General features: G+C 71.6%; 58 protein-coding genes (2 of these 58 only partly in view). 29 read left to right on the forward strand and 29 right to left on the reverse strand.

The window, feature by feature from the left end; genetic code table 11:
• A protein-coding gene (locus ACYVJ3_RS04760) for an SGNH/GDSL hydrolase family protein (protein WP_460851365.1) crosses the window boundary here: on the reverse strand, window positions 1-50 show its 5' end (the start). 817 nt of this gene lie to the left of the window's left edge; 50 of the gene's 867 nt are visible here — the first part of the coding sequence; it begins with the start codon at window positions 48-50; the stop codon falls past the left edge of the window.
• Window positions 47-1435: a tyrosine-protein kinase domain-containing protein gene (locus ACYVJ3_RS04765; RefSeq protein WP_460851366.1), complete on the reverse strand. Its 1389-nt coding sequence runs from the start codon at window positions 1433-1435 to the stop codon at window positions 47-49. Before ACYVJ3_RS04765 ends, ACYVJ3_RS04760 begins: the two co-directional genes overlap by 4 nt.
• Window positions 1436-1546: 111 nt before the next feature.
• Between ACYVJ3_RS04765 and ACYVJ3_RS04770 the strand changes: the two genes are divergently transcribed.
• From ACYVJ3_RS04770 to ACYVJ3_RS04800, 7 genes are all read left to right on the forward strand, one after another.
• The gene (locus tag ACYVJ3_RS04770; protein WP_460851367.1) at window positions 1547-3358 is read left to right on the forward strand and encodes a DUF4012 domain-containing protein; all 1812 of its coding nucleotides are present in this window, start codon (window positions 1547-1549) and stop codon (window positions 3356-3358) included.
• Between the two features lie 318 nt (window positions 3359-3676).
• Complete coding sequence (locus ACYVJ3_RS04775) at window positions 3677-4525, forward strand: sulfurtransferase (protein WP_460851368.1); 849 nt, start codon at window positions 3677-3679, stop codon at window positions 4523-4525.
• The gene (locus ACYVJ3_RS04780) at window positions 4525-4821 is read left to right on the forward strand and encodes a DUF1416 domain-containing protein (RefSeq protein ID WP_460851369.1); all 297 of its coding nucleotides are present in this window, start codon (window positions 4525-4527) and stop codon (window positions 4819-4821) included. The genes ACYVJ3_RS04775 and ACYVJ3_RS04780 overlap by 1 nt, the downstream gene beginning before the upstream one ends.
• A gap of 70 nt (window positions 4822-4891) precedes the next feature.
• On the forward strand, window positions 4892-5314 hold the full coding sequence (locus tag ACYVJ3_RS04785; RefSeq protein ID WP_460851370.1) for a TlpA family protein disulfide reductase: 423 nt from the start codon (window positions 4892-4894) through the stop codon (window positions 5312-5314).
• Window positions 5311-5745 carry a DUF4395 domain-containing protein gene (locus ACYVJ3_RS04790; protein WP_460851371.1) on the forward strand — a complete coding sequence of 145 codons (435 nt, stop codon included), beginning with the start codon at window positions 5311-5313 and terminating at the stop codon, window positions 5743-5745. Before ACYVJ3_RS04785 ends, ACYVJ3_RS04790 begins: the two co-directional genes overlap by 4 nt.
• Window positions 5746-5775: 30 nt before the next feature.
• Window positions 5776-6690 (forward strand): class E sortase, encoded by a 915-nt coding sequence (locus tag ACYVJ3_RS04795; protein ID WP_460851372.1) that lies wholly within the window; start codon window positions 5776-5778, stop codon window positions 6688-6690.
• 36 nt (window positions 6691-6726) lie between these two features.
• Window positions 6727-7287 (forward strand): LPXTG cell wall anchor domain-containing protein, encoded by a 561-nt coding sequence (locus ACYVJ3_RS04800; RefSeq protein ID WP_460851373.1) that lies wholly within the window; start codon window positions 6727-6729, stop codon window positions 7285-7287.
• A gap of 3 nt (window positions 7288-7290) precedes the next feature.
• On the opposite strand, the gene ACYVJ3_RS04805 is transcribed toward ACYVJ3_RS04800, so the two are convergent.
• Window positions 7291-7653 carry a DsrE family protein gene (locus ACYVJ3_RS04805; protein WP_460851374.1) on the reverse strand — a complete coding sequence of 121 codons (363 nt, stop codon included), beginning with the start codon at window positions 7651-7653 and terminating at the stop codon, window positions 7291-7293.
• A 34-nt stretch (window positions 7654-7687) separates the two neighbouring features.
• Here ACYVJ3_RS04805 and ACYVJ3_RS04810 point away from each other — a divergent pair, with 34 nt between their 5' ends.
• From ACYVJ3_RS04810 to ACYVJ3_RS04820, 3 genes are read left to right on the forward strand one after another with little or no spacing between them, the layout of a single operon-like run.
• Window positions 7688-8107: a lasso peptide biosynthesis B2 protein gene (locus tag ACYVJ3_RS04810; RefSeq protein WP_460851375.1), complete on the forward strand. Its 420-nt coding sequence runs from the start codon at window positions 7688-7690 to the stop codon at window positions 8105-8107.
• A 10-nt stretch (window positions 8108-8117) separates the two neighbouring features.
• Window positions 8118-8375 (forward strand): PqqD family peptide modification chaperone, encoded by a 258-nt coding sequence (locus ACYVJ3_RS04815; protein ID WP_460851376.1) that lies wholly within the window; start codon window positions 8118-8120, stop codon window positions 8373-8375.
• Window positions 8376-8383: 8 nt separating this feature from the next.
• The gene (locus ACYVJ3_RS04820) at window positions 8384-9226 is read left to right on the forward strand and encodes a hypothetical protein (protein WP_460851377.1); all 843 of its coding nucleotides are present in this window, start codon (window positions 8384-8386) and stop codon (window positions 9224-9226) included.
• On the opposite strand, the gene ACYVJ3_RS04825 is transcribed toward ACYVJ3_RS04820, so the two are convergent.
• From ACYVJ3_RS04825 to ACYVJ3_RS04835, 3 genes are all read right to left on the reverse strand, one after another.
• Window positions 9216-10763 carry an asparagine synthase-related protein gene (locus ACYVJ3_RS04825; protein ID WP_460851378.1) on the reverse strand — a complete coding sequence of 516 codons (1548 nt, stop codon included), beginning with the start codon at window positions 10761-10763 and terminating at the stop codon, window positions 9216-9218. The two genes, ACYVJ3_RS04820 and ACYVJ3_RS04825, sit on opposite strands and share 11 nt — an antisense overlap.
• 377 nt (window positions 10764-11140) lie before the next feature.
• On the reverse strand, window positions 11141-12808 hold the full coding sequence (locus ACYVJ3_RS04830; protein ID WP_460851379.1) for an ABC transporter ATP-binding protein: 1668 nt from the start codon (window positions 12806-12808) through the stop codon (window positions 11141-11143).
• Entirely contained in the window at window positions 12805-13938 is a 1134-nt protein-coding gene (locus ACYVJ3_RS04835) for a nucleotidyltransferase family protein (protein ID WP_460851380.1), read from the reverse strand. Before ACYVJ3_RS04835 ends, ACYVJ3_RS04830 begins: the two co-directional genes overlap by 4 nt.
• A gap of 144 nt (window positions 13939-14082) precedes the next feature.
• Between ACYVJ3_RS04835 and ACYVJ3_RS04840 the strand changes: the two genes are divergently transcribed.
• From ACYVJ3_RS04840 to ygfZ, 5 genes are all read left to right on the forward strand, one after another.
• Window positions 14083-14913 (forward strand): glycoside hydrolase family 16 protein, encoded by an 831-nt coding sequence (locus ACYVJ3_RS04840; RefSeq protein ID WP_460851381.1) that lies wholly within the window; start codon window positions 14083-14085, stop codon window positions 14911-14913.
• A 44-nt stretch (window positions 14914-14957) separates the two neighbouring features.
• The gene (locus ACYVJ3_RS04845) at window positions 14958-15452 is read left to right on the forward strand and encodes a heme-binding beta-barrel domain-containing protein (RefSeq protein WP_460851382.1); all 495 of its coding nucleotides are present in this window, start codon (window positions 14958-14960) and stop codon (window positions 15450-15452) included.
• An 80-nt stretch (window positions 15453-15532) separates the two neighbouring features.
• Window positions 15533-16183: a hypothetical protein gene (locus tag ACYVJ3_RS04850; RefSeq protein WP_460851383.1), complete on the forward strand. Its 651-nt coding sequence runs from the start codon at window positions 15533-15535 to the stop codon at window positions 16181-16183.
• Between the two features lie 174 nt (window positions 16184-16357).
• The gene (locus tag ACYVJ3_RS04855; protein ID WP_460851384.1) at window positions 16358-16846 is read left to right on the forward strand and encodes a Fur family transcriptional regulator; all 489 of its coding nucleotides are present in this window, start codon (window positions 16358-16360) and stop codon (window positions 16844-16846) included.
• Window positions 16843-17808 carry a CAF17-like 4Fe-4S cluster assembly/insertion protein YgfZ gene (gene ygfZ / locus ACYVJ3_RS04860; RefSeq protein WP_460851385.1) on the forward strand — a complete coding sequence of 322 codons (966 nt, stop codon included), beginning with the start codon at window positions 16843-16845 and terminating at the stop codon, window positions 17806-17808. Before ACYVJ3_RS04855 ends, ygfZ begins: the two co-directional genes overlap by 4 nt.
• Before the next feature lie 20 nt (window positions 17809-17828).
• Here the strand turns inward: ygfZ and ACYVJ3_RS04865 are convergent, their stop codons facing one another.
• The 3 genes from ACYVJ3_RS04865 to ACYVJ3_RS04875 all read right to left on the reverse strand — a co-directional run bounded on the left by ACYVJ3_RS04865 (window position 17829) and on the right by ACYVJ3_RS04875 (window position 20034).
• The gene (locus ACYVJ3_RS04865; RefSeq protein WP_460851386.1) at window positions 17829-18896 is read right to left on the reverse strand and encodes an LCP family protein; all 1068 of its coding nucleotides are present in this window, start codon (window positions 18894-18896) and stop codon (window positions 17829-17831) included.
• Between the two features lie 71 nt (window positions 18897-18967).
• A complete protein-coding gene (locus ACYVJ3_RS04870; protein WP_460851387.1) occupies window positions 18968-19204 on the reverse strand; it encodes a hypothetical protein in 237 nt (78 codons plus the stop codon).
• Window positions 19201-20034, reverse strand: coding sequence for a hypothetical protein (locus ACYVJ3_RS04875; protein ID WP_460851388.1), 834 nt, complete (start codon window positions 20032-20034; stop codon window positions 19201-19203). Before ACYVJ3_RS04875 ends, ACYVJ3_RS04870 begins: the two co-directional genes overlap by 4 nt.
• A gap of 64 nt (window positions 20035-20098) precedes the next feature.
• On the opposite strand from ACYVJ3_RS04875, the gene ACYVJ3_RS04880 reads away from it, so the two are divergent.
• Window positions 20099-21559, forward strand: a complete 1461-nt coding sequence (locus tag ACYVJ3_RS04880; protein WP_460851389.1) for a tyrosine-protein kinase domain-containing protein — start codon at window positions 20099-20101, stop codon at window positions 21557-21559.
• 3 nt (window positions 21560-21562) lie between these two features.
• Here ACYVJ3_RS04880 and ACYVJ3_RS04885 read toward each other — a convergent pair whose 3' ends face one another.
• Genes ACYVJ3_RS04885 through ACYVJ3_RS04925 form a run of 9 tightly spaced genes read right to left on the reverse strand, consistent with a single transcriptional unit; the run spans window position 21563 to window position 31753 of the window.
• On the reverse strand, window positions 21563-22663 hold the full coding sequence (locus ACYVJ3_RS04885; protein ID WP_460851390.1) for a glycosyltransferase: 1101 nt from the start codon (window positions 22661-22663) through the stop codon (window positions 21563-21565).
• Window positions 22664-22679: 16 nt separating this feature from the next.
• Window positions 22680-23606 (reverse strand): glycosyltransferase family 2 protein, encoded by a 927-nt coding sequence (locus ACYVJ3_RS04890; protein ID WP_460851391.1) that lies wholly within the window; start codon window positions 23604-23606, stop codon window positions 22680-22682.
• A complete protein-coding gene (locus tag ACYVJ3_RS04895; RefSeq protein WP_460851392.1) occupies window positions 23594-24811 on the reverse strand; it encodes an O-antigen ligase family protein in 1218 nt (405 codons plus the stop codon). The genes ACYVJ3_RS04890 and ACYVJ3_RS04895 overlap by 13 nt, the downstream gene beginning before the upstream one ends.
• A complete protein-coding gene (locus tag ACYVJ3_RS04900) occupies window positions 24808-25875 on the reverse strand; it encodes a glycosyltransferase (protein ID WP_460851393.1) in 1068 nt (355 codons plus the stop codon). Before ACYVJ3_RS04900 ends, ACYVJ3_RS04895 begins: the two co-directional genes overlap by 4 nt.
• Entirely contained in the window at window positions 25875-28136 is a 2262-nt protein-coding gene (locus ACYVJ3_RS04905) for an N-acetylneuraminate synthase family protein (protein WP_460851394.1), read from the reverse strand. Before ACYVJ3_RS04905 ends, ACYVJ3_RS04900 begins: the two co-directional genes overlap by 1 nt.
• Window positions 28133-28819, reverse strand: a complete 687-nt coding sequence (locus ACYVJ3_RS04910) for an acylneuraminate cytidylyltransferase family protein (RefSeq protein ID WP_460851395.1) — start codon at window positions 28817-28819, stop codon at window positions 28133-28135. The genes ACYVJ3_RS04905 and ACYVJ3_RS04910 overlap by 4 nt, the downstream gene beginning before the upstream one ends.
• Window positions 28816-29847: a prephenate dehydrogenase gene (locus ACYVJ3_RS04915; RefSeq protein WP_460851396.1), complete on the reverse strand. Its 1032-nt coding sequence runs from the start codon at window positions 29845-29847 to the stop codon at window positions 28816-28818. The genes ACYVJ3_RS04910 and ACYVJ3_RS04915 overlap by 4 nt, the downstream gene beginning before the upstream one ends.
• A complete protein-coding gene (locus ACYVJ3_RS04920; RefSeq protein ID WP_460851397.1) occupies window positions 29844-30839 on the reverse strand; it encodes a CgeB family protein in 996 nt (331 codons plus the stop codon). Before ACYVJ3_RS04920 ends, ACYVJ3_RS04915 begins: the two co-directional genes overlap by 4 nt.
• A complete protein-coding gene (locus ACYVJ3_RS04925; protein WP_460851398.1) occupies window positions 30836-31753 on the reverse strand; it encodes a glycosyltransferase family 2 protein in 918 nt (305 codons plus the stop codon). The genes ACYVJ3_RS04920 and ACYVJ3_RS04925 overlap by 4 nt, the downstream gene beginning before the upstream one ends.
• A 48-nt stretch (window positions 31754-31801) precedes the next feature.
• Here ACYVJ3_RS04925 and ACYVJ3_RS04930 point away from each other — a divergent pair, with 48 nt between their 5' ends.
• Window positions 31802-32551, forward strand: a complete 750-nt coding sequence (locus tag ACYVJ3_RS04930; RefSeq protein WP_460851399.1) for a polysaccharide deacetylase family protein — start codon at window positions 31802-31804, stop codon at window positions 32549-32551.
• Entirely contained in the window at window positions 32551-33216 is a 666-nt protein-coding gene (locus ACYVJ3_RS04935) for a class I SAM-dependent methyltransferase (protein ID WP_460851400.1), read from the forward strand. Before ACYVJ3_RS04930 ends, ACYVJ3_RS04935 begins: the two co-directional genes overlap by 1 nt.
• Window positions 33217-33223: 7 nt before the next feature.
• Here ACYVJ3_RS04935 and ACYVJ3_RS04940 read toward each other — a convergent pair whose 3' ends face one another.
• Both ACYVJ3_RS04940 and ACYVJ3_RS04945 read right to left on the reverse strand, forming a co-directional pair.
• Window positions 33224-34315: a glycosyltransferase WbsX family protein gene (locus ACYVJ3_RS04940; RefSeq protein WP_460851401.1), complete on the reverse strand. Its 1092-nt coding sequence runs from the start codon at window positions 34313-34315 to the stop codon at window positions 33224-33226.
• Window positions 34312-35022 (reverse strand): class I SAM-dependent methyltransferase, encoded by a 711-nt coding sequence (locus ACYVJ3_RS04945; protein WP_460851402.1) that lies wholly within the window; start codon window positions 35020-35022, stop codon window positions 34312-34314. The genes ACYVJ3_RS04940 and ACYVJ3_RS04945 overlap by 4 nt, the downstream gene beginning before the upstream one ends.
• Before the next feature lie 48 nt (window positions 35023-35070).
• Here ACYVJ3_RS04945 and ACYVJ3_RS04950 point away from each other — a divergent pair, with 48 nt between their 5' ends.
• The 5 genes from ACYVJ3_RS04950 (at window position 35071) to ACYVJ3_RS04970 (ending at window position 38267) form a co-directional block, all read left to right on the forward strand.
• Window positions 35071-36045 (forward strand): glycosyltransferase family 4 protein, encoded by a 975-nt coding sequence (locus ACYVJ3_RS04950; protein WP_460851403.1) that lies wholly within the window; start codon window positions 35071-35073, stop codon window positions 36043-36045.
• On the forward strand, window positions 36035-36754 hold the full coding sequence (locus ACYVJ3_RS04955; RefSeq protein WP_460851404.1) for a GTPase domain-containing protein: 720 nt from the start codon (window positions 36035-36037) through the stop codon (window positions 36752-36754). The genes ACYVJ3_RS04950 and ACYVJ3_RS04955 overlap by 11 nt, the downstream gene beginning before the upstream one ends.
• Window positions 36751-37023: a hypothetical protein gene (locus tag ACYVJ3_RS04960; protein WP_460851405.1), complete on the forward strand. Its 273-nt coding sequence runs from the start codon at window positions 36751-36753 to the stop codon at window positions 37021-37023. Before ACYVJ3_RS04955 ends, ACYVJ3_RS04960 begins: the two co-directional genes overlap by 4 nt.
• A 91-nt stretch (window positions 37024-37114) precedes the next feature.
• On the forward strand, window positions 37115-37654 hold the full coding sequence (locus ACYVJ3_RS04965; protein WP_460851406.1) for a hypothetical protein: 540 nt from the start codon (window positions 37115-37117) through the stop codon (window positions 37652-37654).
• A 91-nt stretch (window positions 37655-37745) separates the two neighbouring features.
• Window positions 37746-38267 carry a hypothetical protein gene (locus ACYVJ3_RS04970; protein WP_460851407.1) on the forward strand — a complete coding sequence of 174 codons (522 nt, stop codon included), beginning with the start codon at window positions 37746-37748 and terminating at the stop codon, window positions 38265-38267.
• A 10-nt stretch (window positions 38268-38277) separates the two neighbouring features.
• Here the strand turns inward: ACYVJ3_RS04970 and ACYVJ3_RS04975 are convergent, their stop codons facing one another.
• The 4 genes from ACYVJ3_RS04975 to cysD form a co-directional block, all read right to left on the reverse strand.
• Window positions 38278-40062, reverse strand: coding sequence for an ABC transporter ATP-binding protein (locus ACYVJ3_RS04975; protein ID WP_460851408.1), 1785 nt, complete (start codon window positions 40060-40062; stop codon window positions 38278-38280).
• Between the two features lie 52 nt (window positions 40063-40114).
• Window positions 40115-41116: a UDP-glucose 4-epimerase GalE gene (gene galE / locus ACYVJ3_RS04980; protein ID WP_460851409.1), complete on the reverse strand. Its 1002-nt coding sequence runs from the start codon at window positions 41114-41116 to the stop codon at window positions 40115-40117.
• Window positions 41117-41192: 76 nt separating this feature from the next.
• Window positions 41193-42437, reverse strand: a complete 1245-nt coding sequence (locus ACYVJ3_RS04985; protein ID WP_460851410.1) for a sulfate adenylyltransferase subunit 1 — start codon at window positions 42435-42437, stop codon at window positions 41193-41195.
• Between the two features lie 17 nt (window positions 42438-42454).
• Window positions 42455-43369, reverse strand: a complete 915-nt coding sequence (gene cysD / locus ACYVJ3_RS04990; protein ID WP_460851411.1) for a sulfate adenylyltransferase subunit CysD — start codon at window positions 43367-43369, stop codon at window positions 42455-42457.
• A 137-nt stretch (window positions 43370-43506) separates the two neighbouring features.
• On the opposite strand from cysD, the gene ACYVJ3_RS04995 reads away from it, so the two are divergent.
• Window positions 43507-44271 carry a DUF4143 domain-containing protein gene (locus ACYVJ3_RS04995; protein WP_460851412.1) on the forward strand — a complete coding sequence of 255 codons (765 nt, stop codon included), beginning with the start codon at window positions 43507-43509 and terminating at the stop codon, window positions 44269-44271.
• Window positions 44272-44327: 56 nt separating this feature from the next.
• Here ACYVJ3_RS04995 and ACYVJ3_RS05000 read toward each other — a convergent pair whose 3' ends face one another.
• Together ACYVJ3_RS05000 and manA are read right to left on the reverse strand one after the other, a co-directional pair.
• A complete protein-coding gene (locus ACYVJ3_RS05000; protein ID WP_460851413.1) occupies window positions 44328-44636 on the reverse strand; it encodes a GIY-YIG nuclease family protein in 309 nt (102 codons plus the stop codon).
• Between the two features lie 167 nt (window positions 44637-44803).
• Window positions 44804-45985, reverse strand: a complete 1182-nt coding sequence (gene manA / locus ACYVJ3_RS05005) for a mannose-6-phosphate isomerase, class I (RefSeq protein ID WP_460851414.1) — start codon at window positions 45983-45985, stop codon at window positions 44804-44806.
• Between the two features lie 163 nt (window positions 45986-46148).
• Here manA and ACYVJ3_RS05010 point away from each other — a divergent pair, with 163 nt between their 5' ends.
• Window positions 46149-46280, forward strand: a complete 132-nt coding sequence (locus ACYVJ3_RS05010) for a hypothetical protein (protein ID WP_460851415.1) — start codon at window positions 46149-46151, stop codon at window positions 46278-46280.
• A 4-nt stretch (window positions 46281-46284) separates the two neighbouring features.
• On the opposite strand, the gene ACYVJ3_RS05015 is transcribed toward ACYVJ3_RS05010, so the two are convergent.
• Complete coding sequence (locus ACYVJ3_RS05015; protein ID WP_460851416.1) at window positions 46285-47277, reverse strand: sulfite exporter TauE/SafE family protein; 993 nt, start codon at window positions 47275-47277, stop codon at window positions 46285-46287.
• Window positions 47277-49118, reverse strand: a complete 1842-nt coding sequence (gene cysC / locus ACYVJ3_RS05020; RefSeq protein ID WP_460851417.1) for an adenylyl-sulfate kinase — start codon at window positions 49116-49118, stop codon at window positions 47277-47279. The genes ACYVJ3_RS05015 and cysC overlap by 1 nt, the downstream gene beginning before the upstream one ends.
• 175 nt (window positions 49119-49293) lie before the next feature.
• On the opposite strand from cysC, the gene ACYVJ3_RS05025 reads away from it, so the two are divergent.
• The 4 genes from ACYVJ3_RS05025 to ACYVJ3_RS05040 all read left to right on the forward strand — a co-directional run bounded on the left by ACYVJ3_RS05025 (window position 49294) and on the right by ACYVJ3_RS05040 (window position 51926).
• Window positions 49294-49770, forward strand: coding sequence for a helix-turn-helix domain-containing protein (locus ACYVJ3_RS05025; RefSeq protein WP_460851418.1), 477 nt, complete (start codon window positions 49294-49296; stop codon window positions 49768-49770).
• A gap of 5 nt (window positions 49771-49775) precedes the next feature.
• Window positions 49776-50414 carry a hypothetical protein gene (locus tag ACYVJ3_RS05030; RefSeq protein WP_460851419.1) on the forward strand — a complete coding sequence of 213 codons (639 nt, stop codon included), beginning with the start codon at window positions 49776-49778 and terminating at the stop codon, window positions 50412-50414.
• Between the two features lie 81 nt (window positions 50415-50495).
• A complete protein-coding gene (locus ACYVJ3_RS05035) occupies window positions 50496-50807 on the forward strand; it encodes a DUF2516 family protein (protein ID WP_460851420.1) in 312 nt (103 codons plus the stop codon).
• A 111-nt stretch (window positions 50808-50918) separates the two neighbouring features.
• On the forward strand, window positions 50919-51926 hold the full coding sequence (locus ACYVJ3_RS05040) for a hypothetical protein (RefSeq protein ID WP_460851421.1): 1008 nt from the start codon (window positions 50919-50921) through the stop codon (window positions 51924-51926).
• A 55-nt stretch (window positions 51927-51981) separates the two neighbouring features.
• Here ACYVJ3_RS05040 and ACYVJ3_RS05045 read toward each other — a convergent pair whose 3' ends face one another.
• Window positions 51982-53345 carry the 3' portion of a sugar nucleotide-binding protein gene (locus tag ACYVJ3_RS05045; protein ID WP_460851422.1) on the reverse strand. 25 nt of this gene lie beyond the right edge of the window, so only the last 1364 of its 1389 coding nucleotides appear in the window; the start codon falls outside the window, past its right edge — the gene reads right to left on this strand; the stop codon is at window positions 51982-51984.

The following is a 53345-nucleotide window of genomic DNA, read 5'->3' on the forward strand; positions in this document are numbered from 1 at the left end:
CCGCCGACGAGCACCGTCGCGGTCACGACGAGCGTGGCCGGGCGCTTCACTTGCGGCGCTTGCCGTCCTTCGAGGCGCCGCCGGCGGGACCGGTCTCCTCGTAGTAGTAGTAGTAGTACGAGCCGACGGCACGCTTGGCGACCATGTTGACGACGATGCCGTAGAGGCGACCGCCGACGTGCTGGACGCGGCTGACCGCGTCGGCCACCTGGTCACGGGTCGTGTGAGCGTGGCGGACCACCAGGATCACGCCGTCACCCAGCGTCGCGAGGACCGACGCGTCGGCGACCGGCAGCAGCGGCGGGGCGTCGATGATGACGGTGTCGTACGACGACCGCAGGCGACGGATCAGGTCGTGGGTGACCCGCGACTGCAGGATCTCGGTCGGGTTCGGCGGCTTGGCGCCGGAAGCCAGCACGTGCAGCCCGGAGGGACCGTGGACCTGGATCGCGTCGGCGATCTCGGTCTTGCCGACGAGCGCGGTGGTGAGACCGATCGCGGGGTCCAGGCCGAGCGTCGAGGCGACGCGCGGACGGCGGAGGTCGGCGTCGATGATCAGCGTGCGGCGGCCGGTCTGCGCCAGGGCGATGGCGAGGTTGGTCGACGTGGTCGTCTTGCCCTCGCCGGGGACGGCGGAGCTGATGACCAGGCAGCGGGGCTGGTGGTCGAGGTCGATGAACTGCAGGTTCGTGCGCAGCAGGCGGAACGCCTCGGTGCGGGCGGCGAAGCCACCGAGGTCGGTGAGCAGCGGCGCGCGGCGGATGTCGCCGTCGAAGCCGATGCTAGCCAGCACCGGGGCGTCGGTGATGTCGGCGACGTGGTCGGCGGTGCGGATCGTCCGGTCGAGCAGCTCGCGGGCGACGGCGAGCGCGACACCGAGCAGCAGGCCGATGAGAGCAGCGATGACGAGGTTCAGCGCGACGTGCGGGCTGACCGCGTTGGTGTTGAGCGACGCCTTGTCGGTGGTGTTGACCAGGATCTGCGAGCCGCCGCCGGAACCGCCCGGGCTCTCCAGGTCCGCGATGAACTTGGTGAACAGGGTGGTCGTCATGTCGCAGATCTTCTGCGCCTCTTGCGGGTTCGTGTCGGTCACGGTGAGCGCGATGAGGGTGGAGTCGACGACCTCGGCCTTGATGTTGCCGGCGAGCTCGCCGGGCGTCATGTTCAGGCCGAGCTTGCCGATGACCTCGGTGGCCAGCTCGGTCGAGTGCGCCAGGTCGGCGTACGCGTTGGCCCGGTTCTGGGCGAACAGCGAGGCGGCGTACGCGTCGGTGAGGTTGCGTACGTCGACCGTCAGGATGACCTGCGACTTCGACTCGTACTTGCGCGGCATGAGCGCCGTGAGCGCGCCTGCGCTGACGACGCAGACGGCGAAGACCAGGACGATGCTGATCCAGCGTCGACGGATGACGCCGAGAAACTGCTTGAAATCCACGAAATCCGCCCTGTTCGCCCTTGTGTCGAAGTGGTGGTGCAACAGCCCGCCCCCCGAGCCGTCCCCGGCATCCTAGTCAGGCCACCGCAAGCGCTGGTTAGGCTGCTCACCGTGTCGCCTGAGGTCCGCCGCCGTCGGCGTAGCAAGAAGTGGCGCCGCGCTCGTCGTTGGGTGGAGGACCACCCGCGTCGTGTCGGCGCCGCCGCCGTGCTGACCCTCGTGGTCCTGTTCGGCCTGTGGACCGGCTGGCGGGCCTGGACCGTCGCGAGCGCGCTCGACAAGGTCTCCGAGCAGGCCCAGATCATGCAGATGGCGCTGGGCCGCGGTGACGTGCACGGCGCCCGGGTGGCCCTGGCCAAGTACCAGGACGCCAGCCACGCCGCAGCGAGCCGCACGCACGGTCCGACCTGGACCGTCCTCGATCACCTGCCGATCTTCGGTGACGACGCCCACGGCATCGCCGAGGTGAGCTCGGTCCTCGACGAGATCGGCACCAAGGCGCTGCCGCCGGTCGTCGGCGCGGCCGGGCAGGTCACCGGCGACGACTTCCGGCCCAAGGACCACCGCTTCCCGCTGGCGCGGATCGCCGCGATGGAGAAGCCGGCGCGGACGAGCGAGCAAGCGTTCGCCGACGCCGCCGACCGGCTCGCCGGGGTCGACAGCTCGGGCTTCATCGGCCCCGTTCGCGGCAAGTTCGACCAGCTGCGCTCGCTGGTCGGCACCTCGCGCCACACCCTCGCCACGGTCTATCGCGCGGCGCGGATGATGCCTGGCCTGCTCGGTGCCGACGGTCCGCGCAACTACCTGCTCGTCATGGAGAACAACGCCGAGCTGCGCTCGATGGGCGGGCTGGCCGGGTCGGTCAGCCTCGTGCAGGCGCGCGACGGCCGGGTGCAGATGACCCAGCAGGACGACATGGCCGACATGCCGCGCACACCGCCCGGTGGTCCGACCAAGGACGAGCGGGGCCTGTTCGGGAACCTGCTCACCGCCACCGGCGTCAACGCCACGATGACGCCGGACGCCCCGCGTGCGGCCGAGCTGGTCAAGGATCGCTGGGTGCTGGCCCACGGCGGGAAGGTCGACGGCGTCTTCTTCGTCGACCCGGTCGCGGTCTCCTACCTCATGCAGGGACTCGGACCGGTTCCGGTGCCCGGCTTCCAGTCGGTCGCCTACAACAACGTCGTCGCGGCCGTGGAGAACCTCGCCTACATCGCGACGACCGACCGCCACCTGCAGAGCGCCTACCAGAACGCCATCGCCCGCTCGGTCTTCAACGCCTTCGCCGACGGGCACGGCAACCCGGTCACCGCGCTGCGCGGCCTGGCCCGGGGCGTCGGCGACGGTCGCATCCGGATGGTCTCGTTCGTGCCGAAGGACCAGGTGCAGCTCAGCGGTACGGCGATCGCGGGGGAGATGCCGACCCGGCCGACGATCCACCCGCAGGCCGGCATCTACCTCAACGACTCGACCGAGTCGAAGATGTCCTACTACCTGCGCTACAGCTCCGAGGTCGCCACGCAGGCGTGCGCGGCCGGCGTGCAGACCGCGGTCGGGACGATGACCCTGACGAACGCGACGCCGCCGAACGTCGACCAGCTTCCGGTCACCGTCACCGGATGGGCCGACCGCTCCCGTGACATCACCAAGGGCTCGCAGTACGTCGTGGTCTACCTGACCTCCCCGATCGAGGGACGGGTGACCTCGTTGTCGGTCGACGGCAAGGAGGTCAGCCCCGTCGCGGTGGTGCCCTACCGCGGCCGTCAGGTCGCCAGCGTCGGTGTGCTCCTCGAGCCGCGGACGTCGCACACGATCGAGTGGGGCCTGCAGACCGGGCTGCGCCAGACCGGCAGCTGGGACCTCGCGGTCACGCCGGGGACGCAGCCGGGGACGCAGTCCGCCACGCTCCCGTCCGCCTGTTGATCTCATTATCTGGTCACGAGTCTCAGAGTTTGGGATGCCGGCTGGGTCGTACGCCGATCACGCCCTACTGTTTCCCCATGCCCGCGACTCTGCTGACCAAGCGCCGCGCAGTGGATCACTGCCGCGTCAGCAGCGCGCTGTGTCGAATGCACTGAGCGGGGTCATGAACCTGCGGTCCACGGATCGCGTCGACTGACTCTGGGCGCTCCTTCTGGTTCACCTTGCGTGAGCTGTTGCGCCCACGACCTCCCCGCGTCGATCACCGAGGTCGGTCGCCATGTATTGCATTAAGTCAACCAATTAAGGATACTTTTCATCATGAGCCGCGAGAACTCCCTCGTCTCCGCCCAGTGGGTGGCTGACAACCTGGACAACCCGAAGGTCGTGCTCGTCGAGGTCGACGAGGACACCAGCGCCTACGAGAAGGGCCACATCCAGGGCGCGATCCGCCTGGACTGGACCAAGGACCTCCAGGACCAGGTCCGCCGCGACTTCGTCTCCAAGGAGCAGTTCGAGGCCCTCCTCTCCGACCGTGGCGTCGCCAACGACGACACCGTCGTCCTGTACGGCGGCAACAACAACTGGTTCGCCGCCTACGCCTTCTGGTACTTCAAGCTCTACGGCCACCAGGACGTCAAGCTGCTCGACGGCGGCCGCAAGAAGTGGGAGCTGGACAGCCGCGAGCTGACCGACGAGCTGCCCACCCGCGCGAAGACGTCGTACACCGCCACCGAGCAGGACCACTCCATCCGCGCGTTCCGTGACGAGACCATCGAGGCCATCGGCACCAAGAACCTGGTCGACGTGCGCAGCCCCGACGAGTTCGCCGGTCGCCTGCTCGCCCCGGCCCACCTCCCGCAGGAGCAGTCGCAGCGCGCCGGTCACATCCCGACCGCTGTCAACGTCCCGTGGTCCAAGGCGGCCAACGACGACGGCACCTTCAAGTCCGACGAGGAGCTTCGCGAGATCTACGCCGAGGCCGGCTTTGACACTGGCAAGGACACCATCGCCTACTGCCGCATCGGCGAGCGCAGCTCGCACACGTGGTTCGTGCTCAAGGAGCTGCTCGGCGAGGAGAACGTCAAGAACTACGACGGCTCCTGGACCGAGTACGGCAGCCTGGTCGGCGTCCCGGTGGCGCTCGGCGACGAGCCGGGGACCCTCTGATGTGCGGCGCGAAGGCCGGCGGCCTCTCGCTCGGTGACGCCGTCGCGGCCAAGGAGGCCGTGATCCAGGGCCAGGTCCTGCGCGGCGAGGAGCCCGTGGGCAACGCCTACGTCCGCCTCCTCGACGCGACCGGTGAGTTCACCGCCGAGGTCCCCACCTCGGCCACCGGCCACTTCCGCTTCTTCGCGGGCAACGGCCAGTGGACCCTGCGCACCCTCGCCCCCGGCGCTGAGACGGTCGACCGCACCGTCCAGGCGACCGTCGGCGAGGTCGCCGAGGTCACCGTCAACATCTGACCTGGTTTCGATACGCCGCTCGCTAGCGCTCGCAGCTACTCAACCAGCGAACGAAACCCCAGGAGCAGCCATGACCGGAATCGCGATCCTCGCGGTGGCGGTCGTGGCTGCCCTGGGTTTCGGCGTCTACCGCAAGCACGCCGACGGCCGATTCGCCACGGAGGCCCCAGTGCCGACGACCTGGACCGCCATCTCCGGCGCCGTCCCGGCGGCCGAGCTGGGGGAGCGCGCGACGCTGGTCCAGTTCTCCTCGTCCTTCTGCGCCCCCTGCCGCACGACCCGGGTCCTGCTCGGTGACATCGCGTCCCGCGAGGCCGGCATCGTCCACCTCGAGGTCGACGCCGAGGCGCACCTGGAGCTGGTCCGCGCGCTCGACGTACGCCGGACCCCTACCACCCTCGTCCTGGACGCCACGGGCGCCGAGGTGACCCGTGCCGCCGGGGCTCCCCGCCGCGACCAGGTGCTCGCCGTCCTCCCGGAGGCCGTCGCATGACCCAGGGCATCGACCCGCGTGGCCCGCGCTTCACCGCCACGGTCACCCTGATCGTGCTGGCGGTGGCGCTCGCCGTCCCGAACCACACCGTCTCCGCGGTGCTGGTCGGCATCCAGGGCATCTGCTTCGCCATCGGTGCCGGGCTCGGCGTGCAGCGCACGCCCACCGGCCTGTTCTTCCGCCACCTGATCCGTCCGCGACTGACCCCGCCGGTCGCCCTCGAGGACCCGCGGCCGCCGCGCTTCGCGCAGGCCGTCGGCCTCGCCTTCGCGGTGGTCGGCTTCGTCGGCTACGCCTCGGGGGCGATCCTGCTCGGCCAGGTCGCGACCGGCCTGGCCGTCGTCGCGGCCCTGCTGAACGCGGCGTTCGGCTTCTGCCTAGGCTGCGAGCTGTACCTCCTCGGGCTGCGGTTCACGCGCCGTCCGGCGTGACGGGGTGCTCCGAGTCCCGTTGGAGGGTGCATGACTGAGGACCCGACGATCGTGCGCCGCCGGCGCTCCTCGAGCGGTGGCGGCTCCGGCTCCGGACGCTCGCGCTCGAGCAAGTCCCGCTCCGGCGGCAGCCGCTCGCGCTCGAGCAAGTCCCGCTCCGGCGGCAGCCGCTCGCGCCGTCCGGCGAAGTTCAACAAGCCCTGGCTGTACGTCGGGCTCGGGCTGATCGCGTCGGGTCTGGCGGTCCTGTCGTGGGTCGGCTGGGAGTTCTGGGGCACCAACTGGGTCTCCCACCACCGCCAGGACGAGATCTCGGCGAAGGTCGCCAAGGGCTGGGGCAACGGCGAGGACACCGTCAGCACCAAGTTCGGCAAGGCGACCGCGATCCTGCACGTGCCGCGGTGGGGCGACAAGTACGCCGTACCGATCCTGGAGGGCGACAGCGAGAGCATCCTCGCCGCCGGCATCGCGCACTTCCCGCACACGGCCGCGGTCGGCAAGGACGGCAACTACGCCCTCGCCGCGCACCGCGTCACCCACGGCGAGCCGTTCGCGAAGTTCCCCGAGCTCCGGGCCGGTGACCAGGTGTACGTCGAGACCCGCACCGCCACCTACGACTACCAGCTCGACACCGGCGGGACCGACCTCGTCGTGCCGATGCAGGACACCTGGGTCATCGATTCCTCGCCGGTCAACCCGGCCGGTGGGGTCGAGCCGGCTCCCGGGTTCGACAAGCTGATCACCCTGGTGACCTGCTCGGAGATCTTCCACACCGACAACCGCAGCGTCGTGTTCGGGCACCTGGTCCGGGTGCTGAAAAAGGACTCCGGAGCCCCGGTGACGCCGCCCCCGGCGCACCACGGTGGCTTCCCGTGGCTGTGGGTGGTGCTCGGCGGTCTAGCCGTCGCGTTCGTGACTTGGGTCATTCGGCGACGTCTGCGGTAGTCTCGGCAGGTCAGCTGTCCTCGGAGGGATACATTCATGCTCAGGAAGTTCGCCGCGCTGCTCCTCGTCGCGCTGTCGATGGCCATCGTGCCGCTCACGTCCAGCGCTCACGCTGAGACCTACGGCCCGAAGCTGCCGACCACCACGTCGGTCAAGATCAAGGCGACCAACGGCAAGCCCCTCGCGGTGACGATCTCCGTCGTCGCCTCGGACGGCTCGCGTCCCGCAGGCACGGTGACCTACTCGATCGCCCGTGCGGGCGGCGGCGGTGCGCTCGTGGTGGCCCGTTCCACCACCGGCACGACCGCGATCAAGGGCTCGACCACCGTCTCCGGCGAGGTCGCCCACCCGGGCAGCTACGTCTCGAACGCGAGCTTCACCCCGGCCAACACGGCCAAGTACCTCCCCTCCCGCGGCGCCGACCGCGCGAGCGTCAGCACCTCCGGCCCGACCGGCAGCACCAGCACCTCGGGCGGCGGCCTGCCGAACACCGGTGGCCCCGACTTCGCCTGGATCATCGCCGGCTTCGGCCTGCTGATCGCCGGCGCCGGCGCGATCGCCTTCGCGGCCCGCCGTGAGGACGCCCTCGCAGCCTGACGCTCAATAGACGAGGGCTTGCACCTCGTCACGCAGGACTTCTTCGACGAAGCCGGCGGCACCCGCGATGCGGGAGCCGCCGGTGATGTCGTTTTCGGTGATGCCGCGACGGGCCGCGCACTGACCGCACACCGTGATCGAGCCGAGCTCGGCGATCGTGGCGATCAGCTCGGAGACGGGCGTGGCCAGCGGGAGGTCGAGCGTCGTGGGGCTCTCGCGCAGCGCGAAGCCGGTGGCGTCCCCGGTCAACCACAACGACACCGGTACGCCGGAGGCGGCGGCGGTCGCCGCCACCGTCAGCCCCTGGTTGGCCCGCTCGGGCGCCTCCGCGGCGCAGGTGACCTTGACGACCAGCGAGCGTGCCATGCGAGCGACCCTAGTAGGTGCCTAGGGTGTGCCCATGACCAGGCATCGGCTGCGCGTCCTCGAGGCGATGGTGCTGGTGCTCGGGGCACGGCTGCTGCGCCACGTGGTGCCGATGCGCCGTTGGGCCGCGATCCTGGGCGCCCACGGTCCGGCGACCTCGCCGATCGTGACCGGCCCGCTCGGCGGTGTGGAGCAGGAGGTGTCCGCGGCGGTCTGGCGCGGCGCGGTGCGTCTCCACGCCAACTGCCTGGAGCAGGCGGTTGCTGCCAGCGTGATGCTGCGGGTCCGGCGTACGCCCGGCGTCGTGGTGATCGGCCTGGACGTCGCCGACCCCTCCGCGGTGCCGCATGCGTGGCTGGTCGGCGGCTCGTCCGGCCTGGTGGTGTGCGGCGGCGACGAGGGCGGCCACCGGCCCGTGAACCAGTTCGTGCCGGCCTCACTCGCTCGTCGCTAGACTCCCCGACATGCAGATCAGGCGTGCGACGGGTGTCGTCGAGGCACAGTTCGACCAGGTGCGCGTGCTGCTCAACGACGACCTGGAGTACCTCGGCCTCGACGAGGTCGGCCAGCGCATCTGGGACCTGCTCGCCGCGCCGCAGACCCTGCCGTCCCTCGTCGGCACGCTGACCGACGAGTACGACGTCAGCCGCGACGACTGCGCACGCGACGTGACGAGCTTCGTCCAGGCACTCGAGCGCCACCACCTCGTCAGCACCTCCTGACGCCACCGATGACCGTGTCGCTGGGTGCTCCCGGGCTGACCGAGGCCGTCCTCGGCGTACCCGTCGAGCACGGCGACGTCCCGCCGCCCTGGGCCGCTGCCGTCGTCCAGGACCCGTGGTTCTGGGCCGACCATGACCGGTTGAGGTTCGCGGCCGACGGCGCCGAGCTGTACGTCGAGGCCGAGCGGGTCGTCTTCTCCGCGCCCGACGAGCTGGTGCGGGCGCAGGCCGATTGGCTGCTCTACTCCACGGCCGCGCGGGCGATGCTGACCTTCCGGCGCGACTACAACCTGCACGCCTCGCTGGTCCTCGCCCCGTCCGGCGGCGCCGTCGCGGTGCTCGGCGACTCCGGCGCCGGCAAGTCGACCACGACCATCGAGCTGCTGCGTCGGGGCTGGAGCCTGGGCAGCGACGACGTGGTCGTCGTACGCCACGGCGAGGACGGTGCGGTCGCGCATCCCGTCGATCGGCCGATCCACCTCTCGGAGGCCGCCGTACGACTGCTCGGGGGAGACCCCAGGCTCGGGCGGCCGATCCCCGACACCACCAAGAGGGCGTACGTCGCGTCCGCCGACCTGACCCCGCGCCCGCTGGCCGCGCTGGTCGTCCTCAGCTCGACGGCGGCGGGCGACGAGGTCACCGCGCGGCAGGTGGACGGCCTGGCCGCCGTACCCACGATCGCGATCTCCGCCGACCGCTACGGCATCGGCAAGCTGCCCGAGCACCGTGCGGACTTCCTGGCCTGGACGACGCGGCTGTGCCACGACGTACCCATCTGGGACCTGCGCCGGCCGCCGGCGGGCGAGACCGTCGATGCCGTCGCGGACGCCATCGAGCAGATCAGCGGCTGAGGACCTCGTCCTCGTACCAGCAGATGAACTGACCGAACGAGAACGCGCGCCCGTAGACGCCCTGCCACTCCATCGCGATCGTCGGGTCCTCGAACTCGGCGCCGAGGGAGACCTCCAGCCGGTCGACGTCGATGACCGCGGACGCGGTCGCCGAGGCGCGGAAGCGCTCGAGCAGGGCGCGGTAGTCGGCGACGCGGCCCTGCGTGACCAGGCCGGCGTCGGCGCCCTGCGCGCCCAGGGTCTGGCGCAGGCGCACGCGGTCGGGGAGGAGGCCTGCGGCCGCCGCACGGGCGAGACCACGGTCGAGCCCGCCGCGCAGCCAGGCCTCCTCGGGCAGCCGCAGCGCCAGCGCGACGACCTCCGGGTCGGACAGCGGGTCGCTCCACCAGACCGACTCGGACATGTTCTGCACGAAGCCGATGCGGGCGTTGTCGAGCTGGGCGTAGTCGACGTAGTCGGCGCGGGTCGGCCGGAAGGTGCGGGCCATCGGCTCCAGGCCCGCGCGTGCCTCGTCGCTGATCAGCTCCTCGCGGAACGGCAGGTCGCGGTAGCCGGGCAGGCCTACCTCGGCGTCGAAGCCGCGCAGCCGGTGGACCAGTCGGATCGCACCGTCCGGCGCCGCTTCGCGGGCGACGCCGCGAAGAGCCGTCGGCCACGGCGTGCCCGCGCGGTGTCGCGCCTTGATCTCGCGGAGCACCGCCGGCCAGCGGCGCTCCTCGGCGAGGGTGCGCAGGATGCCGTTGCGGTCGCGCGAGAAGGTGAAGTTGCCGGAGGCGCCGGTGAGCAGGATCGGGCTGCCGACACGTTCCGCACCGGCGAAGGCCTCGTTGAACCAGCCCTGGTTGATCGGGTTGAACGGCGGCTGCCAGGTCGTCCGGATCGCCGCCTCGGTCGCCTCGATCGGCTGGATCTTGTCGACGTTCACGAGCTCGGTCACGTCGACGCGACCGGTGTGTGCGGCGGTCGCGGCGGCGTACGGCGCGTCCGAGGCCTCCCAGGCCATCGCGGGATCCGGCGTGCCGGGCAGGGGGACGTGGGTGAACGCGGCGATGCGTCGGCCGCTGTCGCCGAGCAGCGCGGCCGCGGTGGCGACGACCATCGAGGAGTCCAGGCCGCCCGACAGCGTGGCGGCGACGGGCCCGTCAGCGGGCAGCGAGGCCTCGACGGCGTCGCGGACCGTCGCGCGCAGCAGCGCGGGCGCGTCGGCCACCTTGATCGTGTGGTCCTGCTCGGTGTCGGGCCGGAACCACCGCTCGACGGTGGGGGCCGGGTCGCCGGGGGAGATGCGGATCAGGTGGCCCAGCGGGACGCGGCGTACGCCCTCGAAGACGGTCGTGTCGGGTGCGTCGTATAGGGCGAGGAGGTCGGCCAGCTTGCCGCGGTCGAGCGGCGGCGGCGTGGGGAGGGCTTGGATCAGGTCGCGCGGGTGCGTGGCGAGCAGGATGCCCTCAGGGGTGCTCGCGTAGAGGAGGGAGAGCTCCCAGCGGCTGCCGACGGCGGCGATGGCCGACCCGTCGGGCCTGTGCAGACACGCCACGAAGCCCTGTCGCAGCGGAGGCAGACCTTGGCAGTCGCCGTCCAGCCATGCGCGCAGGGCTTCGGTGGAGAAGGTGGACGGTCCGGTGAGGACCGTGAGGTCGGGAGCGGGGCGATGCCAGCCGCCGACAGGGTGGAACGTCAGGAGGACTTGTTGGCCTTGCCGAGCAGGCCGTCGCTGACGGTCGAACCCAGCAGCTGAGCGTCCTTGGCGGCGGTCAGTGGCTTCACCGACGGCTTGACCCAGGTCTTCTTGTCCATGTGTTCCTTGTCCCTCCGACGTGGGCTCAGCAGAGCCCGAGATCCCACGATACGTGATGTCCCAATGCGTTGTCCCCCCAGGGACACATCCATGCTAACGAGAAAACCTCGGATGCGTCACGTTCGCGTGAGGTCCAGCACGTGATCGGCGGTCCCGACGGCGCCCTGGCGGTGGGTCGCGAGCACCGTCGTGCAGCCCCGCCGACGCAACCGGGACAGCACCTCGCGCTCGGTCTCGACGTCCAGCGCGCTCGTCGCCTCGTCGAGCAGCAGGACCTCCGGCTCGCGGACCAGGGCCCGGGCGATGCACAGCCGCTGCTGCTCTCCGCCGGAGAGCTGGGTGAAGTCGAGCAGCTCGGTGTCGAGCCCGTCGGGCAGCCGGCGTACGACGTCGGCGACGCAGGCATCCTTCAACGCGCGCCACAGGTCGTCGTCGCTCACGTCGCCGCCCGCGGACCAGGACAGGTTCTCGCGGACCGTGGAGGGCACGAGCACCGTCTGCTGGGGGACGTAGGCGAGCCGCGAGCGCCACAGCGCGAGATCGGTCAGGGGCACGCCGTCCACGGTGATCTCGCCGTTCGCCGGGGTGAGCAGCCCGAGCAGGACGTCGAGCAGGGTCGACTTGCCCGATCCGCTCGGACCGGTCAGGACGGTGGTCTCGCCGGCGGGAACGGTGAGGTCGAGGTCGCGCAACGCCGGGACGTCGGCGTAGCCGGCGGTCACGCCACGGAGCTGGATCGTGGGCGGAGTGCGGTCGGCGGCGGGTCTCGGGACGGCCGCTGCTCGACCTCCTCGACCAGCGGGGTCGGCGTGGGCCGCCGTGTCGTCGATGATGCCCAGCACGTGGTGCAGAGCCGGCGCGAACTGCGTGAAGGCCTGCAGGCTCTGGAGCACCCCGCGGGCGATGGTCAGCATCCGGCTGGTCACCAGCGCGAGCGTGAGCAGCGCGGCCAGCCCGAGACCGAGCTCCTTGCCGAGGACCACCAGGCCGAGGGCGGCGGTGACCGCGAGCACGCCGAGGCCCGACTGGAGCCCGGCAGTGGTCTCGACGTACCGCAGCTCGACCTTGCGGCCGCCGTCGGCGGCGTCGCGCAGCAGCCGGGTCCACGAGGGGGCGGCGTCGTGGGCGCGGATCAGGCGCAGCGAGGACAGCGAGTCGGTCACGGTGGCGGAGAAGATGGAGGTACGCCGGTTCCAGTCCAGACCGAGCTCGAGCGTGCGCCGGATGCTGCGTCGCGTCAGCGCGACCACGGCCGCCAGGGTGACGAGCGCGACGATGCCGATGACGGGGGAGATGGCGAGCGCGACGACGGCGCTGGCTCCGAGCAGGAGCGCCTCGACGCCCAGGCGCAGCAGCAGGCCGAGGGCGGCGTCGACGCGTTCGAGCTCGGTCGTCGCCGCCTGCACGATGTCGCTGCGGCGCTGACGTGCGACGTAGGTCCAGTCGGCGTGCAGGACGCCCGAGAGGGTGCGCAGCCGTAGGTCGTGGACGGTGCGCAGGCGCAGCGTGCTGGAGCGGACTGCCGACCACCACTCAAGGCCCGCACGGACCAGCACCGCGGCACCGAACAGGATCAGCGCCGCGGTCCGCGACAGGGGCTGGTCGATGACCGGTATCTCGGGCGGCCGGTTGCCCGCGACGATCGCGACCAGCGGGATCAGCAGGCCCAGGACGGCTGCCTCGACCAGGGCGTTGGCGATCTCGACGAGCTGCAGGCGCACCAGGGCCGCGCGGCCGACGACCTGCGCCGTCGTACGCCAGAAGAGGGCGACCAGCGCGATCATGCGTGCTCGCGGTGGATGGCGGACGACACCCGGATGCGCGCCGCGGCCGCGACCGCCGGAAGGGCTCGCCGCTCGGTGACCTCCCAGGTCAGCAACGGCGGCAGCACCAGACCGGAGGTGACCACGGCGAGGTCCTTCGGGTGGCGGCTCGACCGGAGCGCGTACTGGACGTGGCGCCAGGAGTTCTCGGCGACGTGGTGCGCGCGGCGGTCGTCCTGCTCCTGGGCGCGGACCGCCTGGGCCAGGCCCGCGCGGGTACGTCGGAACGCGGGGGCTGCAGCGGGCAGGCCGATCGTCGCCTCGGTGATGGTCAGGGTCATCCGGGAGAGGCGGTCGTGCGCGGTGGCGCGGCTCGCGGTCGACGGGTCGCCGGCCAGGCGATGGACGTCGACCAGGCTGCGCAGCAGGTCCCAGCGGTCCTTGGCGGCGTGGCGCAACGAGTGCGTGAGCGCGTCGGGCGGGGACAGGGTGGGCAGGTCCGCCTCGCCGACGCGTACGTCCGCCCGGCGCGACCAGACCTCGTCGAAGGAAGGCAGGCCGTGGATGGTCGGGTCGAGCCGCCAGTGCAGGTCGATCGAGCCGAGCGGTCCGTCGAGCACCAGCTCGTAGAGAGCGTGCAGCTGGTGGCGCCAGGCCCAGGTCGACCGGTCGACGGTGTAGCCCGGTCGCACGCTCCACCCCGTCCTCGCCAGCGCGTCGACGGCGTCGGTCAGCTGCTGCGGGCGGACCAGCAGGTCGATGTCGCCCGATCCGCGCGACGTCGGGTCGCCGGTGGTCTGCACCGCGAGGGCGGGGCCCTTCAGGAAGAGGTGGTCGATGCCGGCCAGCTGCTCGTGGACCTTCGCCGCGGCGTGGACACCGGCCATGGCCTCGAGGCGGCCGCGGTTGCGCAGCGCCTCCAGGGTGGCGGCGACGCCGTCGGGGTAGCGGTGCTCGGCGCTGTGCGGGGCCAGGACCTGGGCGACCCGATGACGCGCGACGGCGTCGAGGAACGGCGCCTCCGGAAGACCGTCGGGCCACGTCCAGCCGCCCGGTCGGGCGTCCTCCGTCGCGAGGGCGGAGCGCACGGCCCGGCGTACGACGGCGACCGCGGAGTCGCCCGTCCGAGGGCTGGCGGAGGCGGAAGGCACTCGCCAAGTCTGCCCGCATGACGGGCGGCGTGCTGGACGACCGGCCGCGCGCATGTTCACAATGCTGCAGGCCATTCGGGGGGCTTCTGGCGATCGCGTCGGCGGGGGTGGCCGCTCTCGGGATCTCGGAAGGCTCCAAATCTCATGTGGAAGATCGTCATGCGCACCGCTGTGCTCTCGCTCGCCGCGCTTCTGGTCGTCGTCACGCTCGGCGTCACCGGAGACGCCGCCACCGGCCCGGTCGTGACCTTCGGGTCCGGCTTCACCGGCTGGCGGGTCAACACCGACGAGTGGGTCGCACAGGACACCTCGTTCAGTGGCATGTCCGACGCGAATCGGGACTGCATCGTCAACAACCCCCAGGTCATCTCGCAGTGGGGCGGGTCGGTGCACCTCAGTGCACGGCGTACGTCGACGCCGTTCGTGTGTCGCAGCCCGTACGGGAACTGGTCCACGCGGTACGCCGCCTCGACGATCGCGACCCGGGGCCACTTCTCGCAGGCGTACGGCCGCTTCGAGTTCCGGGCGCGGATGCCGGCGACCACGGCGCCCGGTCTGCATGCCGCGCTGTGGCTCTACCCGGCGAAGAACACCTACGGCGCGTGGCCGGCGTCGGGCGAGATCGACGTGGCCGAGTGGTTCAGCAACCGGCCGTCGATCGCACTGAACGCGTTGCACTACACGGGGAACACGGGAAACGTCGGCATCGCCTGCCGCACCGCCACCCCGTCTTCCTTCCACACCTACGCCGTCCAGTGGGCCAAGGGCGTCGCCACGTTCTCGATCGACGGCCACGACTGCTGGTCGCACGCGTGGAAGGCGCCGTCGGTGCTGCCCGGCCTGGCTCCGTTCGACAAGCCGTTCTACTTCGTGCTCAGCATGGGCTTCGGGGCCGGGGACAACGCCCCGACGGCCGCGACACCGGCGACCGCGACGATGGACGTCGACTGGGTCCGAGCCACGTCGGCTCCCTGACCGGCGGGACGGCGTACGGCCTCCGCGGCCTCTAGACTCGCGCCGTGGCCTTCGAGATTCCCGACAACCTGCATCCCAACTGCGGCCCGATCGCGTGGCTGCTCGGCACGTGGCGCGGCAACGGTCACGGGGACTACCCGACCATCGAGCCGTTCCAGTACGGCGAGGAGCTGATCTTCACCCACGACGGTCGGCCGTTCTTCCACTACTTCTCGCGGACGTGGATCGTCGACGAGGACGGGGCGAAGGTTCGGGATGCCCATCTCGAGACCGGCTTCCTGCGGGCGCTGGAGGGTGGCGACGTCGAGCTCGTGCTGACGCACAACACCGGGATCACCGAGATCTGGTACGGGCGTGCCGAGGGCGGCAAGCTCGAGATGCACACGGCCGGTGTCGGCTACACCGAGACCGCGAAGCCGGTCGACGCCGGGACGCGGATGTACGGAAACGTCGAGGGCGACCTGCTCTACGCCTACGACATGGAGGCGGCGGGGCAGGAGCTTCAGCCGCACCTCTGGGCGCGGCTCAAGCGGGTCTGATCGGGCGGGCTCTCGTCGGGCCTGTTGACAACCGGCTCTGATCCGGGCCGGTTGTCGGTGCGTGGTGCTTGCGTGGCGGGATGGATGAATTCCTCGGGTCCTCGTTCTCGTTCGCCGATGAGCTGACCAACGGTGCTGTGCTCCTCCTGGAGGGTGCTGGAGCCGCGCGGCTGTCGATCAGCGTCGCTGCCTCTCGCCTGCGGATGACCCGGCAGGGGCTCACCGAGCAGCTCAAGATGGAGGGTCGGAGATGGTCGATGGAAGGCTCTCCGGTCGCGCTGATGCACGAGATCGTCATCCTCACCTTCGGCCAGCGGTGGCTTTCCTGGTCGTGTTCCGTCGGGATGCAAGCCTGGTGGGGCGACCGGGGAGCTCCACCTTCGCTGGTGCTGCCCGCCACCGAGGATGAGCGATGTGCCGTCCGCATCTGGCACGCGCTGCGCCGGCTGGCGGAGGCAGATCGGCTCGACGGTGAGCCGGGGCCGGCCGATGAGGTCGCGCGGATCAGGGCCTTGGAGGTCGAGCAGATCCGTGACCGACTCGGGCCCGGCGACGAGTGTCTACCGTGGGGTCAGGGCCTGGCGCTGCTGGCCGTCACCGATGGTCTGCAGCTCGCCGTCTCCGATCCGGTCGCGCCGATGCCTCTCGCTGCGGCGAAAGACGTCGCTGAGAAGACGATCACCGCGATCTGTGTTCCGCGCGAGGCGGCGGCGAGGGGGCTGACGGGGTGAGCCCCGACGTCCTTGCTTGCATGCATGCAAGGAGCGCTGCGGGGCCACTTGCATGCATGCAAGCAAGGAGCGCTGCCGGGCCACTTGCATGCATGCAAGCAAGTCCGTCGGGGCCACCCTCGCCAACGCACACGCCGGCACGGTGGCTTGAGGCCGGCGCCCTACGATCGTCGTGTGGAGGACGGACATCGGCACGAGAGCCCCGAGGGCGACGAGGGCACGGACTGGCGCGCCGCGCTCCGGCAGCGGGGCTACCGGCTGACGCCGCAGCGGGAGATGATCCTGGCGGCGGTGGACGAGCTGGGCCATGCCACGCCGGACGAGGTGCTGGCGCACGTGCAGGCGAAGGCGTCGGCGATCAACGCCTCCACGGTCTACCGGACGCTGGAGGTGCTCGAGGAGCTCGGATTGGTGCGGCACGCACACCTGAGCGACCGTGCGCCGACGTACCACTCCACGAAGGGGCACACGCACTTCCACCTGGTCTGCCGCGGGTGCCAGAAGGTGATCTCGGTGGATGCCGGGGAAGCCGGGCCGTTCGTGGAATCCCTGACCGCCCGTCATGCGTTCACCCCTGACATGGGGCACTTGACGGTCTTCGGCACCTGCGCCGAGTGCGACAACGACACCCCTACCGACAACCACACGGAGACGACCCGATGACCTCACCCCTGCTCGCTCTACCCGGCGCGGTCGCGGGTGATGGCGTCGACGCGGGCGTCGCGGCGCACTACGGCAGCCTCTACGGCGAGCAGCACGCGCTCGCCGCCGGCGAAGGGTTCGTCGACCTCTCGCACCGCGAGGTCGTCGACCTCACCGGGCCGGACCGACTGACCTGGCTGCACTCGCTGACGACCCAGTACCTGGACGGTCTCGAGCCCGGCGTGCAGACCAACGCCCTCATCCTGAGCCCGAACGGCCACGTCGAGCACGCGTTCACCGGCGTCGACGACGGCGAGACCTTCCGGCTGCACACCGAGCCCGGCCGCGCCGCCGCGCTGATCGGGTTCCTCGAGCGGATGCGCTTCATGATGCGTGTCGAGATCACCGACGTCACCGCACAGCACGCCGTCGCCTGGCGCCCGGTGCTGACCGAGCCCGCAGGCGGCAAGTTCGACCTCGTCCCGCGCGACCAGCTCACGGCGTACGCCGAGGCAGCGGGCCCGGCCGCGGGACTGTGGGCCTACGACGCGCTGCGCATCGAGCGCGGCGAGCCGCGGTTCGGCATCGACACCGACGACCGCACCATCCCGAACGAGATCGGTCTGCTGCCCGGCAAGGCGTGGTCGGCCGTCCACCTCGACAAGGGCTGCTACCGCGGCCAGGAGACCGTCGCCCGGGTCAACAACCTCGGCCGTCCGCCCCGCCGGCTGACCCTGCTCCACCTCGACGGCTCGGAGAACCGGCTACCGGCCATCGGCGCCGACATCACCCCGACGGGCGGCGGCCGCGCCATCGGCCGCGTGGGCTCCAGCGCCCGTCACCACGAGCTCGGCCCGATCGCGCTCGCGCTGGTCAAGCGCAACGTCGACACCGACGAGCAGCTCGAGGTCGACGGCCTGCCGGCGGCCCAGGAGGTCGTGGTCGATCCCGAGATCGGCCTGCACTTCCGCCCCAGCCGCTGACCGGAGGGCGGCCAGGAGCCTCAGCCGACCTGCTTGGTCGGCGGCAGCAGGTCCGCCTGGTGGTGGGCGTACCAGCCCTCGAAGTTGCTCGCCGCGACCGCCTTGAACAGCGAGCGCACCTTCACCAGGTCGAGGTGGACCACGCTCTGCGACCCCTCCATGCCGGTGCCGGCGACGGGCGCGGTGACGAAGCGCAGGTCGCCGGGGTGGAAGTGCGCCAGGGACAGGATCAGCGACCGGAACCGACCGGTCGTCAGCCCCTTGTCCACCGCGATCGTGTCCGAGAGGTGCTTCGCGAGCGAGGTCACCCGGAACGGGTTGGACAGCACGCCGCGACTGGCCATCTTGGAGAGCAGCTCGCGCAGGAAGTTCTGCTGGCGGGCGATCCGGTCGAAGTCACCGTTGGGCAGGCCGTAGCGCTGCCGGACGTAGAGCAGGGCGTCCTCGCCCTCGAGGTGGTGCTCACCCTTGGTCCACACCTTGTCGCGGACGTAGTCGGTGACGGTCTGCGGCACGTAGACGTCCACCCCGCCGACGATCTCGCTCATCGTGACGAAGCCGTTGAAGTCGATCACCACGACGTGGTCGATGTAGAGACCGGTGAGGTCCTCGACCGTCGTGCGCAGCAGGCTCGGGCCGCCCCACGAGAACGCGGCGTTGATCTTCGACCTGCCGTGCCCGGGGATCGGCACCCAGGAGTCGCGCGGGATGGAGATGAGCTGCCCCGACCGGCGGCCCGCGTCCAGGTGCAGCACCATCGTGGTGTCGCTGCGGAAGGCGCCGGGCGTCCACCCGCCGTGGGCCAGCTCGTCGCGGATGTTCGGTCCCCGGTTCGGGTCGTCGTCGGGGTCGTCGGCGCCGATCAGCAGGATGTTCATCGCGCCGCCGGGGAAGCGCGCCGGCTCCGCAGCAGGAGGGGTGATCGGGAAGCGGCGTACGTCGCCGAGCTGGGCGTTGAGGTAGAGCGCCCAACCGAGCACGATCGCCAGCAGCAGCCCGATCAGCCCGAACATGACCGCCATCGCCTTGTGGTGGCGGAAGAACCGGCCGATCCGGCGCCTGCGGCGTCCGCGGCGGTGGCTCGTCACGGCGCCTACTGTGGCACACCCGAGGCACCCGATCGCTCCGATCGGCCGCCCGCTCGATCGCACGACCGCCCTCAGCGAGTGCGTACGACGAGCCCGGCCGCCAGGAGCTGATCCAGGAAGGCGCTGACGTCGCTCGCCACGTCCTCGTCGGCCTCGATCTCCGCGCCGGCGGCGACGGCGCGCCAGATCGCGGCCGCGGAGTCCTCCAGCACGAGCGGTACGCCGTCCGGCACCCGCGCCACGTAGACGGCCTGGTCGTCGACCCACGCCACGTCCGGCGCCACCGACCAGTCGGCGAACGAGGTCATCGCCGCCCCCGGTCCAGCACGTCGCGAACCAGGTGCCAGGCCCGCGCCGCCTGGACGACCACCACGGGGCGATCGGGTGCACCGGCAGGGGTCGCCGGCCGCAGCGCACGCCGCAAGGTCGAGCCCAGCGCTCCGTGCGCCCGCGCCGACACCAGCCGGGCGCGCCACTCGCGCCAGCGGTTGGTGTCGCCGGAGGAGTAGTAGACCCACAGCGCATGGTCGGGGTGGTCGCGCATCTCGTCGAGCCGCCCGAGACCGGCGGCGAAGCCGACCTCCGCCCCGAGTTCGCGCACCAGCGCCTCGACCTCGGCCCGCAGCAGCGGGTCGGCGGCCGCCCACCGCTCGCGCAGGTGCCGGGTGCTGGGCCGCACCGGCCCGGACCTGCCCTCGTGCAGGACGAGCAGCAGCACCTCGGCCGCCTCCCCGGGCACCACGCAGTCCCGGTGCGCGATCGAGCGGATGCGCGAGGAGCGGCCGAGGGCGTCGTACGCCGCCTCCGCGTCGACCTCCAGCCCCGGCCACGCCCGGTGCAGGTCCAGGCAGCCCCAGCCGTCGTGCCACCAGGCGGCGGCGTGCGCCCATGCCGAGCTGTCCTCGAAGGCACCGATCGGACGCCAGCCCGTCGCGGTCAGCCCGGTCTCCAGAGCGGCGATGTGGGAGGGCCGCACGACCACGTCGACGTCGCTGCCGCTGTGCGGCGGGTACCACTCCGGGGACGCCGCGACACCCTTGACGTGCAGCAGGTCGACGCCGGCGCGCTCGGCGACGGCCTGGACGACCGCATGGGCCAGGCGCAGGCGCGCACCGAGGGGGATCTCCGCCTGCTTCACGGGTACGAGCCTACGGCGGGGGCGCGGCCGTCATACTGGAGCGACCCGACGACGAGGACCCCTCTTGACCTTGCTCGACTTCGTGCGGCTCACCCGCGCGCACCTCAAGCTGATCCTGGTGATGCTCGTCATCGGGATCGCGCTCGCGGCGGCGTACACGTGGACCCGCCCGGTGCTCTACACCTCGGTCGCCACCGGCCAGGTGCACGCCGGGGCGTCGACATCCACGGGCGAGGCGCTGAGCAGCCTGAGCCTGGCCGTCAGCGAGTCGCAGGTCTATGCGGCGTACGTCAACAGCCAGGCGGTGCGGGACAAGATCGCGGCCCGGATCCACTCCGCAGGCGACGTCGTGCCGGCGTACACGCTGACGGCGACGACCGACAACGTCAGCCCGCAGATCAAGCTCAGCGCCACCACGTCCAGCCCGGCCATGGCACGCGACGTCGCCGACGCCGCGGTGCGCGCGCTGGCGGAGGTCGTCGCGGACCAGGAGCAGCAGTCGATCGCTCAGGAGAAGGGTGCCAAGGGCGCGACCTCGGTCGTCCGGGTCGTGCCGCTCGACGACGCGGTGCTGCCGACGAGCCCTTCCTCGCCGAACTACCGGCGCAACCTGCTCGGTGGTGCCCTGCTCGGCCTCGTCCTCGGGTACGTCGCCGCGATCGCCCGCCGGTCGCTCGACCGCCGCGTGCGCTACGTGGCCGACGTCGAGGAGCTGGTCGGCAAGGCGGTGCTCGCGGTGATCCCGCAGATGCGCAGCCTCAACCGCCAACAGCACGGCGGCGTCGACAAGTCCGCGCGCGGCCCAGGCGTCGAGGCGCTGCGCCAGCTGCGCACCAACCTGCGCTTCGTCGATGTCGACCGGCCGCCGCGCTCGGTCGTCGTCACCAGCGCCAACCCCGGCGAGGGCAAGTCCACGGTGTCGGCCAACCTGGCCCGGCTGCTGGCGGCCGCCGGTCAGCCGACGCTGCTCGTCGATGCCGACCTGCGTCGCCCGATGATCGCCTCGCTGTTCGGCGCCGACGCGCAGGCCGGGCTCACCCAGGTCCTGGCGGGTGACCTGACGATGGACGACGCGCTGCTGACGACCTCGGAGACGAACCTGTACCTGCTGCCCAGCGGTCGGATCCCCCCGAACCCCAGCGAGCTGCTCGGCTCGCAGCGGATGAGCCACCTGCTCAAGGAGCTCTCCAAGCACTACCTCATCGTCATCGACGCTCCACCGCTGCTGCCGGTCGCCGACGCCGGGCTGCTCAGTGGCCAGGTCGACGGCACCCTGCTCGTCCTGGCCGTCGGGTCGACGTACAAGGAGCAGGCCCGGCTCGCGGCGCAGCGCCTCAACCAGGTCGGCGGCCACCTGCTCGGGGTCGTGGTGAACAAGGCGCCGATGAAGGGCCTCGCGTCGGTGATCTACGGCTACGGGTACGGCTATGGCCACTACGCGAGCAGCTACAACTACTACGGCGCGCCCGGCAACCGACGCGGCACGCGCAGGGGCCTGTTCTCGTTCCTGCGTCGCGGGCGCTGAGACCTACGCCAGCAGCTCGTCGACGTTGCGGTGCAGGGCGGCCGCGAACCGCTCCTCGGTGAACAGGTCCGACTGCGCGCGGATCGCGTCGCGGTCCCACGGGTGTCCGCGGTACGCCGTCACCGCCGCCGCGATCGCCTCCGGCGTCGGCTCGTCGAAGAACGCGCCGGACGTGCCCTCGCGGACGGTGTCGAGGTAGCCGCCGAGCCGCAGCGCCAGGGCGGGTACGCCGTGCGTGCCGGCCTCCAGCGGGGTCAGGCCGAAGTCCTCGATGCTGGGAGCGACCAGCATCGAGGAGTGGAAGTAGACCCATTGCAGCTGGGCGTCGGTCAAGTCGGAGACCAGGCGCACGTTGGGCGTGAGGCCGGCACGGATCTCGTCCGCGAGCGGACCCGAGCCGACCACGACGAGCCGTTCGTCGGGCAGGCTCGCGAACGCCTCGACGCACGCGCCGACGTTCTTGTAGGGCAGCAGCCGGCTCACCAGGAGGTGGAAGCCGCTGGTCCAGTCGGACAGCTCGGCCACGGGCTCGCGGAACGCACCGGGCAGGCCGCGGTGCGGAGCCGGTACGACGTCCGCCTCGATGCCGTAGGTGTCGCGGATGCGGTCCTGGACGACGTAGGAGATCGCGAGGTAGCGGTCGGCACGCGCGGCCATCCGCTTGTCCCAGGCGCGCAGCGCGGGACGCATCGCGAGGGTGGCCCATCCCATCGGGCTGGACCGCGCGGACCTGCCGAGGTAGGTGTCGGTCTGGTAGAGCCAGCGGGCCGGGCTGTAGCAGTAGACCAGCCGCTTGCCGGACGTCGCGAAGCCGTGCGCCCAGCCGCTGCTGGACATCAGCACCAGGTCGGCGTCGATGTGGTGCGCGTTGACCGCCGGTGCGAGGAAGGGCAGCGCTGCGCGGTGGTTGCGCCGGAGCGCACGCACCCGGTCGAGCGAGGTCGTCACGATCCTGGCGTCGCGGAACTCGGGGAACGTCGTCTCCGGGTTGTAGAGCGTCGTGTGGATGGTCGCTTCCGGGAACGCGCGGTGCATCGCCAGCACCACGCGCTCGGCACCCCCACGCTGGGTGAGGTAGTCGTGCGCGATGGCGAGCTTCGGCATGGGGCGCTTTCCGAGATCAGAAGGTGGAGGTGACGGCTTCGGGGCGGCGGCGCCCTGCCGCGGACGCGGCCTGCACGAGGAACGCCACGGCCTTGCGGGCCACGGGCTCGGGCAGCAGGTCGAGCCTACGGTCCAGACGTCTGCCGAGCCGCGTCGCGCGGGTCTCGTCGAGGTGCCCCGCCGCGGCGCGGACGGCGCGCGCCCAGGCGCTGTCGGTCGGCTCGGTGGACGCCAGGCCGTGCTTGCGCTCGAAGCGCGCCTGCGCGGCACCCGAGTGGAGGGCCCGGCGTACGCGGATCTCGGTGGTGACGGCGGCCAGGTGGTGGTCGGTCTCCAGGCGCTCGTCGATGACCACCGGAACACCGGCCAGGTGCAGCCGGTAGCCCCAGTCGACGTCCTCCCAGCCGTAGCCGCGGTAGCCCTCGTCGTAGGGCCCGACCAGGTCCCAGGTCGCGCGGGTCACCGAGGCGTTCGCGGCCCAGTGCCGCCACGCCTGGGCCGGCGGAGCGGCGTACGCCTGCTCGCGCTGGAGGCGGTCCCAGTGTCGGCCGTAGGCCCGGGCGTACGCCGTGTCGGGGAACAGGTTGCGCACCAGGCCGATCACGCCGACCGGGTCGCCGGTGTGGTGGGCGGCGTGGCGTGCCGCGAAGTCGGGCGCGGGCGCGAGGTCGTCGTCGCAGCGGACCAGCACGTCGCCGCGGGCGGCGGCGAAGCCGGCGTTCAGCGCGGCCGCCCGGCCGCGGTTCTCGGCGAAGGTGAGGAGGTTCAGGTCCAGGCGTGAGGCGTACGCCGCGACCGCGGCGGCTGAGCCGTCGACGTCGCCGTCGAGCACGACGACGACCTCGACGGTGGCGTCCTCCTGGGCGGCGAGCCGGTCGAGCAGGCGGGGCAGGCGGGCGGCGCCGCCGCGGCTCGGGACCACGAGCGAGGTCAGAACGGCCATCGCATCTCCTGCCGCTCCTCGCGTTCCTCCTGGACCGCTGCGGGGGGCCGCCCGAGGTGGTAGGCCGCGGCGCCGAGCGCAACGGCCGCGGGCAGCTCGAGCAGCACCTCGCCCAGGTTGATGGCCACCACGGAGAGGCTGATCAGGGCCGCCTCGACCCAGCCGTTGCGGTGGCGGATCTCCAGCCTGGTCAGCAGCAGCATGGTGATCACCAGCAGGCCGATGACGAGGGCGAACGCGATCCAGCCGCCTTCGTTGATGATGCTGTTGTAGGAGTTGTGGAAGAACCAGAAGTTGCCGGGCTGGTTCCAGTCCGGCACCAGGCTGGTGCCGGGTCCGTGGCCGGTGAGACCGGCCGTGTCGACGAGGTGCGCGGCGCCCGCATCGATGCGACGGCGCAGCTCGTCGCTGCCGTTGCGGTCGCTGAACGGCCCGATCTGCTTGAGGGTGTCGGGGAAGCGGGCGAACCCGTAGACCAGGCCGCTGAGGAAGAGCACGCCGAGGACGGGCGAGATGCGGTGCCCGATCAGCAGCCAGACCACACAGGCCGTCGCCGCGAAGAGCGAGGTCCGCGACCAGGTCAGCACGAGCAGGGGCGTGGCCGTCATCAGGAAGAGCACGACCTGTCGCCTCGAGCCCATGTAGGCGCAGGCGACGAGCCCGAGGACCAGGACGTAGTAGCCGGCGGTGTTGGGATCGCCGACGTAGCCGGTGAGCCGGCCGGAGTACGCCACCGCGCCGTGCTCGTTGCGCGCCACCTGGCCGAACAGCCCGGCGCCGAGCGAGACCACGAGGCCGGTCGCGAAGCCACGGGCCATCGTCTGCAGGTGGATCCGGCCCTGCCCGATGCACAGGGCGAGCAGGCCCCACAGGGCGAGGTGGAGCAGGCGACGGTACGGCGAGACGCCGTCGATGACCGCCGCCGCCAGCATCCACGTCGGGACGGCCGCGATCAGGGCCGTCATGAGCGGGGGAGGCAGGCGGGTGGGCCGCTTGGTCATCGCCAGCAGCGTGACCAGGCCGAGGGCGAGCTCACCGACGGGGAGGCCCTTGACCGCGACCGAGCTGAAGCCCATCGCGGCGAACAGGACGAACTCGAACGCCTTGGTCTCGTTGTCGCGGCCGTCGGTGGTGACGAGCGGGAGGCGGATGTCGGTGGGGTCGGCGGTCCGTGGGTCGAAGCCGTCGCTGCGCTGCAGGCTCATCGCTGGGCCCCCGCGTAGGCGTCCGCGATCCGCGTCGCCATCTGTGCGGTCGTCGGCCAGTCCTCTGCGAGCCGTGGGCGGTGGGCCGGGTCGACCTGGACGACCAGCTTGGCGGCCACCGCAGCGTGGTCGGCAGCGTCGACCAGGCAGCGGTCGGGGAGGATCTCGGGGTTGCCGCCGACCTCGGAGGCGACCACCCCGACCCCCGCGACGAGCGCGTCGAGCAGGGCGTAGGAGCAGTTCTCCCAGACCGAGAGCAGCGCCATCACGTCGTGCTCGGCGAGCGCGGCCGCCGCGTCGACGTACCCGGGGAAGGTGACCGCGGTGGCGATCTGGAGGTCGCCCGCCAGCGCCCGGAGCTCGGCCTCGAGCGGACCGGTGCCGGCCAGCGTGAGGGTGGCGTCGGGCTGGTCGCGGTGCACCAGCGCGAAGGCGCGCAGCAGGTCGGGGAGCCGCTTCTCGGGGGCCAGGCGGGCCAGGGAGAGGACGCGGATGCTCCCGTCGTTGGTCGAGTAGCCGCGAGCGCCAGCGAGCGGTGTATCGAGACCACGATCCACCCCGTTCGGCACGACGAGGATCTCCTGCCGGGGACGCCACTTGTCCCGCATCGCGGCGGCGGTGGCCTCCGAGACGGCCAGGACCAGGTCGAAGCGGCGCAGCCGAGCGGCGTGGACGCGAGCCATGACCCGGGCCTTGGCAGCGCTGCCGTGGTAGACGAGGTCGTCGGCGGCGATGCCGTGCTCGGTGGTCACCAGCAGCGGGCCGCGGGGTGTGGCACCGGCGACGATGACGTCGGCGTACGACAGGTGGCTGTGCACGACGTCGGGCCGCAGGCGTACGACGGCCGCGCGCAACGTGCGGGCCGAGGTCCGCGGACCGGCCTCGGGGCCGAAGGGCTCGGCGATGACCGCCCCGCCGGCCTCGCGGACGGCGTCGGCGAGCGGCCCGGGTGGGCAGAGCACCACCAGCCGCCAGCCGGGCAGGCCGGCGGTGACGGTGTCGAGCACGTGCCGAGCGACGCCGGCCAGGTCCGAGACGGGCACGACCCAGAGGGCGGTGCGCATCAGAACCACTGCTCCATGCGGTCGAGTGCCAGCCAGAAGCCCTCGCCGTGGTTGACGTGTCCCTGCCAGATCTCGGGGATGAAGCTCGCCGAGGGCGCGAGCCGGTCGAGCTGCTCGGCGAGCGCCGGCCACTCGATGTCGCCGTCACCGACCTGCACGCCCTCACCGTCGACACCGGTGCCGTCGACGAGGTGCAGGTGGTCGGCGTACGGCGCGAGCTGCTCGACCGCGTCGGCGAACGGGATGCCGTGGAAGTTGGCGGCCAGCACGGTGTGCGAGGTGTCCAGGCAGAGGCGGATGCCGGTCTGCGCGCAGAACGCGGCCGTGTCGGCGGGGTCGACGAACAGGTTGTGGAACGACTGCCCGCCCATCAGCCAGGGGTACGGCGGCAGCGTCTGCGCGAGGACCCTGACCCCGGCGGTGTCGACCCGGGCGAGGCCGGCGGCGATCCGCTCGTAGCGACTAGGTCGCTCGCGGGCCGGCAGGTGGCCGTCGTGGGTGAAGCCGCCGAGCGTCGCCACCACGAACGGGTCCGAGGTCTGGCCCGGGAAGAGTGCGCGCAGCTCGCGGGTCCGGTCGATCGTGCGCTGGAGCTCGACGATGGAGCGCTGCCAGGTCGCGTCGTCCGGGCTGGCCAGATCGAGGATGAAGTCGCCGGCGAAGAGATCCGGGACGTGGGTGGTGAAGCCGAGGCTCTCGGCAGGCTCGACGGCCAGGGAGGTCTCGGCGTCGACCACCGGGAGGTCGAGGTCCTTGTAGGAGAAGTGGAACTCGAGGAAGTCGGGCCGGGCGTCGCGGGTCATCTCGGCGACGTCGTGGTAGCGCACGGGCACGCCCCAGGGCCGCCCGAACGAGTAGGCGCGAGCACCGGGCGTCGAGTCGGTGAGATCGCCGGCGAAGAAGAAGTCGCCGGCCGCCATCGCCCGCGACGAGACCCGCCCGACGAGCGAGGACAGCCGGTTGGGCTGCAGCCCGCGCCCGGGGCTCCGCACGTCCACCGCGTCCGCGGTGATGACCTCGCCGGCCGCCAACGCCCGCGCCGCGACCAGCGACTTGGCCAGGTTGACCCGGTTCATCTGCTCGCCCGTGCTGACGGCGCGGGGTGCTCCGCTGCCGATCGAGGCCTCGACCTCCCGCACGCGGGCCACCATCTCGGCGTACTCCTCGGGCAGCAGGCTGACCTTGTGGTCGTTGCCCTCGAGGTCGCGGTCGACCGTGAGGTGCTTCTCGATGATCCGCGCGCCGAGCGCGACGGCGGCGACCGCGACGTGGATCCCGCGCTCGTGGCCGGAGTAGCCGACCGGGCAGCGCCCGATCTCCGCGAGCCGCGGGAGGTAGGCGAGGTTCACGTCCTTGAACGGCGCGGGGTAGGTCGACTGGCAGTGCAGCAGCGCGAAGTCGGTGCCGGTGCTCCGCACGAGCGCGACGGTCTCGCGGATCTCGGCCTCGGTGGACATGCCGGTCGAGATGACCAGCGGGATGCCCGTCGCCGCCGCTCGGGCGACGAGGGTGTGGTTGGTCAGGTCGGCGGACGCGATCTTGAGGGCGGGTACGCCGTACTCCACCAGCCGTTCGAGCGAGGGCAGGTCCCACGGCGTGCACATGACGTCGATGCCGATCGACCGGCAGTGGTCGAAGACCTCGAAGAGCTGCGCGGTCGAGAGGTTGTACTTCGCCAGCAGGTCCAGCGTGTACTGCGCGCCGAGGTCCTCGCCGCCGCTCGCGCCGCCGGCCTGTCGGTAGAGCGCGTCCAGGTCGCGCAGCTGGAACTTCGCGACGTCGGCGCCCGCGGCGAGCGAGTGGTCGACGAGCTCCTTGGCCAGCTCGACCGAGCCCTGGTGGTTGTTGCCGATCTCGCTGATCATCAGCGCCGGTGCGGTGCTTCCCACCGTCCGCTCGCCGATCCGCAGCGAGTCGGCGCGGTCGACCGCGATCCCTCGGAGGTGGCCGTCGTCGTCGACCAGGGGGACGTGGTCGATGCCGGGCGCGAACAGCGCGCGCACCTGCGCCGGAGGCGCGGCGACGGGGGCCGAGCGGGCGGCTGGGTTGGCGACCTCGACGACAGGCGTCGAGAGGTCGGCGCCCGGGTTCGCCGCCACCCAGCGCCGGAAGTCACCGTCGGAGAGGGAGCCGAGCAGGTGCCCGTGCACGGACACGACGAAGATGACCCGCGCCTTGTTGGCGGTGATCTTCTCGAGCGCCCGCAGCACCGGTTCGTCGCCGGCGACGACGTACGGCGCCAGGTCGCGCTCGATGATCATCCGCCGCTCCTCCCGAGGCGCTCCAGCCACTGCTCGGCGACGAGGACGTCGAGCTCGGTGTCGATGTCGAGGCCCTCCTCCTCGTCCATCACGAACAATCCCACCACGCCGCCGATGCGGTTGGCGTGCTCGCGGTAGACCGACGCACGGGTGACGTAGACCGACCCGGTCTCGCGGTAGCGGAGCGCCTCGGGCGTGAGGTCCTGCCGGCGCGGCCTCCGGCTCGGGTCGTACGCCGGCAGCGGGCCCAGCGGGGTCGACTGCCAGAGGAACGGCGCCTGCGGGACGACGCCGACCAGGGAGTCGACGCCGGTGTCCGCGAACTGGGCCAGGGCGCGGTCGAGGGTGCCGGGCAGCCGGACCGGTGACGTGGCCTGGAGCAGCATCACCGTGTCAGGCGTCGTGGCCACGGCGTCGATGGCGTGCAGCACCACGGGTTCGGTCGCGGTCGTGTCCTCCGCGAGGGAGGCAGGCCGGTCGACGACCTCGGCTCCGGCCGCGCGCGCGATCGCGGCCAGCTCGTGGTCCTCGGTCGAGACGACGACCTGCACGTCGGGCGCCGTGATCGCGAGCGCGTGCTCGATGGTCCAGACGACCAGCGGCTTCCCGGCGACGTCGCGAAGGTTCTTGCGGGGAACGCCCTTGCTGCCACCGCGGACGGGGATGACGACCAGGACACTCATCGGGCGGCCTCCACGAGTGCGGCCGCGACGGCCGCCGCGGGGGACGGCCGGAGCGCTGCGGCGGGCACCGGGGTCGGCGGTCCGGCGTACTCGCTCATGTCGTAACGCTCCCACAGCTCGCGCAGCCAGGCGGGCGGGTCGGGGTAGGCGACCCACGCCGGCAGCCCGGCGGCCGCGGCCTCGAGGACGCCGGTGGAGAAGACGCTGACCAGGGGTCGGTCGAGCTCGCGCAGCGGGACGCCGGAGGTGTCGATCTCGATGCCCATCGCCCGCCAGCGTGCGTGGGCGCGCAGGGAGCGGCGGTCGCGCTCGGAGGGGTGGGGGCGGTACGTCGCCCCGTGCTCCAGGCAGAACCGCTCGACGGCGGCCACCAGGTCGGCGTACGGCAGCTCGGCGCCGTGCAGCTGGCCGAGGTAGACGGGGGGAAGGTCGCGGCGGGCTCGACCACCCGTGGTCTGGCCTGCCTCGACCAGCGAGGAGGCCAGCAGCTGCGACCCCGTGACCGACCACGTCACGTCCGAGCGCCCGGAGGCCCAGAACTCGGCATCGGCCTCGGACCAGGCGAGCAGGTGGGCGCCGGCGGGGAGCGGTGGGGCCTTGGGGGTGAGGGCGCCGTGCTGGGAGACGAGGAAGGGCACGCGCGGCGGGCGGGCGGCCCAGACGGTCGCGCCGGGCTCGAGGAAGTGGCCCGAGCCGAGCACGGCGCGGACGCCCCGGAGGGCGGCGCCGAGGTCACCGGGTCGCAGCGTCCGCACCCGCGCGGGCACGAACGGCACCACGGAGGTCACGCCGGGAGGTCCGACGACGAGCACCCGCTCCGCGGGCAGGTGGGGAAGCGCGGCCACGACGGCTGCACGCATCGAGGCGTGCCAGGCGTCGACCACGACGACCAGGTCGGGGGACGGGCCGCTGTACACGAGCTCGATGTCGGCAGGCCTCGAGACCGCACGACGGATGCGCCGCAGCGGTCGCCCGCTGTCCTGCCAGTGCTGCCACGCGGCGAGGTCGCGGGGGTGGTCCAGGCTCATCCGAGCAGCTCCTCGAGGACCGCGATCCGGTGCGCGAACGTGTGCTCGGCGAGGGTACGCCGGCGCCCGGACTCACGGATCCGGCCGGCCCACGCGTGGTCGACCGCAGCGCGGGAGGCCAGGTCGCGGGCCTCCTCGACGGAGGAGAAGACCGCGACCTCGACGTCCGGCTCGTAGAGCGGGGCGACGTCCGCGCGGTCGATCAGCTGGAGGCCGCCGACCCCGGGGATCTCGTAGGTCCGCATGGTGAAGCCGTCCTGGCGCTCGTGGAGGTTGATCGCCGCGCGGGCGCCCGCGATCACCCGATAGCCCTCGGTGAGGGCGATGTCGCGCTCGGCGGCGACCGGCGGTCGGCGTACGTCCCACGTGCGGGCACGGTCGTACCAGTGCCGCGACCAGTCGCGGCCGTAGGCACGCACCGGCACTCCTGCCGAGGCCAACGAGACGAGGGTCCGTTCGCGGCCGGGGTAGCGCGCCCCGATGAAGACGACGTCGTCGGTGGTCACCGGAGAGGAGGGCGCGAGGGAGGGATCGAACGCACCCGGCACATGACGGACCACCGCCCCCGCCTCGGTCAGCAGGGTGGTGTCCTCGAGCGAGTAGGACGCCAGCGGCCCGATGGTCAGCAGGCGGTCGACGGAGTGCCGCATCCGGCGGATCTCGTCGTACAGCCACAGCACGCGGGGCAGCGAGCCGACCGCGTCCCAGAAGTCATCGGTCAGCAGGTCGCCCTTGACCACGACGACGGCATCCGGCCGCACGGAGTGGAGCGCCGAGACCGCCGAGCGGGTCACCACGGCGGCGTGCCGGGAGTGGGTGTCGGCCCCCGCGAGCGCCGGCAGCTCGTGCCGCAGCTTGTGGCCGACCTTGGCGGAGAAGGTGGGCAGGTCGTCGTACACGTGCGTCGCGACGTCGTGTCCGCGGTCGCGGAAGGCACGCTCCATCGAGCGCGAGTAGCCGTGAAAGCCGGGGCTGACCAGCAGCAGCCTCATCGGCGTCGCTCCGGGCGCAGCAGCCGCCACTCCTCGCGCGCGGTGCGCAGCGGGCGTACGTCGCGTCCGCCCACGCGACGTCCGAGGTTCCAGACGAGATTGGCCGCGGTCGCAGCCCGCAGCGAGGTCGCCAGACGCCGCCGGCCGCCCCACTTCGCGGCGTACTCGAGGCGCGACTCGACCAACCAGGCCCGGCGCAGCGCCGGGTCGGAGGAGGCGCCGCCGACGTGGCACACGGAGACGGAGCCGACCACCACCGAGGGCAGGCCGCGCTCGCGCAGCCGGCGTTGGAGGTCGACCTCCTCGGCGTTCATGTAGAACCGCTCGTCGAACCCACCGACCGCGCGGAAGTCGATCAGGGGGAGCAGCAGCGCCGCGCCGAAGACCCAGTCGACGACGGTGTCGCCGGCCGTGCCGACGCGGGTGTCGTGGCCGACGGCGTCGCGCAGCCGCGGGCGCAGCCGGGCCAGGGGCACCAGCCACTCGACCGTCTGCTGGCGCGTGGTCGGGAAGTGTCGGCCGGTGCCGGCCTCGTGGCCGTCCGTGTCGAGGACGAGCGGGCTGACGACCGCCGGGAGCCAGGGAGTGGCCGCGTCGACGAGCGCGTCGACGAAGCGATCGGGCAGCACGAGGTCGCTGTTGAGCACGAGCAGCAGCTCGTGGGTGGCACACGCGGCGCCGCTGTTGACGGCCGACCCGAACCCGCCGTTGCGCTCGCGCCGGACCAGGGTGACGCCCTCGGTCTCGCGGAACGGGGACGGTGAGCAGTCGTCGACCACGATCACCTCGAGCGGACCACGCGTGGGCTGCTCCAAGAGCTGCGTGATCAGCGCTCGTGCGGGCGCCGGCGAGCCGTAGTGCGGGATCACCACACTGACTCCCGGGTTCGCCCCGAGCGGGCGCGAGGTCTCCATCGGTGGCCAGCGTAGGCTCTGCGGCGACCGCGCGCGGGAGGTGATCGGATGAAGGTCGGGGACTCCCTGGTCGGGGTGCACCCGCCGACCGGCGTCGCGCTGCTGACGTACGACGACGGCCCGACCGCCGACATCACCGACCAGCTCCTTCCCGAGCTCGCCGAGGCGGGCGCGCGGGCGACCTTCTTCGTGCTGCTCTCGCGGGTCCGCAAGGCGCCCGGCCTGCTCGCCGAGGTGGTCGCCGCTGGTCATCAGGTCGGCCTGCACGGTCGCGACCACCGCCTGCTCACCGACGTCGCCCCGGCCGAGCTTCCTGCCCTGCTGCGCGACGCGCGCGCGGAGCTCGAGGACCTGCTCGGCTCGTCGGTCGAGCTGTTCCGGCCGCCCTACGGCAAGCAGAGCGCGTCCTCCTGGCAGGCGACGGTCGACGCCGGGATGACCCCCGTGATGTGGGGGCTGACGTGCCGCGACTGGCTGACCCTGGACCCGGAGGAGTACCTCCTCGACGTACGCCGAAGCAGCCTGCGTGGTCAGGTCGTGCTGATGCACGACGGCTTCCCCGACGGCTGTGACGGCGTCGACGACGGACCGGCCCCCGAGCTCGACCGGGTCGAGCTCATCCGTGGCGTCCTCGCGGAGGTGCGCCGCCAGGGCCTCAAGGCGGTCACCCTCGGCGAGGCCCTCACGGTCGCGGCCCCTGCCTGGGAGCTGAGGCTGAGCGGCCAGCGCGACCTGCGCACCCGCATCCGTGGCCGTCTCGCGGCGGTGGGCGAGAACCTCCGGACCAGGAGGGCCTGATGCAGCATCCGCCGCAGTCGACCTACGGGCGCGACGCGCGCGACGACGTCGCGCCGTACGTCCCGACCGACGCACGCTCCACGCTGGAGGTCGGCTGTGGCAATGGCGGGTTCGGGGCGACGCTGCGCCGCCTCCTCGGCAAGGACGCCCGCGTGGTGGCCGTCGAGGCGATGCCGGAGTCGGCACGCCTGGCCGAGCAGACCGGTGACTACGACCGGGTCGTCGAGGGCTACTTCCCCGATGCCATGGGCGAGGAGCGCTTCGACCTCATCGTCTTCAACGACGTGCTCGAGCACATCCTCGACCCGTGGCAGACGTTGCGCGACTGCCACCGCTTCCTCGAGCCCGGCGGCACCGTGCTCGCGTCGATCCCGAGCATCCAGTACTTCCCGGTGGTGTGGCAGCTGGTGCGCAGGGGGCGGTGGGACTACGTCGACAGCGGCACGCTCGACCGCACGCACGTCCGGTTCTTCACCCGGAGGACGATGGTCGAGATGTTCGCCGACGCCGGGTACGCCGTCGAGAGGGTCGAGGGGATCGGGAGCCTTGACGCGCGATGGGACACCGACCCGCTGGCGCCGCGGCGCTGGATCAAGCACCGCCTCACCCGGCTGATCGGCGACGGTGCCTACGTCCAGTTCGTGGTCGTCGCCCGGGCGCGCTGACCTCTGGTCAGGTCCGACCCAGGCCGGCCCGCAGGGCCTCGAGCATCCCGCGGCCGTGCTCGGTGGAGGGCTCGAGGACCATGCCCTCGCCCCACTCGTTCCAGGCGTTGATCGCGACCAGGCGCCGGGCCTCGGCACCCGACCCCACGACGGGCGCCGATCGCACGGCAGTGGCAACGGCCGCCCGGAACGCATCGGGGGAGACGTCGGTCGTCGCGGCGCGACGGGAGCGGCGCCCGGTGTTGTTCCAGCCCGAGAGGACCAGCGGGACCGTGCCCGACGGATGATCCGCCACCGTCTCGGCAAGACGCCGCGCAAGGGAGGCGTAGGGCGTGAAGGTGTCCCGGTGCCGGGCGAACCGCCACGCGGCACCGGGCGAGCGCAGCGCCGAACGAGCGCGAGCCCACCGACCGGAGGCGGAGAAGACGTGCGCGGTTCCCTCGACCCAGAGGTCCAGCCCGACGGACTCCGCGGCAGGCACCGCGGAGGTCCGGGTGGCTCCGAGCAGCAACAGATCCACGCCGCGCGTCCGAGCGACGGCACGCCATCGAGCGAGGACATCAGCGACCCGAGGGATCGAGAGCGGGTCGTAGACCAGCAGCGCGTGGCGTCCGTCGATGGTCCAGTAGCGCGGGTCGCGCATCGCGTCGAGCAGGAAGTCGATGTGACGGTCGTCGTCGAGCTCGTCGTACTCCTGCTCGAGGGTGACGGTCGGGTCGTCCTTCCAGGCGAGCGTCCAGTCGTGGTTGGCCCAGCCCAGGAAGAACGGGAAGTCCGGCTGGCCGTCGGCGAGGATGAGGTCCTCGACGGCGGCCAAGGGTCGCGACCCGGCGGACCAGTAGTGGTAGACGCACAGCGCCGACAGCCCGCCGAACCGGGCCAGGTCACCCTGTGCGGCGCGCGTGGCGGGGGAGCGGAGGTCGTAGAACCCGAGCTCGCCGGGCGTCAGCGTCGTACCGCGTGGCGAGCGGTGGCCGCGGTGCGAGCGCAGCAGCGAGACCCACTCGGTGAAGCCCTCGCCCCACCACTGCTCGTTGAGCGCAGCCGGGTAGAACTGCGGCAGGTAGTAGGCGAACGCGGCCACCGGGACGTCGGTCATGCGGGCCCCGCGAAGACCGCGCACTGCCACGAGTTGGCACCCTGCCGGACCACCGTCTCGTCGAGCGCGCCGTGCTCGTCGACCAGCGAGCGCAGGATCGCCCGAGAGCGCGGCGACTCCAGGTGGCAGGACACGATCGCGAAGCCGCCGTCCGCCACGAAGCCCAGGTACCGCCGGAACGTCGCGGCGGGGTCGGGGAAGTAGGTCAGCGACTCGTTGAGGATCACCAGGTCGTAGGACCGCTCAGGCGAGAACCGGTCGGCGTCGACGGCGAAGAAGTCGGCCGAGCCTCGCGGCACCCGTGCCTCGAGCGCGGCGATCGCCACCGACGAGATGTCGACGCCGGTGTAGCGGGAGTACCCGCCGGCAGCGAGGTGGTCGTGCAGCACGCCGGTCCCGCAGCCGACGTCCAGCACCGAGCCGCCGGGATGGAGGTGCCGCGCGTAGCCGGCGATCACGGCGTAGTGCGCGACCTCGCCGAGGCCCGACAGGTAGTCCCAGCCGCCGCCGGCGTACTGCTCGTCCCAGGCCCCCGGCTCCTTGGGCACGTCGCCGCGGCCGGCCTCCCAGCGGCGCACGCGCGCTCCGAGCAGGTCCTTGCCGGGGAAGTCGCGGTCGTACGCCGCGTAGTACGCCGACCGCGCCTGCTCGCGCGTCGCGGCGCGCAGCCGCCCCGCGATCCGGCGGGCACGGCTGGTCGGGGTCACGCGGGCAGGCTAGCCGGTGGCGCGGCGCGGTCGTGCCACGATTGCGCGGTGACCCTGTACGTCGACCCGCGGCACACCGGGCACTTCGGCATCGCGCGGTACGCCGCCGAGGTGCTGCCGCGACTGGGCCTGGGGGAGCGACCGCTCGAGCTGCACCTGGACGCGATGTCGCCGCGCGCCTACCTGGAGAAGGGGTGGCGGCGGCCGTCGGCGGCCGACCTGATCTACAGCCCGGCCTTCTGGACCGGCCGGTCTGTCGCCCGCCAGGTCCTCACGGTCCATGACCTGATCTACCTCCACGCGCGCGGCCGCGACGCCGCGCTGCAACGGCTCTACCTCGAGCGGCTGGTCAAGCCCGCGCTCAGGCGCAGCGGCCACGTGTTCACCGTCTCCGAGTCGTCGGCCGACGACCTGCGCTCCTGGCTCGGACCCACGGTCACCGTGCACGTGACGGGCAACGCCTGCTCGCCGGTGTTCACGCCGGCCGGACCGGCGTACGAGTCTTCCCGCCGTTACGTCCTGTACGTCGGCAACGCCAAGGCCCACAAGAACCTCGCGCTCCTCGCGGGGGCGATGGCGCGGATGCCGGACCGCGACCTGGTCGTGGTCTCGGGTGAGGCGGACGTGGTCGCTCGGACGATGAGCGCGCACGGCGTCGCCGACCGTACGACGATCCTCAGCGGGCTGGGTGACGCCGAGCTCGCGGCCTGCTACCGCGGCGCGGAGGTGCTGGCGATGCCCTCGACCGTCGAGGGGTTCGGGCTGCCCGCGCTCGAAGCGATCTGCAGCGGCACCCCCGTGGCCCACCTCGGCAGCTGTCGCGCGGTGGCCGAGGTCGTCGGTCGCGACGGCGCGGCCAGCGACAGCGCCACCGGCGCCGAGGAGTACGCCGACGCGATCCGCCGTGCCGCCGGGCTCGGCCGGGTCGCGCGCGACCGCCCGGACTGGGCGCACGTCGCCGACCGGGTCCGTGCGGGCCTGGTGCTCATCGCCCCCGACCTGGTGGGCAACGATGTCGACTGAGGTCGTCGCGGTCCGCGCACTCGGGGTGACGGTCGGGATCGAGGTGGCCGCCGAGCACGCGCCCGTCGTACGCGCGGCATGGTCACGCAGCCTCGCCGATGCCCCGGTGGACACCTCGGTCGCGCTCGGCGAGTGGCACCCGGGCACCATGTCCCAGCTCTCCAGCATGGTCACGATCGCCGCGATCGACCGCAGGGCGGGAGAGCTGTGGATGCTGCACGCCGCCGGGCTCGCCGACCCGGACTCCGGCCGGACCGTCGCCCTGGTGGGGCCTTCCGGCGTCGGCAAGTCGACGGCCGTGCGGCAGCTGACCCACCGCTTCGCCTATGTCACCGACGAGACCGTCGGCGTCACCCTCGACGGGCGGGTCCTGCCGCACCCCAAGCCGCTGTCCGTGATCGTGGACGGGGCCTACCCGAAGGTGCAGACCTCGCCGGACGACCTCGGCCTGCTGCATGCCCCCGATGCCCTCACCCTGGCGGCCGTCGTCGTGCTCCGCCGCGACGGCACGCCCGGGGTCACCAGCGAGTCCGTACGCCGGGCCGCGGCGCTCCCCCTGCTCGCCGAGCACACCTCGCACCTGACCGCGTTCGAGCGCCCGTTGCGCACCGTGGCCGACCTGCTGGCCGGCGTACCGGTCCTCACGGTGCGGTACGCCGATGCGGCGGACCTGGCGCCCCTGGTCGCCGACCTGGTGGGTCGCTCATGATGCTGCGGCGCGGGCCGGTCGACGACGAGGTCGAGATCGACGGCGAGCTGGTGGTCCTGGTCCGGGGGGACGTGCTCCTGCTAGGTCCCGTCGCGAGCCGGTTGATCGGTCTCGTGGGGTCCGGCGGCGTGGCCGCCGACCTGCTGCGCGACCAGCTCTTCGCGGAGTTCGGGGAGCCGGAGAGCCCGCAGGGCGCCTGGGACTCCATGCTCGCGGAGCTGGAGCGTGCGCGGCTCATCGAGGTCGTCGAGGGGCGACCCGCGATGTGATGCGACCGCCGGTCCTGATCTCGTGGAGACGCCCGTGCGCCCGGTCGTTCGACGGTAGGCTCGCAACCCGGGGACTGGAGGATCCGCAGCGATGGGCGACGAACCGCGGGTGGTGCAGGGCGCGACGCGTCGCTCGGTCCTGCGCATCGCAGCGGGCAGTGCATGGGCGGTGCCCGTGATCGCAGCGGCGACGACCGCTCCCGCTGCCGCGGTCGGCAGTCCGACCGGTTCGATCGAGCTGACCAACGCGGCCGGCCTGGCCGGCTCCCAGCCCGTGGCGAACAAGAACCTCGCCGGCCTGCTGGTCACCAGCCTGACCGGGGCGGTGCTCAACAACGGCACCGTCGCCACGACCGGCCCGATCACGGTGACGATCCAGTTCCCGCTCATCGACGCGGGTCTCGCCTGGAACCTCTCCGGCACCGGCTGGAGCTTCGCCAGCGGCAACACCATCAACGTCTCCGGCCAGCTCGTCCTCGTCTGGAACGGCGGATCCCTTGCGCCCGGCGCCCCGACGACCGCATTCACCCTGACCCCGGTGCTCTCGGTGGGCGTCGGCACCATCACCGGAACCGCGAGCGGCACCGACATCTACGGTCACTCTCTGAGCAACAGCGACACCTTCAAGTAGTCCCGCGAGCGCGACCTGGGTGATCGGCGCCTTGGGTGGCTCGTTCGTGGCCACGTACCCTCGGTTGCAGGGTCGAACCAACGGGGGTGTGATGGGCGACGCAGAGCTGGGGGAGCAGGACGCGACGCGTCCCTCCTCCCGTCGCTCCGTCCTCCGGATCGCGGCCAACAGCACCTGGGCCGTTCCCGTCATCGCGGTCGCGACGGCGGCGCCCGCCGCAGCGGTCGGCAGCCCGGTCGGTCAGCTCACCGTCACCCAGGCCGGCTTCAACGGCGGTCTGCTCGGCGTCGGAGCCAGCGCGACCGCGACGGTCTGCAACACCGGCACCGTGAGCATCCTCAGCCCGATCACCATGACGTTCAACGTCGGCCTCGGCCTCTCGGTCCTGCCGAGCGTCAGCGGCTCCGGCTGGACGCTGACGTCCTCGCTCGCCGACCTGGTCGGCCTGGGCGTCATCACGGTGACCTACAACGCCCCGCTCGCGGCCGGCGCCTGTGCGCCCCAGGTCAAGCTCACCTGGCTGGCGAGCCTCAACCTCCCGAACCGGTCGGTGACGGCCAGCGGCACGGACTCCTTCGGTCACAAGGTCACCGCGCCGACCAAGAGCTTCTGAGGCGCTGGCCTCAGTCGGCCTCGAGCGAGCCGAGCTCCACCAGCCGGGCGAAGTCGGCGGAGGCCCGGCGTACCTCCTCGAAGGTTCCGACCGCCTCGACCTTGCCGTCCTTCAGGAACGCGATCTGGTGGCAGTGGCGCACCGTCGAGAGCCGGTGCGCGACCACGACCGTCGTCACCGATCCGCTCAACCGGTCGATGGTCCGGGTGATCTCGTGCTCGGTCTCGTTGTCGAGCGAGGACGTCGCCTCGTCGAGGACCAGCAGCGCGGGGCGTCGGTAGAGCGCGCGGGCGATGCCGAGGCGCTGGCGCTGGCCGCCGGAGATGCGTACGCCGCGTTCGCCCACGGACTGGTCGAGGCCGCCGGCGCGCGCGAGGTCGCCGAGGTGGGCGGCCTCGAGGCACTCCATGACGCGTGCGTCGTCGGCCTCGGTGGTGCGGGTGAAGGTCACGTTGTCACGCAGCGTGGCGTCCAGGACGTAGACGTCCTGGGGGACGACGGCGAGCTGGTGGTGCCAGGCGCCGAGGTCAGCGGCGATGTCGGTCCCGTCGACCGTGATCCGGCCCGCGGTCGGTGTCCGCAGGCCGAGGAGCAGGTCCACGAGCGTGCTCTTGCCTGCTCCGGACGGGCCGACGACGGCCAGGGACGTGCCGAGCGGCAGCGCGAGGTCGATCCCGCGCAGGGTCTCGACCGGGCTGCCGTCGTAGGAGAAGTGGAGGTCCTCGACGCGGAGCTCGCTGGTGAAGGGGAGCGGCTCCGGCGACTCGGCAGGCTCGGGGCCGAGATCGCGGCTCGCGAGGATGTCGGTCTCGACGAGCTCGAGTGCCGCGGTGCCCGCGCGGACCTGGCTGGCCGAGGCGAGCATGCGGACCGCGCTCGGCATCAGCTTGAAGCCGGCGGCGGCGAAGATGGCCAGCGTGCTGAGGGCGGTCGCGGACCCGCCCGCGTGATAGGCGATCGCAGCGAGCAGCGCGACGCCGGAGACGAACACCAGCTCCATGGCGTACTTCGGCATCTCCGTCAGGAACGTCATCACCCGGCTGGAGCGTGCGGTGCGGCGCCGTGCGTCGAGGTAGGCGGCGGCGAACTCGTCGGAGGCGTGTCGGAGCTTGATCTCCTTGATCCCGCCCAGGGCGTGCAGGGCCGTCCGGTTGCTGTCGCGGGCGCCATGCATCGTCGCCTCCCCGGCCGCGCGGGCGTGACGCCGCGCGAACCGCTGGATGAGGGTGCCCCAGAACAGGAAGTACGCGCCCAGCGCAACGGCGGGAAGCGGCAGCACGGCGAGGATGCTGAGCCCGATCAGGAGGACCGTGATGCCCTCCGTCGCGAACGCGGCGCCGCCGATGACGACCTGGTTGAAGAAAACGGTCGTCGCATCGTTCGCGGTGCGGAGGAGGTCGGCGGTGCCGCGGCCGGCCGAGACCGAGAGTGGGGCGCGCAGGTAGTAGCGCAGGAGTCGCGCCGACACCACGGCCATCTCCTGGTTCATGAATCCGAGGATCCACCACCGGATCGCCATCGCCATCAGGCCCTTGAGCAGGAAGCCGGAGAAGATGATGCCGGCGAGGTACGTCGCGAGCTGGTCGTCGTTCGGATGGCCGAGCGCGTCGCGCGCGACCTCGACCGCGCCGACGTGCCGGCCCGGGGTCGTCAGCAGCTGCATGAGGGGTACGACGGCGAACAGCGCCACGACATCGGCGAGCGCGATGAGGGCCGAGCCGCCGAGCGCGAGGAGCAGCCGCTTGCGGGTGGGTACGTCGAACAGCGCCCATGCGCGGCGTACGGTCGCCAGCACCTCGGCCTCCTCCCTGGCCCCCCGAGTGCGTGTCGGGCCAGTCTGTCAGGCATCAGGCGTAGCCGAGGACCTCTTGCCGTCGGGCCGACCAGGCGAGCGTCGAGGCGATGCCGTCGGCCAGGCCCAGCTCCGCGCGCCAGTCGAGCAGGTCGCGGGCCCGGTCCACGCCGGCGTACGACCCGGCGATGTCGCCGGGACGTGCCGGCCCCTCGACGACCGGCACCGGCCGGCCGAAGACCTCCTCGAAGGTCGCGATCAGCTCGCGCACCGTCACACCGGAGCCGGTGCCGAGGTTGATCGTCACCTCGCCGGTGGGGTGGTCGGTCAGCGCGGTGAGGCGCTCGACCGCGCGCACGTGTGCCCGCGCGAGGTCCCAGGCGTGGATGTAGTCACGTACGCCGGTGCCGTCGCGGGTGTCCCAGTCGGTGCCGGTGATCGTGAACGCGGCCTGCTGCCCGAGGGCCGCACGGGCGAGCTGGCCGATGACGTGCGACAGCTCGCGGGCATGGATGCCGGAGCGTACGTCGGGATCGGAGCCGATCGGGTTGAAGTAGCGCAGGTTCACCGCGCGGATCCGGCCCGCCGCGGCGAGGTCGCGCAGGACGGCCTCGACCATCGTCTTGGTGCGGGCGTACGGCGACGCAGGTGCCAGCGGGCTGCTCTCGGTGACCACCGGCTCGGCCGAGGGCCCGTAGACGGAGGCCGAGGACGAGAACACCACGCCTGGCCGGCCGAGGGTCGCGAGCTCGTCGAAGAGCTCGAGCGACGAGACCACGTTGGCGCGGTAGTAGTCGACGGGGTGGGCCACCGACTGGGGCACGACCACGAGGGCTGCCATGTGGATCGTCGCGTCGAGGTCCGGGTGGTCGGCCACGATCCGGCGTACGAGTGCGCGGTCGGCGACGTCACCCTCGTAGAAGATCCGGTCGCCGACGAACGCCCGCGGCCCGGTCACCAGGGAGTCGAGCACGATCGGCGTGTGGCCGGCCGCCTCGAGTGACGTGCACGTGACCGATCCGAGGTAACCCGCCCCGCCGGTCACCAGGATCTTCACGTCGCGAGTCTGGCACAGGGAAAAGCGGAACGGCGCCGCCCGTGAAGGGGCGGCGCCGTCCGGCGCGCTGCGTGCGTCAGCCGTTGATCATGCCCGCGCCGACGGTGATGCCCGTCGACTCGTCGATCAGGATGAACGAGCCCGTGGTGCGGTTCTTGGAGTACGGGTCGCACAGCAGCGGCACGGTGGTGCGCAGCTGGACGCGGCCGATCTCGTTCAGCTCGAGCTTGCCGGCGTCCTGGTCGCGGTGCAGCGTGTTGACGTCCAGGCGGTACTGGATGTCCTTGACCAGCGCGCGACCGTTGCGGGTCGTGTGCTTGATCGCCAGCTTCTGCCGGGGCTGCAGCGGGGCGTCGGTCATCCAGCAGACCATCGCGTCGATGTCCTGGCTCGGCGTCGGCGCGTTCTTGACGCGGGCGATCATGTCGCCGCGCGACACGTCGACGTCGTCCTCGAGACGCACGGTGACCGACATCGGCGGGAACGCCTCGTCGATCTCCTTGTCGAACAGGTCGATGCCCGCGATCTTCGAGGTCATGCCCGAGGGGAGGACGACGACCTCGTCGCCCGGCTTGAGCACGCCACCGGCGACCTGGCCCGCGTAGCCGCGGTAGTCGTGGTGCTCGTCGGACTTGGGACGCACGACGTACTGCACCGGGAAGCGGGTGTCGACCAGGTCGCGGTCGGACGCGACGTGGACGTGCTCGAGGTGGTGCATCAGCGTCGGGCCGGAGTACCACTCCATGTTCTCGGAGCGGTTGACCACGTTGTCGCCGGCGAGCGCCGAGATCGGGATGACCTCGAGGTCCGGGATGTTCAGCTTGGTCGCGAACTGCGTGAACTCGGCGTGGATCTTCTCGTAGACCTCCTGCGAGAAGTCGACGAGGTCCATCTTGTTGATGCACAGCACCAGGTGCGGCACCCGCAGCAGCGAGAGGAGCACCGCGTGGCGGCGGCTCTGCTCGGTCAGGCCGTGACGGGCGTCGACCAGCACCAGGCCCAGGTCGGCGGTGGAGGCACCGGTGACCATGTTCCGCGTGTACTGAACGTGGCCGGGGGTGTCGGCGATGATGAACTTGCGGCTCGGCGTCGCGAAGTAGCGGTAGGCCACGTCGATGGTGATGCCCTGCTCGCGCTCGGAGCGCAGGCCGTCGGTCAGCAGCGAGAGGTCGACGTAGTCGTGGCCCTTGGCCGTCGAGGTGGCCTCGATCGCGTCCATCTGGTCGGCGAAGATCGACTTCGAGTCGAACAGCAGCCGGCCGATGAGCGTGGACTTGCCGTCGTCGACGGAGCCAGCGGTCGCGAAGCGGAGAAGGTCCATTCCGGTCTCGGTACCCATCAGAAGTAACCCTCCTTCTTGCGGTCCTCCATGGCAGCCTCGGAGAACCGGTCGTCACCGCGGGTGGCGCCACGCTCGGTGACCCGGGCGGCGGCGACCTCCTCGATGATCTCGGCAATGGTGGACGCGGTGCTCTCGACGCAACCGGTCAGGGTGATGTCACCGCAGGTGCGGAAGCGGACGGTGCGCTCCTCGGCGACCTCGCCCTCGCGGCACGGGTTGAGCGGCGTCTCGGTCATCAGCATGCCGTCGCGCTCGAAGACGCGGCGCTGGTGGCTGAAGTAGATGCCCGGGATCTCGATGCCCTCGCGGCCGATGTAGTCCCAGATGTCCAGCTCGGTCCAGTTGGAGATCGGGAAGATGCGCATGTGCTCGCCCTCGTGCAGGCGGCCGTTGTACAGGCTCCACAGCTCGGGGCGCTGCATCTTCGGGTCCCACTGGCCGAACTCGTCGCGGTGGGAGTAGACGCGCTCCTTGGCGCGGGCCTTCTCCTCGTCGCGGCGACCGCCACCGAAGGCGGCGGTGAAGCCACCCTCCTCGAGCGCGTTGAGCAGCGTCGGGATCTGGAGGCGGTTGCGGCTGATCTTCGCGGCGTCCGGGACGATGCCCTTGGCGATCGCGTCGTCGATGCTGGCCACGACCAGGTTCACGCCGAGGCGGTTGACCCAGCGGTCGCGGGTCTCCATGACCTCGGGGAAGTCCAGGCCGGTGTCGACCTGCAGGATCGGGAACGGGATCTTGGCCGGGAAGAAGGCCTTCTCCGCGAGGCGCAGCATGACGATGCTGTCCTTGCCGCCGGAGAACATGAGGACGGGCTTCTCGAACTCGGCCGCGACCTCACGGAAGATGTGGATCGACTCTGCTTCCAGCTGGTCGAGCTGACTCAGCCGGTAGTCGCTGTGGGTCTGTGTCATGCGGGGTGATGCCTTCCTTCCAACCGTGCCCTCGGGGGCAACTTGGGGGTTGAGGTGCGCCCATGGTGGCACGTCCGTCAATGGGCTCCGGCATCGCCGCGACGCGCGTAGACAAATCTACGAGTTAGGCTGCGGCCGTGCCCGCCGACTTCGTCGCCCGTCTCGGCTCGCGTGCCTCCGAGCCCGGCGAGGTGCGCTCGGCGTGGACCATCGCGGAGTACGTCGACGCGCTGGCCGGTCCGGTTGCCGAGCCGTTGGAGGGGCCTGCCGAGACCGGCCGCCTGGACCGCGCCCGCCTGCGAGCCCTGCTCACCTCGATGGCGCAGCCACCGTCCGCGGAGCTGAACATGGCCCGGCTCGGGGCCGCCGCCGGCATCCCGGGCACCACCATCGCGCCGTACGTCGCCCTTCTCGAGCGGCTCGGTCTCATCCACCTGCTTCCCGGCACCAGCTCGAGCGTCGCGAAGCGCCCGATCGCCCGGCCGCGGGTGCTGCACGCCGACCCCGCGCTCGCGCGCCACCTGGGCGGCGTACCGACCGGGGAGCTGCTGCAGATGAGCGGCCGTGCGCGGCTCGCGCCGCTGCTGGAGGGGCTGGCGATCGTGGCGCTCCTGCGCCAGCGGGCCACGAGCAGCGTCGAGTTCGGCCTCACCCACCTGCGTGAGCGCAACGGTCTGGCGGTCGACCTGCTGGTCGAGCTGTCCGACGACACGGTCTACGGCATCGAGATCCGCACCGCCGCGGCGTTCCGCCCGCACCAGTTCTCGGCCCTGGAGGCCCTCGCCCGCCGCGCCGGCTCCCGCTTCCGTGGAGGCATCGTGCTCAACACCGCCCCCGTCGGCTTCAAGTACCGCCCCGGCCTCTGGGTCCTCCCGATCTCCTCGATCTGGGACTGGGAGTAGCCGGGGTCGTTGGTTGAGTAGCCGCGAGCGCCAGCGAGCGGCGCATCGAAACCAGCTCAGCCTTCGGCCTCGTCGGGCCGCCGCTTCGAGAAGTCCTTCTTCGCAAGGGCCGGCAGCGCTGCGTAGTCACCTCGGATCAAGGCCTCCCGCTTCTTGCGCGACCAGCCCTGGATCCGCTTCTCCCAGAAGAACGCCTCGCCGACGTTCGGGTACTCGGCCGACCACACCAGCTCGACCGGACGGCGTCGGCGCGTGTACGCCGCACCGAGACCCTGCTGGTGCTCCCCAAGGCGCTTCTCGAGTGACCGAGTGCTGCCGACGTAGTAGGTCCCGTCCGAGCAGCGAAGCATGTAGGTCCACGGCATCACCTGACTGTGCGTCGGCGTCCCGAGAGCGTCAACCGCTTCTCCACAGGCGTTGGTTTCGATACGGCCTCGCCTAGCGGCTCGGCCTACTCAACCAACGAAAGTGGGGACTCGGCCTCCTCAACCAACGAAAGTGGGGACTCGGCCTCCTCAACCAACGAAGTGGTTCAGACGAGGTCGGTGAGCACCCCGACGACCTCGTCGCGGGGCTGGAAGGCCTGGGCGATCTCGCCGGTGCCGATCACGTGGAGGTCGCCGTCGTCGGGCCCGGCGTACGCCGAGTCGCCGCGGCGCAGGCGCAGGCCCTCGCCGGCCTCGTTGGTCACGATCGCCTCGCCGCCGGTGCAGACGAGCAGACGGTGGCCACGCGCCGGCAGGAGGATGCCGTCGGGGTCGGCGGGGGAGCACTGGGTCAGCGACAGCGCGAAGTCGCCCTGGCCGGGGGAGAAGACATCGGTGGAGGTGCCGAACAGGCGGGGCGTCACGCGGGCGACGCGGGACATGCCCTTGCTCAGGCAGCGGACGAGCTCGTCGGCCGCGACGTGCTTGGTGGTGAGGCCGGCGCGGAGCACGTTGTCGGAGGACACCATGACCTCCAGGCACATCCCGGAGAGGTGGGCGTGGATGATCCCGGCCTCGAGGTACGCCGCCTCGCCCGGCTGGAGCGTGAGGCGGTTGAGCATCAGCGAGATGAGCACGCCGACGTCGTCGGGGAACGACTCGGCGATCATCTGCGCGGTCGCGTAGGCCCGCTTGACGTCGATGCCGAGCTCCAGCGCACGCCCGCACTGGGCGACGATGGCGTGCAGCTCCTCGGTGCTCGGCGGCTCGTCGAGGAGCCGCTTGAGCGTGTTCACGATGCCGCGGAAGCCGGGGTTGCGGCGCAGGTACGCCGTCAGCGACTGCACGGTCGGTGACTCGATCGGCGAGAGCACCCGCAGGATCTCGGCGGTCGGCCGGAAGCCGACCAGGGTGTCGAACGTCGACAGGGCGTAGACCATCTCGGGCTTGGGCTGCGGGTCCTTGAACACCCGGTCGGCCGCGTCGAGTGGTACGCCGGCGGCCTCCTCGTCCGCGAAACCGGCCGCGGCGCGGGTGGACTGCGGATGCACCTGGATCGACAGCGGCCGGGCGGCCGCGAGGATCTTCATCATGAACGGCAGCTCGCCGGCCACGTCCTGGAGCGGCTTGGAGCCGTCGCCGGTCAGCAGTTGCGCGGGACCGAGCGGGTGGGTGCCCATCCAGACCTCGGCCACGGGTGAGCCGTTGGCGGGGACCCCGCGGAACTGCGGGATCCCGTCGGTCGATCCCCAGTCATATCGCTGAGTGGCGCAGTCGAGGGCAAACACGTGCCTGGACGCTACCGGACGAACGTGACGTCGGTCGCACACCGGGTCAGGACGGGACGAAGGTCCCGGCTGAGTTTGTCCGTGTGCTCATCGGGAACCGTGCACCCGAGGAGCACACTGGAGGAGAACCGACCGACGGTTCCTTCAAGCAAGGAGGTGCGCCATGGTCCTCACCATGACCCTGGCTCTGCTGCTCGGTCTCGGAAGCGCGTTCGTGGCGGCGCTCGCCCACGGCAGCCACGAGTCGGCATGGCGTCTCGACGAGCGCCCGGCAGGCTTCCACCGGGTCGCCTGAAGGTTCAGCCCTTCCGGTCGCTCGGGATCTTCTCGAGCTCGGCCACCGTCGGCGCGCCCATCAGCGGCAGGCCCTCGGTACGGCGGATCACGCCCCACACGAGCGGCACCAGGACGACCATCGCGAGGCCGACCAGGCCGACCATGATCGGGTGCGTCGTGTCGGCGCCCAGCGGCTTCCAGCCGGACTTGTCGAGCAGTGCGACACCGGACATGGTGAGCACGACCACGATGCCGCGCCGCAGGTAGGACTGCGGAACCTTCGGCGCGATGCGGCTGCCGAGCATGGTCCCGGGCACCGAGCCGAGGATCAGGGGCAGCGTGATGGTCCAGTCGATGCCGTGGTTGATCGCGATGTTGGAGATCGCCGCGGACAGCACCAGGGGCACGGCCTGGACCAGGTCGGTGCCGACCAGCCTCACGGCGGACAGGCCGGGGTAGAGCATCAGCAGCGCGATCATGATGACCGAGCCGGAGCCGACGCTGGTGACTCCGACGAGCAGGCCACCGAGAGCGCCGACCAGGAAGGTCGGCAGCGGGCGGATCTTGGGGTCGGGGTCGCCGCCGAGACCGCCGCGGCGCACGCTGCGCAGGTTGATGTAGAGACGCAGGGCGTACGTCGACGCCGCCAGCAGCAGCGCGAACCCGATCGAGACCTTCAGGACGAAGTCGAGCTGGTCCTCGTTGGTGGTCAGGTGGTGCACGAGGAACGGACCGAGGAACGCCATCGGCACCGACCCGGCGATGAGCCAACCGGCGAGCCTGAAGTTCGGCGCGCCCACCTTGGCGTGGACCAGCGCGCCGCCGGACTTGTAGATCGCCGCCGCGGTCAGGTCGGCGGTGACGATCGTCGCCGCCTCGCCGCCGCCGACGCCGAGGAAGATCAGCGCCGGGGTCATCAGGGCGCCACCGCCCATGCCGGTCAGGCCGACGACGATGCCGACGAAGAAGCCGGCCGCCACGATGGAGAGCGCGGTCCAGGTGATGAGGTCGTGCATCAGAGGGTCCTTCCGGTCAGGCGGGAGAGAGCGATCTGCAGCAGACCGTCGATCTGGTCTGCGCAGTCCGTTGCGGCCTCGAGCCCGCGTCGGTAGGGGTCGTTGATGTCGTGGATGGCCTCGGCGCCGGCGCGGCTGTGGCCGATGGTCGCGATCAGCTCGCGCCCGGTGAGCGACTCGTCGATGCGGCCGAGGGACTCGGTGAACTGGCCGAGCGTGAAGGTCTTGCGGAACGAGCTCGGCAGCTCCTCGAGCAGGAACGCCCGGTGGCTGGCCTCGGCGGTGAGGACCAGGTCGGCCTGGGCGACGAGGTCGCGGGTGATCGGCCGGCTGCGGAAGTCCTGCACCGCCTCTGCGCTGATGCCCCGCTGCTTCATCACGATCGACATGGTCCGGTCGGCGGCCTTGTCGTCGAAGCCGTGCGTGCCGGCGCTGGTGAACTCGATGTCGCCGACGAGGGCCTGCGAGCGCAGCTGCATGTACGGCGAGCGGCAGATGTTCGCCGTGCACACGAAGAGCACGTTCAGCTTGTCGTTGGTCGAGTGGGCCGAGGCGCTGGCCGAGGCCGTATCGAAACCGACGGTGGTCTCGATACGCCCGCTGGCGCTCGCTGCTCGACCAACGGGAGAACCGGTCTCCGACGTCGGGAGGTCGAGGTACCCGGCCGCGCGCAGCCCGACGATGACGTCGTCGAGGGCCTCGTCGATGGTGCGACCCGTGGTGTCGACGCGTACGTCGGCATCGGCCGGCTCGTCGTACGGCGAGGAGATGCCGGTGAACTCGGGGATCTCGCCGGCCCGCGCCTTGGCGTAGAGGCCCTTGCGGTCGCGTCGTTCGCACTCCTCGAGCGGGGTCGCGACGTGGACCAGGAAGAACGCGCCGCCGGCCGCCTCGACGTCGGCGCGCACGGCCTTGCGGGTGGAGTCGAACGGCGCGATCGGGCTGCACACGGCGAGGCCGCCGTGGCGCGCGATCTCGGCGGCGACCCAGCCGATGCGGCGGATGTTGGTCTCGCGGTCGGCCTTGGAGAAGGTCAGGCCGGCCGAGAGGTTGCGGCGTACGACGTCCCCGTCGAGCGAGGTGATCGAGCGACCGCCCTGCTCGAGGATGCGGTCCATCAGGGCCTGCGCGAGGGTCGACTTGCCGCTGCCGGAGAGCCCGGTGAAGAACAGGACGAGACCCTGGTCGGTCTTGGCGGGGTGCTCCTCGGCGACGATGTCGGCCAGCTGCGGCAGGACCTCGCCCTCGGGCGTGAGCACCTCGACGGGGTCCTTGTGGGCGTAGTTCGCCACGACCAGGCGGCGCAGCAGCGCGTCGCCCTCGGGCGTGCCGTGCGATGCCAGCGGGACCGCCACGACCGCGACGTCGAGACCCTCGACGGCGCGCAGCGTCGCGCGCAGCAGGCCGACGGCCGACATGGTCGGGGTGCCGTGGCCGACGAGCGCGAGGACCACGGCCGGGCCGGCCTCGCGGATCTGGGCGAGCTGGGCGTCGGTGAGGACGTCGTCGACGGTGAAGAAGGTGCGGCCGGCGTACTGCTGGCGCACGGCGTCGGGGGAGAGGTGGAGCCGGCGGAAGGGGCCGTACTGCGCGTGGGTCAGCGCGGTCACCGTGAGGCTGTGGTCGGCGGCGCGGGTGACCCGCGCGAGCGGCAGGCCCTCGGGATCGACCAGCTCGACGCTGCGGCCTGCGGCCAGCTCGGTGTCGACCTCGGCGGGCAGGTCGAGGACGACCGGGCTGCCGAGCTCGTCGTACCCCTCGATGGGGGAGAGCGCGCCGCCCGTCAGCAGCTCGAGGTCGTCGAGCTCACGGGGCGTGGGGCAGTGCTGCAGATCGGCCACGGGAGCATCCTGCCAAACAAACGTGAGTCACTCTGCTTTAGCCGGAATGTCGGGACGGCGCTGGAGCCCGCGGGCGAGCCTGCCGAGACCTGAGTAGGGATGCCCTTGCGCCGGTGTGGGCCGTCTCACCCCGCCTCTGCTTGCAATTGCTAGCAGTTGTTAGCAAACTAGGGGCATGGCAATGGGCAAGGTTGGTAAGACCGTCGAGACACTCGGCGACTACCTGAAGGATCAGCGCACGTCCTCGCGTCTGTCTCTGCGACAGCTCGCGGACATGGCGGGCGTCTCCAATCCCTATCTCAGCCAGATCGAGCGCGGTCTTCGCAAGCCGTCCGCCGAGGTGCTCAACCAGATCGCCAAGGCGCTGCGGATCTCTGCGGAGCAGTTGTACATCCGGGCCGGAATTCTCAGCCCGGAAGACGGTGTGGGGGGTTCGGTCGAACTCGCCATCTTGGGAGATACCGGCCTCACCGAGCGACAGAAGCAGTCGCTGCTCGATGTCTACGCGTCATTCCTGGCGCTCAACGCCGCTGACGAGGCGGGCTCCACACCCGAGCTGGAGTCCACGTCGCCGGCGACCGAAGGCGGCCTGGACGACGCGAGTCTCCAGTCCGAGCACGAAGTTCCCAACCACATCACTAATGAAGGGTGATCCACATGCCGAAGCTTGACCTCCCCAAGTTCGACCTCCCGAAGCTTGAGCTCCCCAAGATCGAGCTCCCCAAGGTCGACGTCAAGAACGTCACCGTCCCGGCCCAGGTCGAGCAGCCGCTCTACGCCGGTGTCGGTGCGGCCGACCTCGCCGTCGAGACCGTCAAGGCCCGCATCGCCGAGGTCCAGACCAAGGCGCAGGCTCGCTTCACCGAGGTCCAGACCAAGGTCGCCGACGTGCAGGCCAAGGTGAAGGGCTTCGAGGTTCCGGCCGCGAAGACCGTCCAGGACCGCGCCGCCGCCACCGTTGCCGACCGTCGTGCGCAGGCCCAGGCCCGCATCGCCCAGGTCCAGGCCGACGCCAAGGCCCTGCCGGCCAAGGTGCAGACCACCGTGAAGAGCACCGTTGACAGCAACGTCGCCACCGTGACCTCGGCGTACGCCGACCTCGCGAAGCGCGGCGAGGCCGTCGTCGTGAAGTTCCGCGGCGAGACCCCGGCCCCGGCCGCCAAGAAGGCTCCGGCCAAGAAGGCTCCGGCCAAGAAGGCGCCGGCCGCCAAGAAGGCCGCTCCGGCCAAGAAGGCGCCGGCCAAGACCGCCGCCAAGAAGACCACCGCGAAGAAGGCTCCGGCCAAGAAGGCCTGACCTCCCTCGAGGTACTTCCCCTCGTCAGCTCCCGGCTCCGGCCGGGGGCTGACGTCTTTTTCGCGCCGATAGGCTGAGCCCGTGACCTGGATCCCCGGGATGTACTTCGCCGCCCCGATCAACGACACCGAGTTCTGGATCGGCATCGTCGTCACCTTCATCGTGCTCGCGATGAAGATCTTCGCTTTCGTCAGCGCCCTGATGTACTCCGCCGACGCCTACGTCGCCGCCGACCGCTGGCACAAGTCCGGCTGGACCCTCGTCCTGGCCGTCTCGGTCCTGCTGCAGGTCGTGCCGCTGCCGCTGCAGATCATCAACCTGGGCTTCCTCGTCGCCGCCTGCGTCTTCCTCGCCGACGTCCGCCCCGCCCTCGCCGGCCTCCGTCGCCGCTGAGCGCGTCATCACAAGCGCCTCGAACCCTCGTGTCGAGGCGCTTCTCATGACTTTCCACAGCTAGCTCGGTCGCCTGGTTCGCTCGTACGCCGGGCGGGCAGTCGATCGGGCATGCACGATGACTGGCGCCCGCGTTGTGGGGTCCCGCGTGACCTGGTGCGCCCGGTCCGCATCGATCCGACCGGCGCCGCGGGGCCGACGCGGCACCAGGCGCGGCGCGGGCTGTGGGAGCGCGTGGGGTTCAACCTCTACCTCCCCGCGGGGACCGAGCGGGCCCGCGTGGAGCAGCGGATCATCGAGCAGGCGGCGCGCCTGCCGGAGGGCGTCGCCGGTGCGGTGACCGGCTGGGCGGCGTTGCGGCTGTGGGGCGCGGCATTCTTCGATGGCTTGGACGTCAACGGCCGCACCCGGCTCCCCGTCCCGCTCGTGTGCGCGGCACATCTGTCCGACACGACCGCCAGCACGGTGTCGCGACGGCCGGTCGACCAGGTGTGGCTGATCGCCGGGATCCCGGTGGTGTCCCCGGCCGAGGCGCTCTCCGTCGAGGTCGCGCGCCGAGGTGAGCTGCGTGCAGCGGTCGCCGCGATCGACATGGCCTGCGCGGCACCGGTGACGTCGCTCGAACGACTCTCCCGATGGCTGGAGAGGCAGGACCGCACGCGACGGCTCGTCGCCGACGCTCTCGTCCTCGCGAGCGAGCACGCGGTCTCGCCACCCGAGGTCCAGATGCGGATGACGTGGCGACTCGATGCGGGCTGGCCGGCCCCACTGGTCAACCGCGACGTCTTCGATCTCCGTGGTGGATTCCTCGGTCGCCCCGATCTTCTCGACCCGGTCCGTGGGGTGTTCGGTGAGTACGACGGGGCACATCATCGTGACCGCGAACGTCATCGGGCTGACACGGCTCGCGCGGAACGGCTCCTTGGCGCGGGGCTGGAGGGCTTCGCCGTCGTGGCCGGTGATGGACCGGCGGTGCAGCTGCAGCGGATGGCGTCAGCGCTGCGGCGGGCTGAGCGGCGTACGGATGCTGAACGCGGATGGACCCTCGAGGCGCCGCCGGGCTGGCCGCGGGAGTTCACGGCCGACGAGAAGCTGGACCACTGGGACTTCCCTGTCTGAAGTCATCGCAAGCGCCTCGAACGCGGCGATGGAGGCGCTTTCGATGACTCAGCGTTCAGGCCAGGTACGCCGAGAGCGCCTCGTCGGCGTCGGTGCTGACGAAGCCGGTGGCGGCGAGCTTGTCGAGGTTGAGGACGCTGAAGAGGGGGCGGGGGGCGGGGGCGCCGTACGCCGCGGTGGTGGTGCTGGTGACGTCGTCGGGGGAGCGGCCGGAGAGCTCGAACACCCGTCGGGCGTACGCCGCCCACGACCGCGGCTCACCCGCGTTGGTGACGTTGTAGGTGCCGAAGGGCGCCGCGACGGCGAGCAGGTGCGAGGTGGCGCGGACCAGCTCGGCGGTGAAGGTGAGGCGGCCGACCTGGTCGTCGACGACCGCGGGCGAGACCCCCTCACGTGCCAGGCGCTCCATGGTCCGCACGAAGTTGTGGCCCTCGCCGATCACCCAGGAGGTGCGCAGCAGGTAGTGGCGGGGAGTGGTCGCGACGGCGACGTCGCCGGCGGCCTTGGTCTGCCCGTAGACGCCCAAAGGAGCCAGCGGCTCGCTCTCCACATGCCCCCCGGGGACCACGTCACCCGAGAAGACGTAGTCGGTGGAGTAGTGGACCAGCGTGATGTCGTGCTCGGTCGCGATCCGGGCGAGGGCGGCCGGGGCGGCGGCGTTGGCGGCCCAGGCGTCGGCCCGCTCGGAGGACTCGGCGGCGTCGACGCGGGTGTGGGCGGCGGCGTTGAGGATGACGCCGTACTCCCGCCACGGCCAGGCCTCCAACGCCGCCGAGGAGGTCAGGTCGAGCTCGTCCACGTCGACGCACACGGCGTCGGGGAAGGCCGAGGCGAGCGCCCGGCCGAGCTGCCCGCGGCAGCCGGTGATGAGCGTCTTCTTGGGCTTCATCGGCACGACGTCCTCGAGGTAGGGCGTCTGGAGGTCCTTCTCGGACAGCTCGACCTCGGAGGAGGTCAGCGGGATCGGCCACGGGATGGCGGCGGTGGGGTCGGCCAGGTTCAGCGCGGGGTAGCTGATGCCGGGGCGCCAGTGGTCGTCGACGAGATAGATGTACGCCGTGTTGTCGACCAGCGCCTGGTAGGCGTTGCCGACGCCGCGGGGCACGAAGACGGCCACGCTCTCGTCGATCTTGGTCCAGTGGGTGGTGCCGTAGGACTCGCCCTCACGCAGGTCGACCCAGGCGGCGAAGACCCGGCCGGTGGCGACCGAGACGATCTTGTTCCACGGCTCGGCGTGGACGCCACGGGTGACGCCGCGGTAGGCGTTGAAGCTGGCGTTGCTCTGGACGACGTGGAAGTCGGGCAGGCCGAGCGCGCACATCTTCTCGCGCTGCCAGGCCTCCTTGAACCAGCCGCGGGCGTCGCGGTGGACAGGCAGCCGGACGACCAGCAGTCCGGGGATCGGGGTGGTCTCGACCG

This window comes from Nocardioides montaniterrae, assembly GCF_054782655.1.

Excerpts from the sequence above, each read along its gene's own strand:
- ACYVJ3_RS04775 (WP_460851368.1), top strand. The coding sequence starts at position 3,677 with ATGAGCCGCGAGAACTCCCTCGTCTCCGCCCAGTGGGTGGCTGACAAC.
- ACYVJ3_RS04780 (WP_460851369.1), top strand. The coding sequence starts at position 4,525 with ATGTGCGGCGCGAAGGCCGGCGGCCTCTCGCTCGGTGACGCCGTCGCG.
- ACYVJ3_RS04785 (WP_460851370.1), top strand. The coding sequence starts at position 4,892 with ATGACCGGAATCGCGATCCTCGCGGTGGCGGTCGTGGCTGCCCTGGGT.
- ACYVJ3_RS04790 (WP_460851371.1), top strand. The coding sequence starts at position 5,311 with ATGACCCAGGGCATCGACCCGCGTGGCCCGCGCTTCACCGCCACGGTC.
- ACYVJ3_RS04795 (WP_460851372.1), top strand. The coding sequence starts at position 5,776 with ATGACTGAGGACCCGACGATCGTGCGCCGCCGGCGCTCCTCGAGCGGT.
- ACYVJ3_RS04800 (WP_460851373.1), top strand. The coding sequence starts at position 6,727 with ATGCTCAGGAAGTTCGCCGCGCTGCTCCTCGTCGCGCTGTCGATGGCC.
- ACYVJ3_RS04805 (WP_460851374.1), bottom strand. The coding sequence starts at position 7,653 with ATGGCACGCTCGCTGGTCGTCAAGGTCACCTGCGCCGCGGAGGCGCCC.
- ACYVJ3_RS04810 (WP_460851375.1), top strand. The coding sequence starts at position 7,688 with ATGACCAGGCATCGGCTGCGCGTCCTCGAGGCGATGGTGCTGGTGCTC.
- ACYVJ3_RS04815 (WP_460851376.1), top strand. The coding sequence starts at position 8,118 with ATGCAGATCAGGCGTGCGACGGGTGTCGTCGAGGCACAGTTCGACCAG.
- ACYVJ3_RS04820 (WP_460851377.1), top strand. The coding sequence starts at position 8,384 with ATGACCGTGTCGCTGGGTGCTCCCGGGCTGACCGAGGCCGTCCTCGGC.
- ACYVJ3_RS04830 (WP_460851379.1), bottom strand. The coding sequence starts at position 12,808 with ATGATCGCGCTGGTCGCCCTCTTCTGGCGTACGACGGCGCAGGTCGTC.
- ACYVJ3_RS04840 (WP_460851381.1), top strand. The coding sequence starts at position 14,083 with ATGTGGAAGATCGTCATGCGCACCGCTGTGCTCTCGCTCGCCGCGCTT.
- ACYVJ3_RS04850 (WP_460851383.1), top strand. The coding sequence starts at position 15,533 with ATGGATGAATTCCTCGGGTCCTCGTTCTCGTTCGCCGATGAGCTGACC.
- ygfZ (WP_460851385.1), top strand. The coding sequence starts at position 16,843 with ATGACCTCACCCCTGCTCGCTCTACCCGGCGCGGTCGCGGGTGATGGC.
- ACYVJ3_RS04870 (WP_460851387.1), bottom strand. The coding sequence starts at position 19,204 with ATGACCTCGTTCGCCGACTGGTCGGTGGCGCCGGACGTGGCGTGGGTC.
- ACYVJ3_RS04885 (WP_460851390.1), bottom strand. The coding sequence starts at position 22,663 with ATGCCGAAGCTCGCCATCGCGCACGACTACCTCACCCAGCGTGGGGGT.
- ACYVJ3_RS04890 (WP_460851391.1), bottom strand. The coding sequence starts at position 23,606 with ATGGCCGTTCTGACCTCGCTCGTGGTCCCGAGCCGCGGCGGCGCCGCC.
- ACYVJ3_RS04895 (WP_460851392.1), bottom strand. The coding sequence starts at position 24,811 with ATGAGCCTGCAGCGCAGCGACGGCTTCGACCCACGGACCGCCGACCCC.
- ACYVJ3_RS04900 (WP_460851393.1), bottom strand. The coding sequence starts at position 25,875 with ATGCGCACCGCCCTCTGGGTCGTGCCCGTCTCGGACCTGGCCGGCGTC.
- ACYVJ3_RS04905 (WP_460851394.1), bottom strand. The coding sequence starts at position 28,136 with ATGATCATCGAGCGCGACCTGGCGCCGTACGTCGTCGCCGGCGACGAA.
- ACYVJ3_RS04910 (WP_460851395.1), bottom strand. The coding sequence starts at position 28,819 with ATGAGTGTCCTGGTCGTCATCCCCGTCCGCGGTGGCAGCAAGGGCGTT.
- ACYVJ3_RS04915 (WP_460851396.1), bottom strand. The coding sequence starts at position 29,847 with ATGAGCCTGGACCACCCCCGCGACCTCGCCGCGTGGCAGCACTGGCAG.
- ACYVJ3_RS04920 (WP_460851397.1), bottom strand. The coding sequence starts at position 30,839 with ATGAGGCTGCTGCTGGTCAGCCCCGGCTTTCACGGCTACTCGCGCTCG.
- ACYVJ3_RS04925 (WP_460851398.1), bottom strand. The coding sequence starts at position 31,753 with ATGGAGACCTCGCGCCCGCTCGGGGCGAACCCGGGAGTCAGTGTGGTG.
- ACYVJ3_RS04930 (WP_460851399.1), top strand. The coding sequence starts at position 31,802 with ATGAAGGTCGGGGACTCCCTGGTCGGGGTGCACCCGCCGACCGGCGTC.
- ACYVJ3_RS04935 (WP_460851400.1), top strand. The coding sequence starts at position 32,551 with ATGCAGCATCCGCCGCAGTCGACCTACGGGCGCGACGCGCGCGACGAC.
- ACYVJ3_RS04940 (WP_460851401.1), bottom strand. The coding sequence starts at position 34,315 with ATGACCGACGTCCCGGTGGCCGCGTTCGCCTACTACCTGCCGCAGTTC.
- ACYVJ3_RS04955 (WP_460851404.1), top strand. The coding sequence starts at position 36,035 with ATGTCGACTGAGGTCGTCGCGGTCCGCGCACTCGGGGTGACGGTCGGG.
- ACYVJ3_RS04960 (WP_460851405.1), top strand. The coding sequence starts at position 36,751 with ATGATGCTGCGGCGCGGGCCGGTCGACGACGAGGTCGAGATCGACGGC.
- ACYVJ3_RS04965 (WP_460851406.1), top strand. The coding sequence starts at position 37,115 with ATGGGCGACGAACCGCGGGTGGTGCAGGGCGCGACGCGTCGCTCGGTC.
- ACYVJ3_RS04970 (WP_460851407.1), top strand. The coding sequence starts at position 37,746 with ATGGGCGACGCAGAGCTGGGGGAGCAGGACGCGACGCGTCCCTCCTCC.
- ACYVJ3_RS04985 (WP_460851410.1), bottom strand. The coding sequence starts at position 42,437 with ATGGACCTTCTCCGCTTCGCGACCGCTGGCTCCGTCGACGACGGCAAG.
- cysD (WP_460851411.1), bottom strand. The coding sequence starts at position 43,369 with ATGACACAGACCCACAGCGACTACCGGCTGAGTCAGCTCGACCAGCTG.
- ACYVJ3_RS05000 (WP_460851413.1), bottom strand. The coding sequence starts at position 44,636 with ATGCCGTGGACCTACATGCTTCGCTGCTCGGACGGGACCTACTACGTC.
- ACYVJ3_RS05010 (WP_460851415.1), top strand. The coding sequence starts at position 46,149 with ATGGTCCTCACCATGACCCTGGCTCTGCTGCTCGGTCTCGGAAGCGCG.
- ACYVJ3_RS05015 (WP_460851416.1), bottom strand. The coding sequence starts at position 47,277 with ATGCACGACCTCATCACCTGGACCGCGCTCTCCATCGTGGCGGCCGGC.
- ACYVJ3_RS05025 (WP_460851418.1), top strand. The coding sequence starts at position 49,294 with ATGGCAATGGGCAAGGTTGGTAAGACCGTCGAGACACTCGGCGACTAC.
- ACYVJ3_RS05030 (WP_460851419.1), top strand. The coding sequence starts at position 49,776 with ATGCCGAAGCTTGACCTCCCCAAGTTCGACCTCCCGAAGCTTGAGCTC.
- ACYVJ3_RS05040 (WP_460851421.1), top strand. The coding sequence starts at position 50,919 with ATGCACGATGACTGGCGCCCGCGTTGTGGGGTCCCGCGTGACCTGGTG.